The organism is Streptomyces sp. MP131-18 (assembly GCF_001984575.1).
GTDB lineage: Bacteria > Actinomycetota > Actinomycetes > Streptomycetales > Streptomycetaceae > Streptomyces > Streptomyces johnsoniae.
In genome coordinates, this window is the sequence record NZ_LZNS01000001.1 from 5,846,284 (window position 1) to 5,903,197 (window position 56,914).

Here is a 56,914-nt window from a genome sequence, read left to right on the forward strand (position 1 = left end):
CGGCCCGCGTGCTCGACGACGCGGGCCGCCACGCGACCGTCGTGGTGGCCCACCGCCCGGCCGCGGGAACGTGAGCCGGGCGGGCCGTTCCCCGGGCCCGGCCGCGCTCTGGTTCGCCGCGGTTCCGCTCGGCGGCGGTTCCCGCGCCGGGACGCTGCCCGCCCGGCCGCCGGGGGAGTGCACCGGCCCGGCAGCGGAACGGCCGGTCAGGTCGCGCCGGGGGGCGAGGACGCGTCGAGGGCGATCAGTGCGAGGCCGGTCTGCGGGTCGACGCGCTTGCGCAGGTGGGTGGGCGTCTCGGTGACGACCACCTCCATCGTCGGGAAGACGACCGCCCGCTGGAGGTGGCCGCCGAGCGCGGTGGAGTCCCGGCGGCCGAGCACCAGGTGCGCGTGCAGGGCCGGGACGTCGTCGTGGATGGCGATGTCCCCGATGAGCGACAGCACTTCCGTCTGCTCGTCGATGTGCGTGCTGCGGTAGCCGAGGAGTTCCGGGTCGAAGTAGCCGAGCTTCGCTTCCCGGCAGCCGCCGACGGCCGTCAGTGCCGCGCCCGTCACCCGCTGCTCGGCGGCGAACGCCGAGATCTCCGCGTACGCCTCGTCGCCCTTCGCGAGGACGAGGACGAACGTCCGCAGCCCGCCGTGCTCGTGCACCAGCCTGCTGTTCACCGCGGGTCACATCCCCAGCAGATCCACGAGGTCGTCGGCATGCTCTTCCTCCTCTTCCAGGATCGACTCCAGCAGCCGCCGCGTGGTGGGGTCGTGGTCGCCGAGCCAGCGGATGATCTCCTGGTACGTCGAGATCACGATGCGTTCGGCGTACAGGTTGTTGCGCAGCATCTCCTTCAGATCGCCGTCGTCCGGCGTGGTGTAGTCGGTGTGCGCGCGGGCATGCAGCGTCGCCGGGTCGAAGTCGGGGTCGCCGCCGAGCTGCGAGACGCGTTCGGCCGCGCGCAGCGCGTGGTCCATCTCCTCCTTGGCGTGCTCGGTGAACTCCGCGGACACCTGAGCCCGGTCGATTCCCGTCGCCGCGATCGCGTGCCGCGTGTACCGCAGCCAGCACACCACCTCCGTGGCGATCACGTCGTTGAGAATGGCGATCACCCGGTCCTTGTCCACGCCGTAGGTGTCCGTCACCGGGCCGGCTTCCATCCGCCGCCGCGCCTCGTCGCGAATCCTGGTCACGTCGACGACGAAATCGTCCGTCATGCTGCTCTCCCCTTCGTGCCGGTGGTCGGGTCGCGAAGCGCCAAGTGGCCGCGCCCTTCTCGGTTCACGGACGGTAAGCAGCAGGCCGTTGAGGGGACCGACCGGCACGCCGGACGTCCCCGGCGGCGCCCCCCAATGGCCGAACGGGCCGCGGCGCCTCAGCCGCGGGCGGCGCCCTCCGGCCACACCACGTCCACGGGAAGGCCCGCGTCACGCGCGGCGCGCACCACGTCGGCGGTCCCGCCCTTACCACTCGGCGGCGAGCCGTCCCACACCGCTACGAGCCGGTCGGCGCGCCGCAGCAGCTCCTCGCCCGCGGCCTCGTACGCCGCCCGGTCGGCTCGTTCCAACGGCATCGTGACCACCTCGTGCGCGGCTCCCACCAGCCGGTCGAACTGCTCGGCCTGCTCGGGCTTCACCTTGCGCGCCCGGTAGTCACGCGACGGAATCACCAGGACCAGCCGCCCACCGGCCGCCACCACGGCCTCGGCAAACAGACTGTCCGCACCCGCCGCGACACAGGAGACACCGACAAGCCCGGCGGCCGGGTAGCCGCCCAACAAGTCGCGCAGCGCAGCGGCCACCAGCGGAACGGTTGCCTCGGTCAGATCCAGGTGGCCGGTGACAGCGATGATCGGCATGGGAGTCCTCGTCTACGCGCCGATGGTCAGGTGGAGAGTAGCTCGCGGCGGCGGTACCGCGCCTCCAGGACCGCGGCCATGGGCCCTGGTCCTGCGGTCGGCTGCCCAGATGCCGGTCGAAGGCATCCAGGCTGGTGGAACGCGCACAATCCGCCCGGTTCCGGCAGGTCACGAGGCGATGAGGCGGCTGGTGAAGCCGTTGCGGATGAGGGATTCGTACGCGGCATGCACGTCCTCCGGGACCTCCTGCTCGATGGCGAATCCGAGCCTCGGATACTCGATGACCCGCTGTAGATCGCCGACGAGCATGTCCAGAACGAGCTTCTCGTCGCCGATGGACTTCACGTAGTCGTCGAACTCCAGCGGCTCCGACGCGCAGAGGACCTCGACGTCGGGCCACAACTTGCGGGCGGTCGCGAACGATCGCCTTTCCATATACGGCTTGGAGACCAGCAGTACCGACTTCGGGGTGATGCCGGCGGCGGCGAGGACCTCACGGGAAAGGGTGATGTTCTGCCCGGTGTTCGTCGCGTTCGGTTCCAGCAGGATCGCCTCGGCAGGGACGCCGAGGTCGATGGCGTGCTCGCGGAAGTGGACGGCTTCCCCGCGCGGGAAGACCTCGGCGGTGGTGGGGCTGTTGCCGCCGGTGAACACCAGGGTCGGGAAGAGCCCGGAGCGATACAGCTCGGCGGAGTGGGCGGCGACGCCGAGGTCGTGGCTGCCCAGCCCGATTGCCACGTTGACGGGCCGCAGCTCGTGCCGCATCTGGTGGTAGTCCCAGATCAGCTTGGCCTGGCGCCACTGGTCCCCGGTGATCCCCTGCTGGTCGTTGCTCACGCGATCTTCTCCCTGGTCACCGTTGCCGGAGGCCGGTCGGCCCCTCGTTCGTGGCCTTGATGCCCTCGATGCTGCGCAGTTGGTGCACGAGTCCGTACTGCGCGGCCACCTGGGCGGCCTGGGCGAGGACGAGAAGTCCATCATCCCGGGTCGCCGCATCGGAGAGCAGGATGTGGCCATGAGCGGTATCCAGTCGCACGCGTTGCATCGGTGAGTCCGTGGTCCCGCTGCTGCGGGCGATGTCGATGAAGTGCAGGGCCTGGGTGAGGTCGTCGGCGCCGCGGCGGGCGAGGGCGGGCGAGGGCGAGTTTCTGGTGGGCCACCGACCAGTCATCCGGTTCGGTGAGGTCTTCGAAGTCGCGGGTCGCGGCCGTGCACTCCGTGCGGCGCGGGGATCAGATCATGGTCGGGGGGGCAGGCGTTCACCGTCCACGACATGGCGGCGCTCGGGCTCGGGCGCAAGCGGCTCGTGTTCGGCTCGGGCGAGTCGTTCGTCATGACCCGCACCACGGTCCTGTGGGCCGCCCGCCGGGTCGACCCCCGCCGACGACAGCGCCACTGACTCCCGCCCCGGCGCTCTCGCCTGGACAGCCAAGCGCCGAGACGGGCCCGCAGCACACCAGCCCCCCGATAGGAAACCGGAAGGAGCAGCATTCCCAGCTACGCCGGCCCGGTCGAGTGGCTGGACGCGGTGTGTCGGCGCTCGCCTCTGGGAGGTTGACCGTACGGGTTGCCGCCCGGCTGAACGGACGGGGCGGGGGGCCGCCCCGTTCCGTGGGTCAGCGGGTGGTGGTCGCCGGTTCGAGGGGGAAGTGGCAGGCTGCCAGGTGGTTCTCGCCCGTCGGTGCGGGCTCGGTGGTTGCGCAGACGTCCTCGGCCTTCCAGCAGCGGGTGCGGAAGCGGCAGCCCGACGGTGGGTCGACCGGCGAGGGCACCTCGCCGGACAGCACGATCCGTTCGCGCCGTTCCCGTACCGCTTGGAGGGAAGGTGCGGCGGACAGCAGCGACGCCGTGTAGGGGTGCCGCGGTGCGGCGAAGACCTCTTCGGCGGCGCCGGATTCGACGACCTTGCCCAGGTACATCACGGCAACGTGGTCCGCGACGTGCTGGACCACCGACAGGTCGTGCGAGATGAACACGTACGCCACGCCCAGCTCGGCCTGGAGGTCGGTCAGCAGGTTGAGGACCTGCGCCTGTACCGACAGGTCGAGCGCCGACACCGGCTCGTCGCACACGATCAGCTCGGGCCGCAGCGCCAGGGCCCTGGCGATGCCGATGCGCTGGCGCTGCCCGCCGGAGAACTCCTGCGGGTACTTGCCCGCGTCGCCGGAACGCAGGCCGACCATGTCCAGGAGCGCGTCGACCCGCTTGCGGCGGTCCGCCCGCGGGACGAGGTCGCGGTGCGTCAGCCAGGGCTCGGCGATCAGTTCTGCCGCGGTCAGCCGCGGGTTGAGCGAGGCGAACGGGTCCTGGAACACCATCTGCACGCGCCGCCGCCACGCCAGCAGCTGCTTGCCGCGCAGCGCGAACGGGTCGACGCCGTCGAAGCGGACGGTGCCCGCGTCGGGGCGTTCCAGCATCAGCAGGACCCGCGCCAGGGTCGACTTCCCGCAGCCGGATTCGCCGACGAGGCCGAGGGTGCGGCCGCGGTGCACCGTGAGGTCGACCCCGCCCAGGGCGTGCAGCCGGGTGCTGCCAGAGGCGCTGCGCGGCACCCGGAACGTCTTCTCCAGGCCGCGGGCTTCGAGCAGCGGTGCGGCCTCCGCCGCGCCGGACTCAGGCATCGGCCAGCTCCTTCCAGTAGTGGCACGCCGACATGCGTGCCGGCCCCGTCGCCGCGGGCGGCGGCGCCTCGGTGGCGCACCGTTCGCGCGCCAGCGGGCAGCGGTCGCGGAACGCGCATCCCGACGGCACCGCGGTCGGCTGCGGCGGGGCGCCCTCGATGGAGTTCAGCCGCGAGCCGCGGGGCCGCCCGGCGGGGACGGAGTCCAGCAGGCCACGGGTGTAGGGGTGCCGCGGCGCGTTGAACACCTCGGCGGTGGGCCCCGATTCGACGACGCTGCCCGCGTACATCACGGCGACCCGGTCGGCTTCCTCCGCGACCACGGCCAGGTCGTGGGTGATGAGCACGAGCGCCATCCGCGTCTCGCGGCGCAACTCGGCGAGCAGTTCCATGATCTGGGCCTGCACCGTCACGTCGAGCGCGGTGGTGGGCTCGTCGGCGAGCAGCACCGTGGGCCGCAGTGCGACGGCCATCGCGATCAGCAGCCGTTGCCGCAGGCCGCCGGAGAACTGGTGCGGGTACGCCTTGGCGCGGGCCCGCGGCTCGGGTATGCCGACCCGTTCCATCAGTGCGACGGCCTTCTCGGCGGCGGCCTTGCGCGAGAGCCCTTCGTGGATGCGGAACGGCTCGGCCAGCTGCGAACCGACCGGGTAGACCGGGTTCAGCGCGGTCAGCGCGTCCTGGAAGACGACGGCGAGCCCGGGCCCGGCGAGGCGGCGGCGTTCGCGGGCGCCGAGCCGCAGCACGTCCCGCCCGTTCAGCAGCACTTCGCCGCCGGTGACCTCGGCGACCGGGTCGAGCAGCCCCGCGACGGCCTGTGCCGTCATGCTCTTGCCGCAGCCGGACTCGCCGAGCAGGGCCAGGGTCTGTCCCGAGTGCGCGGTGAAGCCGACGCCCCTGACCACGGGAACGGGCCCGGAGGGCGTGCGGATCTCCACCGACAGGCCCTTCACCTCCAGCGCGACGTCCGGTTCGGCGCTCGTGACGGTCGTCATGCCGACTCCTTTCCTGCGGCCGGGGCCGGGGCTGCCGCCGCGGCCTTCCGGTCGCGGCGGCCGCGCCGCGGCGCGGTGAGCCGCCAGCGCTGCGCGGGGTCACCGGCGATCCGGGCCCAGGAGGCCAGCACGGTCGCCGAGACGGTGGTGAGAATGATCGCCAGGCCGGGGAACACCGCGATCCACCAGGCGGTCTGGAGTTCTTGCCGGCCCTGGGCGACCATCAGGCCCCAGGAGACGTCCGGGGGCTGGATTCCGATGCCGAGGAAGCTCAGCGAGGACTCCGTCAGCATGACGAAGCAGAAGTCCACCGCGGCCACCGTCAGCAGCGTGGGGGCGACGACCGGGGCGACGTGCCGCCGGATCACCGCCCAGTTGCCGGTGCCGAAGGTGCGGGCCGCGTCCACGAACAGCCTGCTGCGCAGCTCCGCCGATTCCGCCCGCGCCGTGCGCAGGTACACCGGGATACGGGCCAGGGCCAGCACCGCGATGATGTTGGCCACGCTCGGGTCGAACACGTAGAGCACCACGACGGCGAGCAGCAGCGAGGGGAAGCTGAGGATCACGTCGGCGATACGCATGGACACGTTCTCGCGCCAGCCGCGGTGGAATCCGGCCCACATCCCCCACAGCGAGCCGATCAGTAGCGACAGCAGCACCGCGGGCACCGCCACCGCCAGCGTCGTGCCGGCCGCGACGATCAGCCGGGCCAGGACGCTGCGGCCCAGGGAGTCGCTGCCGAGCAGGAACTCCCAGCCCTCGTCGGTGCTCAGGGGCCGCAGGTTGATCGCGCGCAGGTTCTGCTCCCTGGCCAGATCGCCGAGCAGCATCGGGCCGAGCAGCGCGCACAGCCCCACGAGCAGCAGGACGACGGCGGCGGCCGAGGCCATGCGGTCCCTGCGGAGCAGGTGCAGCCAGCGTGTCCTGCGGGGTGTCTCGTTCGCGGTGGTCATGCCAGCGCCCCCTGCCTGACCCGCGCGTCGAGCAGCGCGTAACCGATGTCGATGAGGATGTTCAGCACGAAGATCGTCAGCGCCGTCAGCAGCACCGCCGCCTGGAGGACCGCGAAGTCCCGTTGGAGAATCGAATCGATCATGAGTTTCCCGATGCCGGGCCAGCCGAAGATCGTCTCGACCACGACCGCCCCGTTGACCAGGCCGACCGCCAGGTCGCCGGCCACGGTGAGGGCCGGGGCGCCCGCGTTGCGCAGCGCGTGCCTGAAGACGACGCGCGGTTCGCTCGCGCCCTTGCTGCGCGCCACCTTGATGTAGGGCGCGGACAGCGCGGACACCATCGCGCCGCGCACCACCTGCACGAGCACGCCGAACGGCCGGATCAGCAGCGTCGCGATGGGCAGCACCCACACGCCGGCGCCGGTCGTGCCCGAGGTCGGCAGCCACTCCAGCTGCACGGCGAAGATCAGCACGCCCATGATGGCGAACCAGAAGTCGGGCGTGCTCGCGGCCGTGGCCGACAGGAAGCTCGCGATCCGGTCGATCGCCGAGTTCGGCCGGTACGCGGCGAGGCTGCCGACGACCACGGCGCCGATGATCGCGAACAGCATGGTGAACCCGGCCAGTTGCAGCGTCGCGGGGAACGCGCGCAGCACGGCCTCGGCGGCCGGCTGCGCGGTGCGCAGCGACTCGCCGAAGTCGAACTGCACGATCTGCGCGAGATAGTCCCCGAACTGCACGAAGACCGGTTCGTCGAAGCCGTGCTGCGCCGAGAACGTCTCCCTCATCTCCGGGGTGGCGCTGAGCGGGAGGTAGAGGTTGGCCGGGTCGCCGGTGAGGCGGGCCAGGAAGAAGACGCCGAGGACGACGAACAGCAGCGGAATGGCGCTGGAGAGGATGCGGTTTCTCAGGAAGGTGAACATGGCCCGCCCCCTCAGTCCGCCGGGTGCATCGCGGCCAGATGCATCTCGTCGTTGGTCGCCGAATTCGGCTCGTACGTCACGTTCGGCGCGATCGAGATGATGCCGGTCATGTGCGCCAGCACGGCGTCCCGTACGACCTCGTCGTTCTGGTGGGCCAGCGCGCCGGCGAACGCGGCCTGCCGCTCGTCCTCCGCGGCAAGTTCGCCCTCGTGGATCAGCCGGTCGAGTTCGGCGGTGCCGTAGCTGCTCTGCGCGCCCTCGCTGCCGTAGATCTGGTCCATGGTGAACGCGGCGTCGCCGGCCTGGTTGCCGTGCTGGGCCTGGAGCAGCGTCGGGCCGATGTCCTGGGGGAACGGCCGGAGCAGGTACTCCATCCAGGCGTTCACGTCCAGCATCTGGATGTCCACGTCAAGACCCGCCTCAAGTAGTGAGTTCTGTACCACTTCCAGGGCCTCCGCCGCCTTCGGGTAGATGCCGTTGCGGCCGATGAGGGTGATCGTCGTGTCCACCGGCACGCCGTCGGCGCGGGCCTCGTCGATCAGGGTCCTGGCGCGGTCCATGTCGTAGGGCCAGGCCGCGATGTCCGGGTTGTAGCCGGTCACGCCGTCCGGGACGACCTGGCCCGCGGGCTCGCCGAGCCCGGCGAACACCGAGGCGACCAGCCCCTCCCGGTCGATGGCGTAGTTGATGGCCTGCCGCACGCGTATGTCGTCCAGCGGCGCCTTGGTGGCGTCCATCCGCAGGTAGGACGTCTCGTTGTTGGGGAATTCGACCGCGGTGTCGCCGGCCCCGTCGGCCGGTGCCAGGCCGACCGCGACGTCCGCCTCGCCGCTGGTGACCATCGCGGCGCGGATGCTTCCCTCGGAGCGCCAGGAGTAGAGGGCGGCGGCGTAGTCCGGCCGTTCGCCCCAGTAGTCGTCGTAGCGGGCGAGCCGCAGGTTGATGCCCTGGTTCCAGGTGTCGATGCGGTAGGGGCCGGTGCCGACGGGCTCGCGCACCTTGCCGTCCGTGGCGGTGTCCGTCGGCACGATCTCCACGAACGACAGGCGCAGCGGCAGGATCGGGTCCGGCTCGCCCGTGGTGACCTCAAGTGTCGTGGCGTCGACGGCCGTCGCGGAGATCTCGATGTCGCCGAAGACGTAACCGTCCACGTTGCAGCCGATGTCGGAGTTGACCGTCCTGTCGATGGAGAACGCGGCGGCCTCGGCCGTGAACGGCGTGCCGTCGTGGAAGGTGACGCCCTCGCGGAGGGTGAACCGCCAGGTGGTGGGCTCCAGTTGCTCCCACTCTTCGGCGAGCTTGGGCTCCAGCTCGCCGGTGGCCGGGACGCGTTCGGTCAGGGGCTCGGTGATGTTGGAACGCGTCACGCGGCCGGTGGCGGTCAGGGAGGCGTCACACGGTTCGAGTGTGGGCGGCTCCTCCGGCAGGACGATGCGCACGGTGTCGGCACCGGCCGCGGCCGAGCCGGAGTTGGCGACCGTGCAGCCGGCCGCGAGCAGCATCGCGCCCGCGCCGAGCAGGGCCGTGGTCCGCCGGCCCGGTGGTCCGGCGAGGCGCGGGCGGAGAGGGGACTTCATCGTTCCTCCTTCGCGGGGTAGCTTCCGGGCGCGGGGCTCAGGCGGGCGCCGCGGCGTCCAGGGCCGCGTGGCCGCGTTCGATCAGGCCGGCGAGCCGGTCCCGGTGCTCGGGCGTGACGTCCGCCAGGGGCGGGCGTACCGGCCCCGCGGACCGGCCCTGCACCGCGAGACCCGCCTTGACCAGGGCCACCGCGTAGCCGTCCGTCGTGAGCCGCAGTTGGGTGAGCGGCACGTAGAACTCCCGCAGCAGCGTGCGCTGCACGGTGTCGTCGCCGCGTTCGAAGGCGTCGAAGAACGCGCGGGCGATGCGGGGGGCGAAGGCCAGCGTCGCCGAGGAGTAGGCGCGCGCGCCGACCGCGGCGTAGGCGCGGGCGAACGTCTCGGCCGTCGGCATCCCGTTGAGCAGCGGGAGCGCGCCGCCGGTCGCGGTGTGGATGCGTTGCAGCAGCTCCAGGTCGCCGTGGCCGTCCTTGAACGCCACCACCTGCTCGATTCCGGCGAGCTCGGCCACGGCCTCGGGCGTGAAGACCGCGGTGGAGCGCTGGTAGGGGACCAGTGGCAGGCCGGTAGCCGCGGCGATCTGCCGGTAGTGCGCGACCAGACCGGCGGGCGGGCCGACCTGGAGGTAGGGCGGCAGCACGAGCGCCCCGTCGGCGCCGGACTGCTCCGCGGCCACGGCGAACTCGGCCGCGAGCCGGGTGCCGCCGCCGATCCCGGCGTAGACGGGCACCCGGCCGCCGGTGCCCGACACGGCGACGCGCACGAGTTCGCGGTGCTCGGCGGGGGTGAGCGAGGCGAACTCGCCGGTCCCGCAGGCGACGAAGAGGGCGGAAGGACCTGCGTCCGCCATGTCCGCCAGGTGCTCCTCGAAGCGCGGGAGGTCGAGTTCACCGTCCTCGCGGAACGGCGTGACGGGGAAGGCGAGCAGCCCCTGGAGAGCGTTCGGCCGCTGTGGAAGTGCCGGCACCGGAAAACCCCTTGTCCATCTGTCGTCTGTACTGTCTACGGCGTCTACGTATGAAGACGCCGTCTAACTTTGTAGACGGGAGTAAAGTGCTGCCCGGGCGCAGGCGTCAAGAGATGCAGAGGAGAAAACCGTGACGGAATCGGACGGGCCGCAGGACGCCGGTCGAGTACGCAGCGTGAAATCCGCCGACCGGACCATCGCCCTGCTCGAATACCTCAGCGCCGCCGAGTCGCCCCGTACGCTGCGGGACGTCACCGGCGACCTCGGCATCCCGCGGGCCAGCGCCTACGCCCTGCTCATGACACTGGTGCGCACCGGCTGGGTCGAGCAGGACCAGACCGGCTCCGGCTTCCACCTCGGCATCAGGGCCCTGCGCGCCGGAGCGGCCTACGTCGAGCACGACGACGTCGTGCGGCGCGCCCAGCCCGTCATGAACGACCTGTCCGGCAAGCTCGGGGAGACGATCCACCTCGCCAGGCTCGACGGACACGAGATCGTCTACCTCGCGACCTGCCCCTCCCGGCACTCGCTCGCCGTGGTCTCCAAGCCGGGCCGCCGCCTGCCCTGCTGGTCCACGGGCCTCGGCAAGGCGATCCTGGCGCACCGCCCCTGGCCCGAGGTCGACGCGCTGCTCCCCGGCGCCCTCACGGCCCGCACCCCCCACTCGATCACCAGCAGGCCGCGGCTGCGGGAGGAGCTGGAGACGGTCGCGCGTCGCGGCCACGCCGTGGACGAGCAGGAATCCACCCTCGGCCTGCGCTGCTTCGCCGTTCCCCTGCACTTCGGCGGCGCCATCAACGAGGCGCTGAGCTGCTCCGTCCCCCTCGTCCGCCTCGACCCGGCCCGCGAAGAGGTCATCCTGGACGCCCTGCGCCACGCCCGCAACCGCATCACCGGCTGAGCCCCGCGCGGCACCGAGCGGCGGCGCGCGGCCGCCGGGGAGGGGTCCCGGGGGTGCGGGGTTAGCCTGCGCGCCATGTGGAACGGGCTGTGCCTCGGGGACTCCCGGGCCGCGTTCGTCTCCTCCGCACTTCCGGGCCTCACCGCCGTGATTCCCGGCACACCTGCCGTGTCACCGTGGCCCTTGCTCCACCTCGCCCATCCCACCGAGAACCAAGGAGCAACGCATCGTGAAAGCACTTGCCTTGGGCAGTACCGCCATGGCGGCGCTGCTGTTCCTGGGAGGCCCCACGGCCCAGGCCGCCGATCCCGAGCCGCGCCATGACCAGCCCGCCGCACAGGGCGAAACCCTGTCCCTGAGCGCCGCCGACGAGTACATCGAGTGTTCCTGGGTGCTCGACCCCTACACGGAATGGTGGTGGGACGACTCGTACACCCTCACCAGCGTCGGCGTCGAGCCCACCGGGGACGTCGAGTGCAGCTCGGACATCTACAGCATCGAGTCCGAGCTGTACGTGCACCACGACGAGACGCGCATCTCCCTCGACGAGGACAACTGCGTCTCGGACGACGGGAGCGAGTGCGCCGAATCGTCCACCGCCGCGACGCACACCTGCACGGCGGGAACGGCGTGCGCGGGTGACTGGACGCCCGAACTGGAGATCCGCCTGGAGCTGAGGGACGGCACCTCCTGGGACGCCGACACCTTCCCCGACTACTGCTCGGTCCAGGGCGCCGAGGACGAGGTCGTGCGCTGCAACTACGTGTACGACCCGCCCGTTCACGTCCCGCCGACCTTCCCGCCGGACGCGGAAGCGACGGCGTAGCCGGACCGGACGACGGCCGCGGCCCGCCGGACGGCAACCGTCCGGCGGGCCGCGGGGGACCCGGGTGACTCAGCGGGTGTGGTAGGCGTCGATGACGGTCTGGACGGTGCGGTTGCCGTCGGCGTCCACGGCGGTGGCGCGCAGGGACACCGAGCCGTCGGCGGCCGGGTTGTCGACCACGACCTCGGAGACGTCGCCGGCGCCGTCGTGGACGGTGGTCCAGCTCTCCCCGCCGTCGGTGGAGGTCTCGACCGTCAGGGACGCGGCCGTGCCGCCCTCCACAGCCACCGGGACGGCGAAGCCCTCCCCGGCCGGCGCGGTGCTGTCCGCGGCGAGCGCGGGGGAGTACCGCACGGCCAGCGGACCGGCGACCGGCTCGTACGCGTCGGTGGTCGCGGAGGTGAAGGTGTGGTCGACCGTGACCTCCGTGGACGTGTCGGTGTAGCCGAGGTCCGCACGGGAGGCGGCGGAGACGATCCGGAACTCCGCCTCGCCTTCGGGGAGTCCGAAGGCGAGGCCCGCGGTGGACACGGCCAGGTCGCGCACGAGTTCGCCGTCACGGTAGACGCGCGTGCTGCCGGGGCCCAGCTCGGCCCAGCCGCTCTCGCCGGTGCCGGGGGTGGACAGGGAGAGGTCCGCGAAGAGCAGATTGCCCTCCCGGAAGAACGCCGCGCCGTTCGGATAGGCGGGCCCGAAGACCCCGGCGTTCAGGATGCGTTCGGATGTCTCCCCCGCGGGGAACTCCTCCGGGGGGTACATCACCTGCTGGACGCTCGCGCCGTCCGCGCCGTACTGGGTGCTGGAGAGGCGCCACGGAGTGCCGGGCTGGAGCCAGAAGTCGGCCGTGCCCGGCAGCCCGACCGCGGTGCCGATGCCGAGGCCGAACGCCTCGGGTGCGGCGCCCGCCCAGCCCTCGGCACCGTCGGCCCGGGTGCCGACGGTCGCGGCGACGTGGGCCATGTCCGAGGCCGCGGGGTGGTTGACGAGACCGGTGGGGAAGGTGCCTTCGAGTACGCGGTGGCCGAGGTACTGCTGCCCGTCGGGGCCCGCGTGGTGGGAGAGCAGCGAGACCTGGAAGGGGTCATCGGCCGGGGGCTCGGCGATCGAGAGGCTGTTGACCCCGTCCGGCGGCGCCCCGAAGTACCACATCCACCCGCTGACGCCGGGGGAATCGTAGGTGGTCGCCAACTCCCGCAGCTCCGCGTCGGGGTCGGGGGCGGTGAAGTCCAGCCGCTCCGCCTCGCGCAGATCGACCTCCAGGGTCGTCGCCCCGTCGATCGTCAGCCGCGGCGCCACCGCCCACTCGACGCTGCCGCCCTCGGCCGCGCCGGCGTACGGGTCGGGGGCGACGACCTCGATGAGGTAGTCCCCGGCGGGCACCTGTCCGGTGACGGTGCCGCTGGCGGAGAGGGCGTTGAACCCGGCGTCCGGACTGACGACGAACGCCCGTGCGCCCTCGGCGGGGTTGCCGTCCCGGCCGGTGATCTCGATGGTGACATCGTGCTGTTCGGGTTCAAGCGCAAGGGTTCCGGCGGTGCGTACCTGCTGGTCGCCCGAGGTGCCGGTGACGACGAGGCCGTAGTGGCCGTCACCGGACGCCGCGAGGGCGGCGGGGTCGGCGACGACCTCGAACGTGGCGGTGCCCCCGGCGGGCACGGTCACCGTCTCCGCGGAAAGGGCGAACAGCCCCTCCGGCGCGCCGCCCCCGCCGGGCGCGGTGGTCGAAAGGTCCAGGTCCAGGTCGAGGTCGGCCTCGCCCCGGTTGTGGTAGGTGATCTCCCGGGTGATCGGGTCGGCGTCGCCCGGGGGCGGGGCGACCGCGCCGAAGTCGAGCGTGTTCGAGTCGGCGGTGAGTGTCTGGTCCAGGGCACGGGGGATGTCGAGCCGTCCGGTGCCCAGCCGCACCGGTGCGCCGCCGACATCGGCCGCGGAGCCGACCAGCGCCGCCTTGAGCTGTTCGCCGGTCAAGTCCGGGTGGCGTTGCAGCAGCAGCGCGGCGGCGCCCGCGACGTGCGGGGCGGCCATCGACGTTCCGCTGATCGCCGCGTATCCGTCCGCGACCGGCGTGCCGGTCAGCTCGACCCCGCTGCCGGCGGCAGCGGCGGCGGCGATCTCGACGCCCGGCGCGGACATGTCCGGCTTGAGTGACCCGTCGACCGGGCTCGGCCCCGCCGAGGAGAAGTCCGCGACCGCGTCCTCGTCGTCGACCGCGCCGATGGTCAATGCCGACCGCGCCACCCCGGGCGACCCCACGGTCCCCGCGGCCGGCCCGCTGTTGCCCGCGGCGATGACGAAGAGGGTGCCGTGCTCCTCCGACAGCGCGTCGACCGCCTCCACCAGCGGGTCGTTGCCCTGGCGCGCAGGGCCGCCGAGGCTCATGTTGACGATGTCGGCGCCCTCTTCGACGGCCCACTCCATGCCCGCGATGATCCAGGAGTCAAGGCCGCCGAACTCCCCGAGCACCTTGCCGGCCAGCAGGTCCGCGCCCGGGGCGATGCCGCGGAAGGCGCCGTCGGAACGGTCGCCGCTCCCGGCGGCCGTGGACGCCACGTGCGTTCCGTGCCCGTCGCTGTCCCCCTCGGTGTTGTCGTCGGTGAAGTCGGCCTCGGCGCGGACCTTGTCCTCGAAGTCGCCGTGGTCGGCGGCGATTCCGGTGTCCAGGACCGCGATCGTCACCCCGCTGCCGTCGTATCCGGCCTCCCACGCCTGGTCCGCGCCCACCTGCCCGGCGCTGTTGTCCAGGGTGGCCTGCCGCACCCGGTCCAACGAGACCGTCCGCACCCCCGGAGCGGCGGACAGCGACATCCCGTCCTCGCCCGGGCCCTGGGTCAGGGTCTCCCACAGCGGGGCGGCGTGCTCCTCGGACAGCGTGAGCGCGTCCGCCTCCAGCGCGTCGAACGAGTCGCGGACCTCCACGCCGGTGTCCGCGCGGAGGGTGCGGGCCATGGACCGGGAGCCCTCGTCGTAAGCGACGATGACCGGGAGGCCGGCGAACGCGCCATACGCCTCCTGCGACAACTCGGTGACGTTGAACAGGCCTTCGTCCACCGTCCCGTCGTCGATCAGCGACTGCGCGTCCCATGGCACCACCAGCGTGGCGCCGTCCCGCTCGAAGACCCGGATCGGTATGTGTTCCCGCCCCTGGGCCCTGACCACCGCGGACACCGCCCCGTGGGCGTCGAGCAGCACCTCGTCGCCGGTGATGAGCGTCACCGCGGAGCCGCCCGCGGTGGCCGCCGCGCTGCCCGCTCCGCCCTCGTGCCCGGCGGGGGCGGCTGCCGCGCCACCGAGCCCGGCCGTCATGGCCAGCACCAGCCCGGTGGCGGCGACCGCCGCGCCCGTTCTCCTGCCTCGCGTGTTCAACAAGCCTCCCTGATCGTGGGGAATCTTCGGTGGGACCGCACCCGGCTCGGGCCGCGTGCGGAGCTATGACCGCCTCGGAGTGACCGTCGGGGGGTTCCGTTCGGACGGCGGGGGCGGACGTTCCTCGCCCCGCTGGTCCGCGGGGCTTCGGCCCCCGGGGTCCCGCTCGCCGATGTCGGTGTCATCGTCGGTGTCGGTGTCGGTGTCGGTGTCGGTGTCCGTGTCCGGGCGAAGCGAGGGCTCGGGTCCGGTAGTCGGGTGCTCCGCGGGAACGGTGGGCCGGCCCGGCTCCGGTGCGGAGTGGGTGAACGTCGAGACGCCCACGACCGCGAGGACCAGCGCCGTGGTGAGCGTCGCCGCCGCGGCGGCCCTGCGGCGCAGGCGCAGCCGGCGCCCGTCGGCGATCGCCGACGAGGTCACATCGCCGAGCGGCGGCTCCGGTTCGCCCGCGAGGATGGCCTCGAAGACGCCACGCAGGTCGTCGTCGTCCGGCCGGTTCGCGATCAGTGTCATGCCCTGTTCACCTCAACGGCTCCCCGCTCGATGAGCCGCCGAAGCCGGCTCAGACCTCTCGCGCTCTGACTCCTGACGGTGCCGGGGGAGACATGCAGAGCGTGCGCCGTCTGCTCCACGCTCCAGTCCTCCCAGAACCGCAGCACCAACACCGCCCGGTAACGCGGCGGCAGGTTCATCAGCGCCGCCTGCATCACGAGGCGCAGCTCCGGCGCCGGTGCCGGGGCCCGGGCGGCGGGGAGTTCCGGCAGCTCCTCCACGGGGTCCTCCCGCATTCCGCGGCGGCGGTGCTGGTCGATGAACGTGCGGATGAGGATGGTGCGCGCGTACGCCTCCACGTTGCCGTCGCGCCGGACGCGGCTCCAGGCGGCGTACAGCTTCATCAGCGTCGTCTGGGTCAGGTCCTGCGCCTCGTGCCAGTCGCCGCACAGCAGGTAGGCACTGCGTCTGAGCGGCCGCTGCCGCGCCTCGGCGAACTCCCGGAACTCACGCTCTCGGGCTGCTTCCCTCACCCGCCGACCTTTCGCCGCTCCGACGCCCTTCTCCTCCTGTGCATACGGAGCAGGGCGGCGCGGCGTTGCACGTGTGGCGAAAAAGTTCTGTGCGGGACGGACCAACCGTTCGGAAGCAGGGGCCGAGGCCCCGGGGCGGGCGCCGCCGGCCGACGCCGCCGGCGCCTTCGCCCGGCGACGCCGCGCCGGTCAGAGGCGAAGGCTTGGAGACGCGGTGCGAGCGGTCCGCGGAGTAGATCATCCGGCGGGTGGCTCGCCGGTTCTCCGCGCGACGCGTGGAGTTGGACGGATCTGACGCCGCGGGAGGTGCTGCATGCTGGGTACGGAGGCCGTGGACGAAGTGGGCCTCGGCGAGTGTGAGTACCTGCCTCAGCTGATCAGTTGTTCGGATCGCTGCCACAAACCGCGCGCGAGATCGGCATCGTGCGCGAGGCGGTTCAGCCGTGCTCCGGTCTTGCGCTTGACGTAGAACTCGCCGGACGCCCAGTCGCGGCCGGGTTCGCTCTCGGCGAGCCAGACGAGTTGATCCGCTCCCTTTTCGGGAGGCGTGCCGACCGTGGCGTGGACGGCGCGGCTCGACGAGAGGAACTTCATCAGCCGGCTCGTGGTCTCGGAGCCGAAGCTCGTCCTGACGATGCCCGGATAGAACACCGCGGAAGACAGCCCCTGCGAGTGGTAGCGGCGGTGAAGTTCCTTGGTGAACAGGACATTCTCAAGCTTCGCGGCGTTGTAGGCGCGGATCGGGTTGAGATTGCCGTCGGAGTTGAGATCGTCCAAGTCGAGCTTGCGGACGTTGCCGCCGTGCAATGTCGTGGTCTGGATCACTGTTGCCCGCGACGCGACCAGTTTGTCCATGAGCAGGGTGGTGAGGAGGAACGCCGCGAGGTGGTTGATCTGGAACGTCTTCTCGAAGCCGTCGACGGTCCTGACGGGATCGCCGAACACGCCACCGGCATTGTTGGCGAGGATGTCGATGCGCGGGTAGGCGGCGTCGAGGTCGGCCGCGAGCTTGCGTACATCGTCCAGCCGAGCGAAGTCGGCGACGAAGTGGTTCACGCCGAGTTCCGCCGCCACGGCTGCCGTCTTCTGCGGCGAGCGCCCGACGACGATCACCTCGTGCACACGCTGATTCAGCAGGCGAGCGGCGGTGGCGCCGATGCCGTCGCTCGCTCCGGTGATCACGATCACCTTGCTACTGCCCTTGATGTCGTCGTTCATCCGCTCTCCAGGTGGGACTCGGTCACGTACGTGAGACACGGTACCACTTCTGGGGTGTAGTACCCTTTGGGTATGGGAGCGAAGCACGCTGCTGGTGGTGTCCGGGCGAGAGCGCGCGAGGTCATGCGCGCCGAGGTGGCCACGGTCGTCCAGGACCTGATCCTTGAGCGCGGCTACGAGGCGACAACCATTGAGGACATCTGTGCGGCTGCCGAGGTATCCCGCAGCACGTTCTTCCGGTACTTCCCCAGTAAGGAAGATGCGGTTTTCGGTGCAGCACTTGACTCAGGTGAGCAACTACGCGACATGCTGGCCGCTCGGCCGCTCAGCGAAGCACCCTGGGTCGCGATGCGACGTGCGCTCGATCCGCTGATCGAGCACTATGAAGCCCACGATGAGCGAGTTCGGTCCCTGACTCGCCTGATCATGAATACCCCAGTGCTGGCCGCCCGGCATCGGGAGAAGAACGCACGGTGGCACGGGCTGCTCCAGCCCGAGGTCGCGCGTCGCCTCGACGCCGACCCGGCCGATGGTTCCGACCCGCGTGCTCATGCGTTGATCGCCGCGGCCCTGGGTTGCGTGGAGGCGGCGTTGACCGCATGGACCTCAACCGACCGGCCCCAAGCGCTCGGGCCGATCCTGGATCGCGCCATGGACGCGCCTTTCCGCCACAAGTGACGGCACGGCGTAGTTCGGCCATGAGACCGACCCGGTCGCGGCGAATCGCACCGGTCGTCGATGACACCCAACGCAGGTCGTGACGGCGCATGAGTTCACCGAGGCTGGTAGATCTCTACCCGGCGACCGTCACCGGGCGGGTGCGGCTCGGACACGCAGGGGTGCGTATCGCCGAGTGCCGTCGCACACCGTGCGCGATCTCATCAAGGTCGTCCGGCAAGCTGTCCACCGAGTGCCGCGCCCCCTTCGCCGAGCGCGGCACCGCGCGCCCCCGCGTGCCCTGAGCCACGGCGCAGCGGCCGAGCCGCGGGCGGCGCCGGGCCGGGTCCGATCCGGGTCCGATCCGGAACAGGTGGTCGGCGGTACGGCGTTGCGGCAACAGGGCAGGCTGGGGGCGGGCCTCAGATCAGGCCCTTGCGGCCTGCCAGCCAGGCCAGTTGCATGCGGCTGGCCGCGCCGGTCAGGCGCATCAGGTGCTGGACGCGGCGCTGTACCGTGCGCCTGCTCAGGCGGAGCTGGCTCGCTATCGCCTTGTCGGCCACCCCCGCCACCAGCAGGGACAACAGGTGCTGGTCGTCCTCCGACAGCGGCGTCCCCTCCGCCACGCCCTCCGGGACCGTGACCGTGCCGGACGCGCTCACCGCGAGCGGTACCCCGTCCGCCCAGTAGCGTTCGAACAGGGCGAGCAGGGCGTGCAGCAGACTGCTGTCCCGCAGCAGCGCGGCCGTCGGCTCCTGCGGGCTGCCGTGCGGGCCGCCGGGCACCAGCGGGCACAGTGCCAGCCGCCGGTCCACGATCGCCATGCGCAGCGGGAGTTGGGGAACGGACCTGGCGTCCTCGCCCGCCCGCACCCCGGCCACCACGTTGTCCACCGCGCCGGCGTCCTCGAAGAACGCCCGCTCGTACAGCACGCGGTAGCGCACCCCGCGCGCCAGCGCGTCGAACTCCGCGGTGTTGCTGCCCGACGGCATCGCCACGTACTGCGCCTTGCAGAACCACAGCGTCTCGTGGCGCGCGCTGCTCTGGAGCTGGCGCAGCCGTTGCCGCAGCGCCGCCGCTCCCGTGACCACCTCGATCAGCTGCGCGGCGTCGTCCCGCCGCCGCGTGCCGCGGTAGGTCTCCAGCAGGTCGGTCACCGCGGCCCTGGCCTGCTCCAGCGCCTCCGCGCGCTGCCGCAGGTGCGGCAGCAGCGCCACGTCCGGCGGGCTTGCCGTGTAGCGGGCCGGCGTGCGGGCCGCCCTGATGACCATGCCGCGGCGTTCCAGACCCGCGAGCAGGCGTTCGGCGTGGGCGGGGGTGAGCCCGGTCCTGCCCGCGATGTCGTCCGGCGTCGCCGCGTCGACCGCCACCAGCTCCCGGTAGACGGCCTCCTCGTCCGTTGTCAGCCCTGCCGCCTCCAGCATCGTGCCTCCCGCCCGCATTATCACCGAATCGATCACGGACGTCCCGCCTGTCGCAATGGCGACATGTCGCTACTGCGCCATCCGCAAGGCGTGACACCCCGTCCGGGCGGCCGGATTCTGGCCTGTGAACGAAAGGTGAGAGCGCGTGAGGCACAAGAGATGGACCGCCCGCCTGCTGGCGGCGATGTCAACGGGGCTGCTGCTCGCGGCCGGTGGCGCCCTGCCGGCCTCGGCCCGGCCGGCCGAAGGCCCCCCGCCGCCCGGCGGCGAGCCCGCCGCCCCGGCCGGGGCGACGGCCGGGGCGACGGCCGAAGTTCCCCTGGTCACGGGCGACATGGTGACCCTCGTCGATGCGGGTGACGGCCGGCGGATCGCCTCCGTCACGCCGGGCCCTGGCCGCGAGCACCTCCACTTCGAGCAGATCGAACGCGACGGCCGGCTGACCGTCCTCCCCTCCGACGCCCGCCCCCTGGTCCTCGACGGCACGGTCGACGCCGGACTCTTCGACGTCACCGGCCTGATCGAGCAGGGCTACGACACCGCCCGCACCGACAGCCTGCCGCTGCTGGTGACCCGCGGCGAGGGCGCTGCGGCGGCCGAGGCCGACGCCCTCGCCGCGCTGCACGACCCCGAGGAGCCCTCCCACCGGCTGCACAGCATCGACGCCACCTCGCTGCGCATCGGCACCGGGGACCTCGGCGCGTTCTGGGCCGAGTTCGGCCCGCCGGCCGACGGGGCGCGCGATGCGGGCGCGGCCCCGCGCCTGCGCCTCGACGGCCGGGTGAGCCCGGTCCTCGACCGCAGCACCGGGCAGATCAACGCGCCCGGCGCCTGGTCGGCCGGCTACGACGGCAGCGGCGTCACCGTCGCCGTCCTCGACACCGGCGCCGACGCCGGGCACCCCGACCTGGCCGGGCGGATCACCGGCAGCCGCGACTTCTCCGGCAGCGGCTCGGGCACCGGGGACGCGTTCGGCCACGGCACGCACGTCGCCGCGACCGTCGGCGGCTCGGGCGCGGCGGGCGACGGCAGCAGGCGCGGCGTGGCGCCCGCCGCCGACCTGCTCATCGGCAAGGTGCTGGGCGACGACGGCCTGGGCAGCGAATCGGCCGTGATCGCGGGCATGGAGTGGGCCGCGGCCGAGGGCGCCGACGTCGTCAACATGAGCCTGGGCTCGGCCGGGCCGAGCGACGGCACCGACCCGCTCAGCCGAGCCGTCGACGAACTGACCGCCACCACTGGCACGTTGTTCGTGGTCTCCGCGGGCAACGACGGCGAGAACGGCCGCTCGACCGTTTCCTCGCCCGGCTCCGCCGACGCGGCCCTCACCGTCGGGGCCGTGGACCGCGACGACGCGCTCGCCCCGTTCTCCAGCCGCGGGCCGCGCGTCGGCGACGGCGCCGTCAAGCCGGACCTGACCGCGCCCGGCGTCGGCATCGTCGCGGCCCGCGCCGAGGGCACCGCCATGGGGCAGCCGGTGGACGCCCGTTACACCTCCGCTTCCGGAACGTCCATGGCCGCCCCGCACATCGCGGGCGCCGCCGCCCTGCTCGCGCAGCGGCACCCGGACTGGACCGCGGACCGGCTCAAGGACGCGCTGATCAGCACCTCCGTGCTCGTGCCCGGCACCGCGGTGAACGAGCAGGGCGGCGGGCGCGCCGACGTCGCCGCGGCCGTCACCGGCGGCCTGGCCGCCACCGGCACCGCCGCGCTCGGCCCGTTCACCCAAGGCGACGGTGGCGACGGCGGGGAGGGCGGGGACGCGCCGCGCGAGACGGCCGTCCGCTACACCAACACCTCCGACGCGCCCGTCACCCTGGACCTCGCCCTGTCCCTGGAGACCACCGGCGGGCGCCCCCTGGACGCCGTGGCCCTGACGCCGGACCGCGACACCGTGGACGTGCCCGCGGGCGGCACCGCCGAGGTGACGCTGACCGCCGATCCGCAGCGGGCGGAACGCGGCGACTACTACGGCTACCTGACCGCCACCGCGGACGACGGCACCGCCGTGCACACCACGCTGGGCATGAACGTCAACGGGCCCGTCCACACGCTCACCCCCACCGTCATCGGCCCGGACGGCGAACGGGTGCCAGGCGCCTGGCCGTTGATCTGGGGCCCGGACGGCTTCATCGCCCCGGACACCACCGGGCGCACGCCCAGCGCCGAGGTGGAGGAGGGCACCTACCTGATCAGCGACACGGCCAACGCCCGCGGCGCGGACAACATCAGCGAGGTGTACCTCGGCGTGCTGCCCGAGGTCGAGGTCGCCGCGGACACCGAGGTGACCCTCGACCTCAGCCGCAGCACCCCCGTGGAGATCCGCACGCCCCGGCCCGCCGAGCAGCGCAGCTGGATGAACTACCAGTACTACCGGCACTACGACGGGCACGACTTCACGCACTCCTTCACCCAGCCCATCGGCTCGGCCCGGCTGATGGTGACCCCGACCAGGACCGTCGGCACGGGCGCGTTCGAGTTCGCCTCCCGCTGGCAGCTGGTCGCGCCCGTGCTGGAGGCCGACGTGCCCGGCTCCCGGCTCGACCTGGACCCCTACTACCTGTCGGCCGCCCCGCTGTTCGGCCGCGGCAGCGACCGGCTCGTCGTCGCCGACGCGGGCGAGGGGCCGGAACCCGACTTCTCCCGCGTGCGCGGCAGGCTCGCCGTTGTCCGCGGCGAACCGGGCGGCGGCTACGCGTCGCTGGCCGAGCGGGCCGCGGAGGCGGGGGCGAAGGGGCTGATGATCGTCGCCGCCCCCGGCCAGGGCCACTGGACGCGCTGGCGCCCCAACGGGAACGTGTTCGCCCTGCCCGTCGTGCGGGTCAGCCACGCGCACGGCACGGCCCTGCTGGACCGGGCGGCCGATCGCCGCACCACGGTCACGTTCTCCGGCACCGCGGAGAGCCCCTACCTCTACGACGTGATGCAGACCTCGGCCGACCGCATCCCCGAACGCGTCGTGCATACCGTCACCGACCGCAACACAGCGCGGGTGTCCGTCACTTACGCCGAGGCGGGCAGCGCCGCGTGGGGCTCGGCCCAGCGCATCAGCTGGCGCCCGCACCAGGGCATCGCCATGCCGGACTCGCCGCGCGAGGTGCCCACCGGCACCACCCGCACCGAGTACATCAGCACCGGCGACACCGTCTGGCAGCACTACGTGCACCACGCGCTGTCCGGGTTCTACGACCAGCCGGTCACCGGGTTCGCGCCGCGCGGCGCGCAACACACCTACGACGCGCGGGACTCCGGCACGGAACGCTGGACCGCATCCGTCGTCAGGCCCGCCATCCCGCGCGGCACGGGCGAGCCCTCGGTGCGTGACGGCGACGCGCTGCGCCTGGACATCCCGGAGTTCACCGACTCGGACGGCCACACCGGCCGCGCCAGGTCGGGCGACCGCGTCACCGCGGCGCTGTACCGCGACGGCGAGGAGGCGGGCACCGCCGACTCCGGGCGGGCCGTCTTCGACGTGGCACCGGGCGAGGCCGGCTACCGGCTCGACCTCACCACCGAACGCACCGCTGCGACCTGGGAGTTCGGCACGAGGACCGATACGTCCTGGCGTTTCTCCTCGGACACGGCGCAGGAGGAGACGATCCTGCCGCTGCTGCAACTCGACTACGCCACGGGCGCCGACGCGCACAACGCGGTGCGTCCCGCCCGCACCCACACCGTCGGCATCACGGTCCGCCACCAGGACGGGCTGGCCGCGCCGCGCGGCGTGACCGTGGAGGTCGCCGCGTCGTGGGACGGCGGCGAGACGTTCGCCGACGCCGTCCGGGTGCGCCCGCGCGGCGGCAACGCGTTCGACGCAACGCTGCGGCGCCCCCACGGCGTCGACGGGGACGCGGCCGTGACCCTGCGCGTCACCGCGGCGGACGCGGCGGGCAACCGGGTCGAGCAGACCGTCCGCGACGCCTGGACCCACCGCGGGTGACACGGAGGCCGGGCGCGTGTCGCGCCGCCGGGCGGCCCACCGGCCGCCCGGCGGCGCGGGCCGCTACTTCTCCAGGCAGAACTCGGCGATCGGGTAGCCGACGTGCCGGTCCTCCTTGGGCAGGTAGCCCAGCACCGTGTCGCCCGGCTTCAGCTCGGTGCTGTTGAGGACCACGCCGCCGGGGCCGAGTACCCGCACGTGCCAGTCGTCCTGGAGGATCAGGTTGACCCGCCGGCCGTCGGGTGCCTCGGCGTCGATCGAAATGAGCGGCCGGGACTCGATCTTGACCCGGCCGACCGTCACCAGACGGGTGCGGCCCTTGATGTCGACGGCCGTCACCTTGCTGCCGGTTTTCAGCTCGCTGAGGTAGTTGGTGCGCTCGTCGGTCCCCAGCGTGTAGGAGTGCACCGCACCGGCGTTGACGCGGAACGGGCGGGTCGGCATGTACGGCAGCGGGTGCGTCTCGCTGACGCACAGGATCATGCCCTTGGAGTGCGAGCCGACCAGGATGCCCTCGTCCTCGCGGAAGTACGTGCAGGTGTCCACGCAGGCCCGCTCGCCCATGCCGACGTGGGCGGTGTCCACCACCCGCAGCTCGACCAGGTCGAGGTCCGGCACCTCGGCCTGCGCGGCGCGCTTCAGCGCCGCGGTGTCACCGACCGCGCCCGGGGCCATCATCACGCCGTCCGCGCCGTGCTCCAGAACGCCGAAGATGATCTCGGCCTCCTCCACGTCCTTGGCGACGGTGATGAGGGAGCCCTCGGCGCGGGCCGCCGCGGCGATCACGATTTCCAGCGGGATCTTCGTGGGGTCGCGGAACAGCAGCAGGCTCCACTTCTCGGTGCGCGCCGACACGCAGGCGTCCTCGAGCGTCGGTGCGTCGATGATCTCCACGAACCGCCCGAACTCCAGGTCCGGGTGGCGGGCGGCCAGCTCGGCCGGGGTGGTGCCGTGCCGCACCGGGTCCACGATGACGACCGAGACGTCCCCGAAGTCCTCGGGCAGCGGCTTGCCCTGCGGGAACAGCACCTTCGTCACGGTGGGCGGCAGGTCCTTCAGGTCCGCCGGGTCGTCGGAGACGACGGCCTCGACCCGGTGGTGCAGCGCCTCCTGGAGGATGGCGTCACGGGCGTCGCCGAGGGAACGGATGTCGAGCCAGCTGAGCTTCACGGAAGAACTCCTCGGGTGGTGTGCGGGATCAGTGGGCTTTGCGGGGGTTGCGGGGGGTGCGGCTCAGGCCGCCACGGCCCGCCCGGCGGTACCGGCGGGCAGCGCCGCGCCCTTCTGGTGAATGAGGTCGGAGAGCTTGTCCGCCATGGCGCCCGGGTCCGGGGCCTGGAAGACGTTGCGGCCCATGGCCACGCCGACGGCGCCGCCGCGCAGCGCGTCCTCGACGTAGGCGAGCGTCTGCGCCTCGTCCTGGTTGCGGGGCCCGCCGACCACGACCACGGGGATGGGGGCCGTGCCGGTGATGGCCGCCATGCCGGCGACCGAGCCGACGTACGGGGTCTTGACCAGGTCGGCGCCGAGGTCGGCGGCCAGTTGCACCGCGTGGGCGACGAGGGCGGGCGACCGCGGGTCGTCGATCCTCGGCCCGCGCGGGTAGACCATGGCGAGCAGCGGCACGTTCCACCGGTCGCACGCGTCCGCGACGGCGGCCATGTCCGCGATCTGCTGCCGCTCGCCCGCGGAACCGAGGTTCACGTGCACGCTGACCGCGTCGGCGCCCGCACGCAGGCTCTCCTCCACGCTCGCCACGAGGTACTTGGCATCCGGGTCGGGCGCGTGCGCGGTGCTCGCGCTCAGGTGCACGATCAGCGACGTGCGGGTGAACCACTCGGGGTCGACGTGCCGCAGGGCGCCCTTGTGCAGGACCACCGCGTCCACGTGGTGCGCGGCGAGCTGGCCGACCAGCGCGTTCAGCCGCCCCGACGGGGTCAGCGGCCCGTCGGTGAGGGAGTGGTCCAGCGGCACGACGAACAGCCGCTCCGGGTCGTGGTGGTGCAGCCGTTGCAGGCGGAGCCGTCTGGCGAACGAAGTGTTGTTGATCATCTGGCTTCCCCGGGTCATGGCTGGTGGGAGAGGTGACGGTGCTCCGTGTCCGTTCCGGCGTCGAGGCCGAACTCGGTGTGCAGCAGCCGGACGGCGCGCACCGAATCGCCGTTCGGCACCGTGACCGACACCCGCAGCTGGGAGGCGGAGAGCAGGCGCGCGCCGATGCCCGTACCGGTGAGGGAGTTGAGCATCCTGGAGGCGTACTGCGGGCGGCTCAGCAGCCCCTTGCCGACGATGGAGACCTTGGCGAGGTGCTCGTCGACGTCCACGCCGCCCGCCGGCCCGGCCAGTGCGGTGAACCAGTGCCGGACGGCCGGCGTGTGGGCCCGGCCGACGGTCACCCCGACGGACATGTCCCCGCCCGGGGTCCTGGTGACGGTCGCCATATCGGCCGGGATGGCCTGCCTGGCGAGGATGTCGAAGACCGCGGGAGCCGGATCGCCCCGGTCGGCGGCGCTGGTGAACGTGACCCGGGCCACGTCGGCCTCGTGGACGACCGCCACGACGGCGGCCCTTGCTTCTAGCATGTCCTCTCCGTCCCTGTGAAGAATGCGGGTGCCGATGTCGCGGGCCGCGGAGCCGCCGACGTGGATGTCGATGCCGTAGAGGGCGGCGAGCTCAACGGCGCGCGCGTGCATGACCCGCGCCCCGGCGAACGCCATCTCGGCCATGACGTCGATGTCGACGGTGGGCAGCACCCGGGCGGCGGGCACCACCCGCGGGTCCGCGGTGAGCACGCCCTGGACGTCGGTGTAGATCTCGCAGTGGCGGCTGCCGAGTTCCGCGGCGAGCGCCACGGCGGTGGTGTCCGAGCCGCCGCGGCCCAGCGTGATGGTGTCGCCCTCGGCGGTGAGCCCCTGGAACCCGGCGACCACGACGACCTCGCCCGCGTCGAGCAGGCGGCCGGCGCGTTCGGTGTCGATCGCCACGATGGTGCCCAGGCCGTGCGGGCCGCTGACCAGGATGCCGCTCTGCGCGCCGGTCAGCGCGGTGGCCGGCCGGCCGATGCGCTGGAGCGCCATCGCGACCAGCGAGGCCGAGGCGGTCTCCCCGGTGGCGAGCAGCTGGTCGAGTTCCCGGCCGCGCGGCCGGGGGTTGATGCTCCCGGCCAGGTCGAGCAGGTCGTCGGTGGTGTCGCCGCGGGCGGACACCACCGTGACCACCCGGCGGCCGGCGCCGGCCGCGGCGGCCACGCGCCGGGCCACGTTCTCCAGCTGGTGGCCGGTGGCCAGCGAACTGCCGCCGTACTTCTGCACCACCACCTCGCCCGCGCTCCCGGCCCTCAGCGCCACCATGCCGCCTCCGCTCGTCGCACCGCTGCTTCCGATTCGTTGCGACGAGCTTGCGGGAGCCCGGTATCGTGCCCGTTTCCCCACCGCACCACGCCCGCATCGTGCCCGCATCACCCTGTGAACGCCCCGCCCCGGCGGCGGACATGCGGAAGGGCCCCGGACAACGAGCAGTCCGGGGCCCTTGCGCATGCCCGCTGAACGTACGGACCCTAGGCCGCCGCGTGGCGCAGGCGTTCCGTGATGGCGTGCGCGGCACGTTCCGCGGCGTCCGCGGCCACGGTGCGCCCGTGCGCGGCGCCGGCCGCCGCCGGGTCGCCGAGGTAGCCGTCCGGGGTGATGCGGCGGGCGTGGTCGTGGCCGCGCCGCCAGGCCGCCACCTCCCGAGGTCCCAGATCGGTGGGCGGCAGCCCGGCCAGGAGCGCGGTGCGCACCAGGTCCCGCCGCCCGGCCAGCATCAGCGACGTCTCCTCCCGCCCGGCGTGCAGATCGGGCGGCCCGTCGCGGGCGGGCACGGCGGTCGGCGGCAGCACCGTGACGGCCGGGTCGCCGGGCGTGAGGCCGAGACGGTCGGCGAGGCCGGGCTCCATCACGAACGTGGCGTCGACGCCGCAGCGTTCGCGCCCGGCCAGCACACCCGCGTGGACGGTCCTGTTGTGCAGCGCGTCACCGTGTCCCGAGAAGCAGAAGACGTGCCGGAACCCGTCGCCCGCAAGACCCGCGAACAGGTCGGCCATGACCTCCGTCATCACCGCGGGTCTGACGCTCCACGAGGCGGGGAAGCCCGCGGAGACGACGTTGACGCCCCAGTAGTACGGCGGCACGATCAGCGCCCGCACGCCCCGTTCCGCCAGCAGGACGCGGACCTCGCGCAGCCAGGCGCTCGGCAGGTAGATATCGGTCCCGGCCGGGAGGTGCGGGCCGTGCTGCTCGATCACGCCGAACGCCCACAGCAGCACCGCGCCCTCCCGGGCGGCCCGCGCCACCTCGCCCCAGGTCAGCTCGGCCACGGTCCCCGCCAGCACGTCCCCGTCCGGCGCGGGCGTCACGCCCGTGCCTCCCCGGCCGGCGGCGCGGTGTGGTAGGTCTTGGCCCGCTGGATCAGCGTGAAGACCTCGGCGCGCAGTTCGGCGAACCGGGGCAGGGCGCGGGTGGCCAGCTGCTCGCGCCGCGCGGGCAGGTCGACGGCGACGCTGTCCAGCACGACGGTCGGCGAGGCGGACAGCACCAGCACCTGTTCGCCGAGGTAGACGGCCTCGTCGATGTCGTGCGTGACGAACAGCACCGTCATGCGCAGCTCGTGCCACAACGACCGGGTCAGGTCCTCCAGTTCGGCGCGGGTCTGGGCATCCACGGCGGCGAACGGCTCGTCCATCAGCAGCACGTCCGGCTCGTAGGCGAGGGCGCGGGCGATGGCCACCCGCTGCTGCATGCCCCCGGACAGCTGCCACGGATGGGCGCCCGGCACGTCGGCCAGGCCGACGGCCGCGAGGGAACGTTCGACCAGGCCGTGGCGGGCGGCCTTCGGTAACTTCTTCTGCCGCAGCGGCAGTTCGACGTTCTGCGCGACCGTCAGCCAGGGGAACAGGCTGCGCGCGTACTCCTGGAAGACCACCGCCATGCCGGGCGGCGGTGCGAGCACCGGCTCGCCGCCCAGCCGCACCGCGCCCGCGCTCGGCGGCAGCAGCCCGGCGATGCAGCGCAGCAGCGTGGTCTTCCCGGCGCCCGACGGGCCGACGACGCAGGCCAGTTCGCCCGCCTCGACGGTGAACGTCAGATCGCGCACGGCCTCGAAGGTCCGCCGCTTCCCCCGGTACGTCTTGGCCAGGCCCTCGACCTCAAGGCGCCCCCGCCGCGCGAGGGCGGCGGGCGGCGATACGCGCGCTCGGGTGGTCATGACTTTGCTGGTCACTCTCCTCGTCACTCTCCTCGTCTGGCATTCCGCAGCCCCCGGTACCAGCCGAGGACCCTGGACTCGAACAGGCCGAACAGCAGCGAGAGACCGAACCCGACGAGCCCGAGCAGGAAGATCCCGCTCCACATCTCCGGGATGGCGAAGCCGCGCTGGAACTGCACGATGGCGAAGCCGAGTCCGCTGGAACTGGCGAACATCTCGCCGATCACCATGAGGATCAGGGCGATGGACAGCGCCTGCCGCATGCCGGTGACGATCGCCGGGCTCGCCGCGGGCAGCACCAGGCGGCGCAGCCGCGCGGCCCCCGTCAGCCCGTAGCAGCGCGCCGTGTCGGCCAGGATCTCGTCCACCGACCTGACGCCCTGCACCGTGTTGAGCAGCACCGGCCACACCGCGCCGGTGACGATCACCGTGATCTTCATGGTGTCGCCGATGCCCGCCACCAGCATGAGCACCGGGATCAGCACCGGCGGCGGCAGGGCGCGGCAGAACTCGAGCGCCGGCTCCGACAGCGCCCGCAGCCGCGGGCGGGAGCCGAGCAGCACGCCGAGCGCGACGCCCGCGAGCACCGCGCCCGAATAACCGGCCGCCAGCCGCCCGAGACTCGGCAGGACGTCGTCGGCCAGCCGCGCGGAGAACCATGTCTCGCCGAACGCGGCGGCGATCTCGTCCAGCGGCGGATAGTAGAGGTACCGGTCGCCCGCGGTCACCGCCCCCCACAGCGCGATCAGCGCCGCGGGCAGCCCCAGCAGGTAGGCGAGCCGCACGGCGCCCGCAGCCAGCATCCTCATGCCGCCGCCTCCTTCCGCACCGAGGCGTGCCAGAACAGCACGCGCCGTTCCAGTGCCCGCGCGCCCGCGTTGACGGCCACGCCGAGCAGCCCGGTCACCACGACCAGGGCGTACATGCGGTCCACGGCGTTCGCGGCCTGGGCCCGCGCGATCTCCCGCCCGAGCCCGGGGGCGCCGATGACCAACTGGGCGGTGACGGCCAGGATCAGCGCCACCGAGGCAGCGAGCCGCAGCCCCGTCATCAGGAACGGCAGGGTCGTCGGCCACACCAGGTGACGCAGCCGCAGCCACCAGGACAGCCGGAAGCCGGCCGCCGTGTCCCGCGCCACCGGGTCGACGTCCCGCACCCCGGCCAGCACCTGGAGCAGCACCGGCCACACCGAGGCGTACACCACGAGCAGCAGCGTGGAGGTCTGCCCGGTGCCGTACAGCAGGACCGCGAGCGGCACCAGCGCGACCGAGGGGATCGGCCGCAGGAACTCGATCGTGGAGGCCGTGACCCTGCGCAGCGGCGCCGCGCCGCCGATGACCAGGCCGAGCCCCACGCCCGCCGCCGCGGCGACGGCCAGTCCGTACCCCCAGCCGCGGAGCGTGTCGGCCAGCGCGCTCCAGAATGCGCCGCCGGCCGCCTCGTCGGCCAGCGCGGCGGCCGTCTCGCTCAGGGGCGGCAGATACGCGGCCGGAACGAGACCGAGCCGCGGGGCCGCCTCCAGCAGGCCCGCGCACAGCAGCAGGCCCAGCGGGCCGAGCAGTCCGTCTGGCACCGCGCGGATTCTGCGGTGCGGATACCACGTCATCGCGTCAACTCCCACGTCGGGGACGGGCTCAGGGAGCCAGCAGCCCGTCCAGCGGGTCCGTGTTCTCGATCAGGCCCGCCTCGGCGGTCAGCCGCGCCAGGTCCTCAAGCTCCGCCGCGTCGGTGCGCGGGTCCCAGCCGGGCAGGGTGACCCGGGCGCTCACGCCCTCCGCCAGATCCAGGTAGTCGTCCAGGACGGCCCGCGCCTCGTCGGGGTGCTCCTCGGCGTACCGCAGGGACCGTTCCAGCGCCGTCGCGAACCGGTCGACGACGTCGGGGTGTTCCGCGGCGAAGCTCTCCGAGGTGAACCAGCCGGCGATCGGCAGCCCCTGCCCCATCGCCGCGTAGCTGACGGGGACGGCGTGCGCCCCCTGCCCTTCGGCGATCGTGATGAACGGCTCGCTGAGCATGGCGGCGTCCACGTCGCCGGCCGCCAGGGCGGCCGGCATGTTGGGGATGGGCACCTCGACCAGCGACACGTCCTCGCCCGAGAGGCCGTGGCGCGTCAGGCCCGTCCGGACGGCGACCTCGTTGATGCCGAGGAGGGTGTTGACCGCGACCGTTCCGCCGCGCAGGTCCGCGACGTCCGTCAGGCCGGGGTCCGCGGTCATCAGCTGTCCCGACCCGTCGTCGAGCGCGTCCGCCGAGGCGCGGGCGCCCACCGACACCATGCGCACCGGAACGTCCTGGCTCCTGGCGAGCAGCAGGCTGACGATGTTGGAGTACCCGATGTCGAGGCTCCCGCTGGTGACCGCGGGCACGATGGCCGCGCCGCCCTGGGATTCCGTCATGGTGACGGTCAGGCCCTCCTCCGCGAAGAAGCCCTGCTCGATGCCGAGCCGGATCGGGGCCACGTCGATGATGGGGATGACCCCGAGGTCGAGGTCGTCCGGGTCGCCTCCGCTGCCGCCGCCGCCGGGACCGCAGGCGGCGGAGGCGCTGAGCAGCAGGGCCGTGGCGGCCGTGAGGGCCGCGCGGACGTGTCCGCGGCGAAGAGGCAGCATGGCAACTCCTTCGGCTTCGGGAGAAGTTGGGGAGCGGTGGAGCCGGGCGGGCCGCGACCGGCACGGCCCGCCCGCCCCGCCGCGGTGCGCTACGCGTCGTAGCGGTACCACCGGGTGTGGTCGATGAGGTCGGCCGGCGTCTTCGTGTGCCAGGGCCCCAGCGGCGTGTGCAGGTCCGGCACGTCCGGCGTGTCGGTCAGCGGCAGGTAGTGCGGCACGTCGGGGTTCCGTTCCTGCCACAGTGCCCAGCAGCGGTCGATCATGCAGTGGTTGAGGAAGAACACCGGGTCGTTGGGCGAGCCGATGTACATCATGTGGCCGCCCACCCAGACGTGCCCGGCGGCGTGCAGCTTGCCCACCTTCGGCTCCCAGGGGAACTTGGTGTAGCCCTCCAGGTGGTTGCGGAAGCTGTCGTACGGGGCCTCGCCGCCCGCGGTGTGGTTCCACGGGGCGCAGTCGTAGACCGGGAGCGCGAGCGTCTCGTCCAGCTCCCGCGGCGTCGGCAGCACGTCGGTGAGGGTCCCCATGTCGCGCACCAGGTAGTCGCGGTCGTCGTGCGTGTAGTTGCCGTTCAGCGCCGGGTTCTCGTCCCCGACCGGGATCACGCTGATGTTGAGCACCCAGCCGTTGTCGCGGGCGAACGGGCCGGTCATCACCCGCCGGTCGCCCGGCCGCCCGTTGCCGCCCATGAACTCCTCGTCCCACAGCGGCGAGTCCTCGCCGTGGTCGGTCGTCCAGTCCCAGTAGGGGAGGGTGACGCGCGGGTCGACGCGCTGCAACTCCCGCTCGAAGCGCATCAGGTACTCGCGGTGCCAGGGCAGGAAGCCGGGGTTGATGTGGCCGAGCCGCTTCCCGGTCTCCTTGTCGAGGTAGTCCCGCGAGTTGATCCGTATATGCAGGTCCACGTAACGGTCGTAGATGCCGCGCCGCTTGATCTCCCGCACCGCGTGCACGAAGCGCCGCTTCTCCTCGCGGCTCATGTTCAGGTGGTTCTTGCGGATGTGCACCATGAGGGCCTCCCTTTCGACCGGGGCGTCAGACGACCGTGATGTGGGTGCCGTGGTGCCCGGACGGCAGCAGCGCCGCGCCGCGCAGCTCCTCGACCGCCCGGCGGGCGGCGTGCAGCGGGGTGGGCGCCATCTCGTAGTGGCACATGGAGCTGAGGTACGCGTCGTCGGCGAACTTCATCAGGTGCAGCGGCCGGTCGTCGATGAAGACGCCGCCGCCCTCGGCCTCGGGAACGACTCTGATGGTGCGGCCCTGGTACTCCTCCACGTACGCGCCCGCGCCCTGGTGGCCGCCGGTGTCCTCGCCACCGCCGTGGGCGGCGTGCGCGTCCGCATCGCCGTCGCCCACCACCAGCGGGGTCGCCGCCGCGGCGGCCACCAGGGCCGTTCCGGCGACGCCCGCGACCATTTCGCGCCTGTTCAGATGCCTGTTGAGATGCATGGGGTCAACCCTTCTTCAGGGGCGGGCGGCCGGCTCGCGCGCCGCCACCACGCCCTTCGGCTCCAGCAGGAACTGGGTGTAGTTGTCGTCGTGCGGGATGCCGGGGACCGCGGTCCACGGCAGGACCGTGCCGCGCGTCACCTTGCGGACGCTCGGCTCGCGCAGCGCCGCGTCGACCAGCTCCTCCCGGTCCGTCAGCAGGTTGAGCACCAGGGAGTCGCGCAGCGGCGCGATGCCGTCCGCCGGTGACCACGGCGCCACCACGACGAACGGGAACGGCAGCTCGGTGCCGACCGCCGGGTGGTCCGCGCGGTCCGCGGACAGCACGACGGGGCGCAGCAGTACCGAGCCGTCCGGCAGCGGGACCACGGTGCCGCCCGGCTCGAACCGGGCGCTGTGGTCGGTGAGTTCGGTGCGCAGCTCGGCCAGGCGGGCGCGGATCTGCTCGCCCCTGGCCCGGTCGGCGACCAGCAGCGTGGCGTTCCCGTCGGTCGCGGGCAGCGAGGGCAGGGCGCTGAGCCGTTCGGCGAGCCGGTCGGCGACCTGCGCGACCGGGCGGGTGGTGAGCACCGCCGACAGGTTGGTGCAGCGGGTGCCGCCGTCGACCGAGGCGGAGCGCGCCAGGTGGCCGAGCACCGCGTCGTCGAGGTCCGCGTCCAGCACGGCCTTGGTGCGCCCGGGGCCGCGGACGGCGACGGAGGCGCGGCCCTGCCACTTCCGCACGGCCTGGTCGCCGCCGTAGACGATGCCGCGGTCGGCCGCGCCGAGCAGAAACTCGCCGGTCGCCCGCGAACAGGGCAGGAACGCGGCCTTCGCGGGCGGCAGACCGGCGGCGAGCAGCGCACGCAGCAGCCGCAGCGCGGTGAACGGGTCCCGGCTGCCGGGCTTGATCAGCACGCTGTAGCCGTGGAACAGGGCCTGCACCCAGGCGGCGTTCGGCGTGGGGTGGTTGCTGGCCATGACCGCGGCGAAGACGCGTCCGCGCGGCACCCAGCGGGTGGCGAAGCCGTCGCCGAGCCCGGTGGGCGGCAGTTCGGCCGCGGTGGTGGCGGGGAGTTCCGCGATCTCGGTGACGAGGTCGTGCACGGCCTGCCGCACGGCCGTCGCCGTCAGCCCGGTGGCGTGCGCGACGCGCGTCACGTACGCGCCGGGCGTCTCGCCCCCGACCGTGCCCTCGGCGAACTGCCGCGCGGCCTCGGCGAGGAGGCCCGCGTCGACGGGGCGGCCGTCCGCCAGGTCCCTGATCTCGTTGAGCGCGGCGAGGGCGAGCAGCCGCGGCGCGGTGCCGACGTCGGCGAGGTCGCCGCCGAGCACGCTCGGCAGCGGCGCGCGGTCGGCGCTCGCCACGGAACGGCCGCTGACGAGGGGGTCGATGGCGAGGGGGGCGACGGCGGGAGGGCCGGCGGCGAGGGGGAGCGCGGCGCCCATCAGTAGACCCCCTCGATGATGCGCACGTCGTCAAGTGCCCGGAAGGTCTGCACGTCCGCGAGCCCGTCGACGTGCCCGCCCGCGGACGGTTCGATCCGTACGGCGCTGTCCCGTTCCATGACGTTGGGCAGGAACATTTCCTCGGCGACCAGGTGCAGGCGCACCCGCCCGCGTGCCCCGTAGGGCACGAGGTCGCCGGCCTCGTCGACGAGTTGGAGGCGCGTGGTCCGCGGGTGCGGCTCGAACACGCAGGGGTACGCGTCGCCGGGCGCCGCCGGGCGCTGCGGGGCGACGCCCATCAGGCTGTTGCCGTAGATCCCGATGATCGCCGTGTCGGGGAAGAAGACCTCGTTCAGCTGGCGCAGGCTCTCGGCGCTGATGGAGGTGCCGGCCCAGATGATGGCCCGCACCTGTGTCCGCACCAGCTTGTGCAGCCGGGGCCTGGCGCAGATCGCCTCCAGGAGGGGCGGGGTGCTGTTGAGCACCGCGACGTCCTGGGTTTCGAGGATCGTCTCCGCCTGGTCGAGCAGGTGCTGGACGTAGGCGTCGGCCTCGTCGGAACGGCCCTCGGCCAGCAGCCGCTTGACCCAGCGCGGGTCGAGGTCGACCGTGTAGAAGATGCCGCCGCCGAGCGCCGCGTACCGGGCGACGTCGAAGCCGATCACGTGCGGGCCGCTCGGCGCCAGGTGCAGCCAGTTGCCCTCGGCCGGCACGCCGACGGCGAGCAGCCGTTCCCTGGCCCACGCGAGCATGCGGGAACGGGCGGCGCTGTCCACGATGCGCTTGGGCGAGCCGGTGGTGCCGCCCGAGTCGTAGACGCGGAACGGCAGGTCCGCGAGCGCGCGGGGGATCAGCGCCCGCGCCGGTACGGTGCGCAGCTCCGCGCTGACGTCGGGGAAGCGGGTCAGGTCGGCGGCGCTCACGACCTCGGTGACCGGGTCGAAGCCGAGGCCGGCCCGTTTGTCGAGCCAGAACGGGGAGCCCGTCTCCTCCTGGAAGTGCCACGCCATCAACGTCCGTATGTGGGCGTCGAAAGCGGTGTCCGTAGCGTCTGACATGGCGTTCTGTGGCCTCCCCGTCGCGTGAAAGATGCCGGTGCGCCCTATCGTCAGGCCGCGCGTTATCGCGGTCGTATCGCGGCTGTTTCGGCGCGGCCGGGCGGACGCGGGCGCCCCCCGGACGGCACGGGCCGTCCGGGGGGCGCGTCGGGGTGGCTCGGCAGCCGCGGCGCCTAGGGCCTGTCCGGTGGATCTTCGTGGAGCCAGTGAGCGGCGTCCGGTGCGTGCGATCGCGTGGGCCCCTCTTGCACGATGCGTGCAAGAGGGAGCCGGATCGCAGCTCGTACTTGGCCGTACTCGCGCGATTCGGCAACGCAGCGTGGGGGCACCTCCCAGCCGCCAGGCTGGGGGAGTGCGTGCCGGGCGTCGCGCGCCCGCGAAGATCCACCGGACAGGGCCTAGCGTGCCTGAGGCGCTTTCGAGCCGCGGGGGCCGCCGTGGCCGGTCAGGGTCAGGGCGAGCGCGGCGGCCAGCAGCGGGAAGCCCGCCACGAGGCCGAGCGTGGTGTACAGCGAGACGGACTTGGCCAGGGCGCCCGCGGTCGCGCTGCCGACCCCGCCGCCGACGAAGAAGGTGAGGTTCAGCAGCCCCATCGCGCCGCCGCGCAGGGCCGGTTCGATACGGGCGGACATCAGCGCCGTGGACACTACCTGGGTCACGGCGAAGGCGGCGAAGCCGAGCGAGGCGCCGACGACCGGCAGCGCCGCGTTCTCCGTGCCCAGCGCGGAGGCGAGCGTCGCCGCCATCGCGCAGGCGATCACCGCGAGCAGCACGCTGCCGCCACCGGCGGCCGGCAGCCGCCCGGCGAGCCGGGAAAGCACCGCGCCGACGACGGCGCCCGGCAGCAGCCAGGTGCCCACCGCGAGCACGCTCCAGCCGTGCTCCTGCACCAGGATCTGCGGCACCGCATACATGGCGGCGAACAGGCCGGCGTACACGCCGACCCCGGTGACGGCCGTGCGCAGGTACAGGTTGTCGCCCACCAGGCGCCGGGGTACGAACGAGGCCGGCACGGTCCGCACCCGGCGGGCGAGCAGCACCACGGACAGCACCAGGGCGACCGCGAGCACGACGACGAGCCCGGCCGCGATCTCCAGTGCGGACGCCTGGATCAGCAGCAGGAACGAGGTGGCCGCCACCGTGAGCAGGGTGGCGCCCGGCAGGTCGAGCGGTCGGCCGCTGCCCTGCCGGGCGGCGGCGGGGCGCAGGCACAGCGGGACGGCGATCAGCGACAGGGCCGGCAGGACGAGCGCGACCCGCCAGGTCACCCACTCGGTGAACACCCCGCCGGCGAGCGTGGCGCTGGCCGAGAACACCGCCATGGTGGCCCCGAACCCGGCGAGCACCTTGGGCCGGTCGGCGGCCTCGGCGGACGCGGAGAGCGTGACCGCCCCCGAGGTCATGGCCCCGGAGCCGAGGGCCAGCACGAAGCGGCCGGCCACGAGCACCCCGAGGTTCGGGGCGAGCAGGCAGACGGCCGCGCCGACGGCCAGCACCAGCGAGCCGAGCAGCAGGGACGTGCGCAGGCCGCGGGAGTCGGAGAGCCGGCCGAAGAGGGCGGTGCCGACGCCGAGGGCGAGGGCGTGGGCGGTCAGCACCCAGGCGACGGCGGACGGGGTGGCGTCGAGCGAGGCGGCCACGTCCGGCAGGGCGACGCCCGCCGCGGTGACGCCGAACACGGCGGGGCCGAACAACGCGCCGTAGCGCAGTCCCGCGGACCTGGCGCTGAGGGAGCCGGAACGGGGCGGGGCGGCCGTGGGGGACACGGCGGAACGTGTGGACACGGGCAGTCCTTCCGCCACCGGTCGGTCGGCCGGCGGCTGGGCGGGATGAGCGGGAGGAGCCGGACGAGCGGCGGGCGCGTTGCGGCCGGGGCCGGGAGCGGCGGTCATCCGGTGCGGCGGATGGTGTGGCCGAGCCGGAAGAGGTGGCGCGGGTCGTAGGTCGCCTTGAGGGCCGCGAGCCGCGCGTAGGCGGCGGGCGGGAAGCAGTCCGCCACGGCCTCGGCCGTGTCGGGTCCGGCGAGGAAGTTGAGGTACCTGCGGCCGGTGCTCCAGGGCGCCATCCCGTGCAGCACGCGGTCGGGCGCGCCGGGGCGGGAGAGCGTGGAGAGGGTGAACGCACCGTCGCGGCCCGCCACCGCGTTGGGCACGGCCGCGGGGCGGGAGAGGGCGCCGCCGAGGTGGCGCAGCTCGACCATCAGGTCCGTGGAGCCGGAGCCGTCCCCGGCGAGCGCCAGCAGGCGCGTCACCGCATTCGCGTCCAACTCGCGTAAAACGACGTTGCGTTCGTGGAAGGGCATCGGCTCGGTCGGGTCGCGGTGGATGTCGGCGACGGCCGAGTACGGCATGTCCCCGACGTCGTCGAGGAGGGCGGGGCCGATGGCCCGCAGCGGGCGGACCAGGCGTTCGCCTTCCGCGCCCCGGCCGTTGAACGCGATGCGCAGGTGCGCGACCAGGCGGTCGCGCAGGAACTCGGGCACGGCGGGCGCGTCCGGCAGGCGCAGCAGCGCGACCGAGGAACTCATCGTCTCGGGTACCGTCTCCGTCCACCGCTGCCAGGCGTGCAGCAGCGGTCCCGACAGCTCGCCGGGGAAGTAGATGCCGCCGCCGTAGAGCCGTTCGACGGGCACGAGTCCGAACTCCATCGCGGTGACGATGCCGAAGTTGCCCTTGCCGCCGCGCAGAGCCCAGAACAGGTCGCCGTGCCGCTCGGCCGTCACGTCCCGCAGCACGCCGTCGGCCGTGACGAGCTGCATGCGGATCACGTGGTCGGCCGCGTAGCCGTACTGGCGGCCGAGCGGCCCGAGCCCGCCGCCCAGCGTGTAGCCCACCACGCCGACCAGGTGGGAGGAGCCGTTGAGCGGCGCGAGGGCGTGCTTGGCGGCGGCGGCGATGACCTGGTGCCAGCGCGCGCCCGCCTCGACGCGGGCGGTGGCCGTGCGCGGGTCGACGGCGACGGCGTTCATGCGTTTGGTGCTGACCAGCACACCGCCGTCGGCCGGCGCGGCGATGCCGTGCCCCGTCGCCTGGACGCCGACGGGCAGCTCCCTTTCCGCGGCGAACCGCACGGCGGCCTGGACGTCGGCCGCGGACACGGCCTGGACCACGAGGGCCGGGCGGTGCCGCGCGATCAGGTTGAACCCGGACAGCTCCGCGTCGAACTCCGCGTCGCCCGGGGCGAACACCTCGCCCCGCAGCTGCGCGACGAGCCGGTCGAGTGCCGCGGGGGAGACCCCGGGTGGGTGCGCGTGCTCCGCCATCGATCGTTCCTTCCTGCCGTGCCCCGACGAGCCGTTGTTCTCGCGTTTCGGGCTCTGACCGGCAGTTTCCGCCGGGCGGGCGGCACCCTCCATCCCCCGTAATCGAGGGACGACCCGGCGGCCCTCCCCCTCGGTTGAGGGGGAGGGCGCCGTTGCGTCCGGCAGCCCGAACGGCCGGAAGTCCAGCCGCTCGGGCGCACGTTCCGCCAGCTGGGAGTAGGCCGCGCGCAGCACGGCGATCTCCGCTTCGAGCAGCGCGATCCGGTCGTGCGCGGGCGGTCCTGCGGGCGGTCCTGCCGGCGTGGCGGCGGCCCTGCGGGCGGGCCGCGCGGGGCCGTGCCGCGGCCCGCCCTCCGCCTGCGGCCCCAGCGGCAGCGCGCCGTCCTGCTCGCCGCGGAGGATGTGCCGCTCGATCGTCCGCAGCCGCTCGCCCGGCTCGATGCCCAGCTCCTCGGAGAAACGGCGTCTGGTTCTGCGGAAGAGGGACAGCGCCTCGGCGGTGCGGCCGGAGCGGAACAGCGCGATCATGAGCTGCGCGGACAGGGTCTCGCGGAACGGGTTCTCGCCGACGTGGTGGGTCAGCTCGCCCAATATCCGCCGGTGCCTGCCCAGTTGAAGTTCCAGTTCGAAGCGGTCCTCCAGGGCTGCGTACCGGTCCTCGTGGAACTTGAGCGCCACGGATTCGAGCAGCGGGCTTTCGAGGCCCGCGCCGATAGGACCGCGCCAGAGGCAGAGTGCCCGTTGGAAAGTCCGCACCGTTTCCTCGCTCGGCGCCGTGTCGTTCGCGGCGCGGGCGGCGGAGACCAGCGAGACGAAGAGGTGGAGATCGACGCCGCTTTCCTGGACTCGTATCTCATAGCCGGACTTGTGCGTCTCTATCGTGGCTGCGACACCTCCCGCGGCGAACTGCCGACGCAGGGAGGAGACGCAGATGCGCAGCTGGCTGCGGGCGGTCGCGGGCGGCATGCCGTCCCATATCGCGCGGACCAGACGGTCGATGTCAATGATCCGGTTCGCGTCGATGAGCAGCATCGTCAGCAGTATCCGCTGGCGGTCCCCGCTGAGTCTGATCTTTCCGCCCGTGCCGTGCACGACGAGCGGTCCGAGAATGCGGAAAGGGAATTGGTGAACCATGAAGCCCCCCTCAGGTCGGAAATCTGTTTCCCCTTGATTTTCCGGGCGCCGGACAGGCCGGCGCCGTGTCCCCTTGTGCTCTTCTGCTGGCGCATATTTCACCAACTGGGCAGAAACTGAAAGGCCCATCCCCCGGTGATCAGCAGTCGCTCACGCATTTCCTGCCCGATGCGGGCCATTTCCTCCAGTACCCGGGCGTTGTCGAGACCGCCGACATCGAGGGCGCGCAGCCCCGAACGGTCGACCAGCTCGATGACGGAAAGCTTCGCCCGGTCGTCGTCGGACGCCACGAAAACGTCCACCGGCCGCCGGTCGATCTCCCCGGCGAACAAGGCGCGGGAATCGGCGGTGGCGAAGGCTTTCACCCAGCGCGCGCCCGGCGCCGCGCCGGCCAGCGCGCGCACTCCGTTCGCCGTGGCGTGGTGACCGGTCGGCACCGTCACGTCGACCAGGGTGCGGCCCGCGAGCGCCCGGCCGCGGCTCTCGATCAGCCCCAGGCTCTCGCGCCAGCCGAGGGCGAGGACGATCAGCTGCGGCCGGAGCGCGCCCGCCACCGTGGCGGGCCGCACGGCGCCCGGCGTGTCCCTGACCGCGAGCGCGGCGGCCCGCCTGGCCCGGTCCTGGCTGCGGTCCGCGAGCAGCACGCTCGCGCCCGCCAGAGCGGCCCGCCTGGCTATCGCTCCGCCCATGCCGCCCGCCCCTATGATTCCGATTCGCATGGCCTGGCTGACTCCGTCCATAGTTCTAGGGAAGGTAGCGTTCCCTCTCGGACGCCTCTACGGCTCGAAGAGGCCGCGTGACCGAAAAGCCCTGTCCTCCTCACTTCGCACGGGCAACCCTTGCCTACTCGCGCGCGCTTCCCCATCCCGCATCCGAGGGGGGACCGCCGTCGGCCCCCGCCCCCTCAATTGGGGGGTTGGCGAAAACGGTGTCCGCTGTCACGATCGACGAGTGACCAGTTCGACAGCATCCCGAAGCGAGACGGGCGAGGCCCGGTTGCTCTCCCGTGCGGCAAAGGCACCCGATGCGCTGGGCATGTTCGCCGAGGCGTCCGCACACCTGCGAAAGCTTCTCCCGTACGACGCGTCGGTGTGGCGTGTCATCGATCCTTTGACCGGATTGATGGCGGCTCCCATCCGCGCGGAGAACCTGGACGAGGGCGGCTGTGCGGTCTACTGGGAATGCGAGTTGTTCACCGAGAACGTGAACCTTTACCGGGATTTGGCCCAGGCGCCGCTTCCGGTCGCGGGGCTGCGGCAGGCCACGGGAGACCTGCCGGCCCGCAGCACGCTTTACCAGCAATTCATGCGCCCGCGCGGCTTCCAGGACGAGCTGCGGGCCGTCCTGCGGATCGGCGGCCGGCCGCACGGCCACCTCAGCCTTTTCCGGGCGAAGGGCCGCCCGGCCTTCGACGAGGCCGAGACCCGGATGATCGCCGGGCTCGTCACCCCGCTGGCCAGAACACTGCGCTCCTTCGCAGAACCGCCGCGGCACCCGCTGCCCGACGCCCCGCACGGCCCGGGCCTGCTCCTGTTCGACGCCTCGGGCGCGCTGCTCTCGGTCAACGAGGAGGCCCGCGCCTACCTGGACGAGCTGCCGGACGGGCCGGCGACGACGTCCGCGCTGGGCATCAGGGTTCCCGCCTGGGTGCAGTCGACGGCACTGAAAGCGCGCGCGATCTCGCAGGAACGTGACCACGGCCGGGCCCGGGTGCGGGTGCGGACCCGCACAGGCCGCTGGCTGGTGTGCCACGCCTCGTGTCTGCGCGAGGCGGGCGGCGCGCTCGGCCCCTCCGCCGTGGTGGTGGAACCCGCGAAGACCTCGGAGATCGTGCCGCTGATCGTCGACGCCTTCGAGCTGACGGAGCGGGAGATCGAGGTCACCCAGTGCATAGCGCGGGGGCTGCCGACCGGGAAGATCGCCCAGGAGCTGCACCTGTCGCCGCACACCGTGCGCGACCACATCAAGGTCGTCTTCGAGAAGGTCAGGGTCTCCAGCCGGGGCGAACTGGTGGGCAAACTGTTCACCGAGTACTACGCCCCCTTCGCCGAACGCGGCACCGTGCGCCCGCGTGTCCCCTGACCCCGCGTCCCGACCGGCACTAACCGGCGGGCGGCGCCGTGGAGTTGCGGACCATGAGGCGGTGGCCCGTGCTCTTGCGCCGCGGCCGGGCGGAGCGCGGCCGCAGGACCATCTCCAGCGCCGCCGCGCCCATATCGGCCATCGGCAGGGCGACCGTGGTCAGCGCGGGCGCGAGATCCTGCGCCACCTGGATATCGTCGAACCCGGCCACCGACATCCGCCGCGGCACGGGCACGTCCCGCTCCCGCAGGATGGACAGCACTCCCGTGGCCATGGCGTCGTTCAGAGCGATGATCGCGGTCGTGCCCGGGTGCTCGCGCAGGATGTGCTCCGTGCTCTCCCGGCCGCCCTCCCTGGTGAACGCGCCGGGCACCACCGGCACCGCGTCGGGGGGCACGCCGCGGGCGGCCAGTGCCTGCCGGATACCGGCGAGCCGGTCGTGGATCGTGGTGAGGTGGGCCGGGCCCGCGGCGATCGCGAGGCGCCGGTGCCCCAGTGCGAGCAGATGCTCGGCTAAGGTCACGCCCGCCGCCCTGTTGTCGGGCAGTACCGCGTCGCAGCGCAGGTGGTGACGGCCGATCACGGCGACGCGCCCGCCCGAGCCCTGGTAGTCCAGCAGTTCACGGTGCGCGCTCTCCTCGTCCGCGCGGTCCACGTATCCGGAGCCCGCCATCACGATGGCGCCCACCCGGTGGGCGCGCAGCAGCCTGATCTGGGCCAGTTCCGCGTGGGGTTCGCGCGCGGTGTGGCAGATCTGCACGGTCCAGCCGTGTCCGGCGGCGACCCGGAGGGCGCCGCTGGCGATCTCCGAGAAGTACAGATCGCCGATTTCGTAGACGATGAGCCCCGCCACCCGCGTGACCCCGCCGGCGAGCGTGCTGGCGTGCGGGTTCGCGACGTAGCCCATCTCCTCGGCGACGGACCGCACGTGGCGGGCGAGTCCGGGGGAGACGCCCTCCCTGCCGCGCAGTGCGCGCGAGGCGGTGGCGAGGGAAACCCCCGCGCGTTCCGCCACGTCGGCGAGGCGCGGGGGACGTGTGCGGCCCGCCTCGTCGGGGCCCGTGCCTCGGGACATGAGAGAAATCGTCTCCTGTCGTGACCATTGCAACATCGCGGGGCCGCAAGTACGGTACCGCAAGCGCTTGCGAAAGCGCTTCCTCAACGGTGGTACCAGCCGGCCTCCCCATGAGGTCCCATTGCGACGCAGCAGGGAGAGTCGCCTCATGTCCCTCTGGAAAAGGCCCACTCTGGGCCTCACGGCCACGCTATCCGCATCCGTTCTCGTCCTGACCGGCTGCTCGGGCACTTCCGGCGGCGGCTCCGACGACACCGTTCTCATCGGCGTCTCACTGCCTCTCACCGGCGATTTCTCCGAGCCGGGCAAGGGGGTGCAGCGCGGCTACGAGTCCTGGGTGGAGGCCGTGAACGCCGACGGCGGTCTCCTCGGCCGCGAGGTCGAACTCAAGATCCTCGACGACCAGTCCAGTGCCGACCGCGTCGTGCAGGACTACGAGGCGCTCATCGCCCACTACGAAGTCGACCTGGTCTTCGGCCCCTTCTCCACCCGCCTGGTGGTGCCCAGCGCGCGTGTCGCCGAGGAGTACGGAATGCTGTTCGTCGAGCCCGCAGGCGCCGCGGACCAAGTCTTCGCCCAGGGCTTCGAGAACCTCTTCTACGCCGCCCCGGCCATCGCCGACGACCACTACGATCACCTGGCCGAACACATCCTGTCGCTGCCGCCCGCGGAACGCCCGCGGACCGTCGCGGTCGCCGCCATGGACGACCCGTTCGCGCAGGGCACGGCCTACGGCCTGCGGGACCGGCTGGCGGAGGCGGGCCTCGACATCGTGGTGGACGAGGTGTACCCGCCCAACACCACCGACTTCGGCGGCATCGCCGCGAAGATCGCCGACTCCGGCGCGGACGTCGTCATCGGCGGCACCCAGTACCAGGACGCCGTCAACCTCATCGTCGCGCTCCAGCAGCTCGGCTACCAGCCGCAGTTGGCCGCGTTCTCCACGGCGCCGACCAACCCCGAGTTCTCCGAGGCCATCGGCGACAGGACCGAGGGCATCCTCGCCCCGACCGGCTACACCACCCGCGCGGCCTGGCCGTCGAACGTCGAGTTCGTCGAGCACTACACCGAGATGTTCGGCGGCCCGCCCGCGGAGGACGAGGCCAACGCGTACACCACCGGCCAGGTCGTGGCCGCCGCCGTCGAGGCCGTGGGCTGCGCCGAGCAGGGCGAATGCCAGCAGCGACTGGTCGACTGGCTGCGGGAGAACGAGGTGGACACCGTCGTCGGGCCGCTGTCCTGGGACGACCGGGGCCGCCCGCAGAGCGCGCACCTCATCCAGCAGTACGTCGGCAACGAGATGAGCATCGTGCTGCCGCGCGATGCCGCGGAGGCCGAACTCATGCACCCCAAGCCGGCGTGGTGACGGGCCGATGTCCGGATCACTCCTCTTCCAGAGCCTGGTGCTCGGCGTGCTGCTCGGCGGGCTCTACGCCCTGCTGGCCGCCGGCCTGACCCTCTACTTCGGCGTCATGCGCGTGGTGATGATCGCGCACTCGGCGTTCCTCATCCTCGCCGCCTACCTGGCGTGGTACTTCAACGATCAGACGGGCTGGGACCCGCTGCTCTCGCTGTTCGTCACCGTGCCGCTGTTCTTTGCGGCCGGCGTCGGCATGCAGCGGCTGCTCATCGCGCGGCTGCGCCCGGCGACGCTGACCATGATGTCGGTCCTGCTGACCTTCGCCGTGGCCCTCTTGATCGAGGGGATGATCGGCCTCATCTGGAGCGGCACCCAGCGGCGCATCCAACTGCCCTACTCCGGCTCGAACGTCGAGTTCTTCGGGGCGAGCATCGCTGTGGTCAAGCTGGTGGCCTTCGTGCTCGCCGGGGCCTCCCTCGGCCTGCTGTACCTGCTGCTGACCAAGAGCAGGTTCGGCCGCGCGCTGCGCGCCACCATCCAGCACAAGGAGGCCGCGCAGCTCGTCGGCATCAAGACCGACCGGGTCGCCGGGCTCGGCTTCGGGCTCGGGCTCGCCACCGCCGCGGTCGGCGGCACGGCGCTCGCGCTCGACGCCACCATCTACCCGTCCCTGCACTGGCACTGGGTCGGCCCGCTCATGGCGATCATCGTCGTGGGCGGCCTCGGTTCCGTCCCGGGGACGGCCATCGCGGCCATGGTGCTGGGCATCGGGCAGAGCCTGCTCCAGGTCGAGTTCGGAACGACGTGGGCGCAGACCCTCTTCTACATCGCGCTGTTCGTGACGCTGATGGTGCGCCCGCAGGGATTCTTCGGAGGCCGCCTTGCCCAACGCTTCTGACACCGAACGCACTTTGGTCGCCGCGGCCACGGCGCCCGCCGGCCGCCGCGTCCCGGCCCGGGCCGTACGGATGCTGGCCTTCACGGTGTGCGCGGCGCTGATCCTGTCCTGGCCCGGCCTGGCCCCCAACCCCTACATCCTGTCGGCCGGCGTGATGGTGGCGTCCTACGCCTGCACCGCCACGGCGTGGAACTTCATGGGCGGGTTCACCGGCTACGTCTCGCTGGGGCACGCCGCGTTCTTCGGGCTCGGCGCCTACGGCACGGGTGTGCTGATCAGGGACCTCGACTGGCCGCCGTTCGCCGCCTGGCTCGCCGCCGGCGTGATCGTCGTGCTGATCACCGTCCCGGTCGGCATCGCGGCGCTGCGGGTGCGCGGCGCCTCGTTCGTCATCGTGTCCATCGCGTTCGTCCTGATCCTGCTGCTGGTCGCGCAGACGTGGCAGGACCTCACCGGCGGCTCGGACGGGCTGGTCGTACCGCGCCCGTTCCCCGACCTGTCGCGGCCCGAGCACCACCGCGCTTTCTTCTACCTGTTCGTGGCGCTCCTCGCGGTCATGCTGCTGGCGTGGTGGGCGATCGACCGCTCGCGGTTCGGCACCGGGTTGAAGGCCGTGCGGGAGGACGAGGACAAGGCGCAGGCGCTGGGCGTGCCGACCCGCAACTACAAGCTGGTCGCCTACCTGATCTCCGCGTTCTTCACCGGCCTTTCCGGCGGCATGTACGCGCTGTGGTTCGGCGACCTCGACCCGATCTTCCAGTTCTCCGTCCTGCTCGGCGCCTACATGGTGCTGATGGCGCTGCTCGGCGGCGTGCGGCACCTGTACGGGCCGCTGCTGGGCGCGCTGATCGTCGGCGGGGCGCTGGAGTACTTCGAGCTGGAGTTCGGCGGCACGCAACTGCACCTGGTGGCCGCGGCCGTGCTGCTCGGCGTCGTCGTGCTGGTCACGCCGGACGGCATCATTCCCGCGGTCCGCGACCTCGTCCGGCGGTTCGGCCCGCAGGACTCCTCCATCCGCGAGATGACCGCCGCCGAACTGCTGGCACACAACCGGGCGTCCGGCCGGGGCGGCCCGCCGCCGGACGAGGCGCCGGACGAGGCGGCGGCGCCGGGCACAGGGGAGGAACGATGACCGCGCACGAACCGCCGCGCAGCCTGGAGACGGTGGACCTGACCAAGTCGTTCGGCGGCGTGCGCGCCGTCGACGGCGCCACCGTCACCTTCCGGCACGGCCGGATCAACGCCCTGATCGGGCCGAACGGTTCGGGCAAGACGACGTTCTTCAACTGCGTCACCGGGATGATCAGACCCGATGCCGGAACGGTCACCTACCGCGGGCAGCAGATCACCGGCCGCCCGCCGCACCGGATCGCCAGGGCGGGCATCGGCCGCAGCTTCCAGCTGTGCCGGGTCTTCCCGCGCATGACGGTGCTGGAGAACATGCTGGTCGCCGTGCGCCCCGCCGGGCTGCGCGATCTGGTGGGCGGCGCGGGCAGCCCGGCGGAGACCGACAAGGCCAGACGGCTGCTGGTGCGCGTCGGCATCGACCACCTGGAGAACGTCGAGGCGGCCAACCTCTCCTACGGCCAGCAGAAGCTGCTGGAGCTGGCCGGGGTGCTGATGGGCGATCCGGACACCATCATGCTCGACGAGCCGGCGGGCGGTGTGAACCCCGCCCTCATCGGCCGCATCGGTACCCTCATCCGCGAACTCAACGACGAGGGCAAGACGTTCCTCGTGGTCGAGCACAACATGGACATGGTGATGAGCCTGTCCCACCACGTCGTCGTCTTCGACCGGGGCCGCCCCATCGCCGAGGGAACGCCCTCGGCCGTGCGGGCCGACCCCCGAGTGCTGGAGGCTTACCTTGGCATCTGAGCCGCAACCCGGGCCCCCCGCACCGCTGCTGGTCCTGGACGCCGTCGAGGCCGGCTACGGCCGGGCCGCGATGGTGCTGCGCGGGCTGACCATCGAAGTACCGCCGGGCACGGTGGTGTGCCTGGTCGGGCCGAACGGCGCGGGCAAGTCCACCGTGCTGAAGGTCGCCAGCGGCCTGCTGAAGCCGCGTTCCGGCCGGGTGCTCGTCGACGGGCAGGACGTCACGGGGCAGGGGCCGCAGGCGATGCTGGCCTCCGGCCTGGCCCATGTGCTCCAGGGACACAGCGTGTTCCGGGAGATGACCGTCGGGGAGAACGTGCTGCTCGGCGCGTACACGCTGCGGGACAAGGCGCGGATCGCGGAACGTGCGGAGTTCGTCCGCGAGCTTTTCCCGATCGTGGGCGAGCGCTGGAAACAGCTGGCCGGGCTGCTGTCGGGCGGGCAGCAGAAGCAGGTCGAGTTCGCACGCTCGCTGATGGTGGACCCCAAGGTCGTGCTCCTCGACGAGCCGTCCATGGGTCTGGACCCGAAGACCACCGCGACGGTCTTCGAGCAGGTCGTCCGCATGCGCGACGCGGGCACCGCCGTGCTGCTGGTCGAGCAGAACGCGCGCCGGGCGCTGGAGACGGCCGACCTCGGCTGTGTGCTGGACCTCGGCCGGGTGCACATCAGCGGCCCCGCACCCGAACTCCTGGCCGACCCCCAGCTGTCCGAGCTGTACCTCGGCGGCCGCCCGGCCGAGCCCTCCCGGCCGCGGGAGAGCTGAGCCGCCTCCGCGGGCCGACGGCTGCGGCTGCGGTTGGCGCTTCAGCGCTCCGTGGGCAACCAGGTCGTCGCGGGCGGCGCGTCGACGAGGAGCGGCACGAGCGCGGTGCGGCTGCGGCCACGAGGCCGGCGGGGACAACGGTCCGGCCGGTCAGCGCGCGCTGCCCGAGGCCGCGCCGGTCCTCCCGAACGTTCCGCCCGCGCGGCCTCCGGCTACCGGCCCGTCGGGGAGGGCGGCCCGGGGTGGGCGGGCTCCGGCACGTTCCACACCTGCCGCAGCGCCTCGGGGGTCAGCACCTCCGCCGGGGGGCCCTGCGCGACGAGCCGCCCGTTCCCGAGCAGGAGGCAGTGCGCGGACCGGAGCGCAAGGTCCAGGTCGTGGGTGGCGTGGATCACCGTCATCCCCTGCTGTCCCGCGCCGCCCAGCACGTCGGCGATGCGCCCGCGCGCCTCCCGGTCGAGCCCTGCGGTCGGCTCGTCGAGCAGCAGCAGATCCGGTCGCTGGGCGAGCCCCTGCGCCACGAGCGCACGCTGCCGCTGGCCGCCGGACAATGAGCCCAACTGCCGCCCGGCCAAATCGAGCACACCCAGGCGCGCCATGCATTCCTCGACGAGGGCGTGGTCTGTCGCCTTCGGCCGCCGCCACAGCCCGAGGTCGGCCCACCGCCCCATGCGGACGGCCTCCCGGACGGTGAGGGGCAGCGCGTCGGGGACCGCGCTGCGCTGCATCACGAACGCCGGCCGCCGCGGCCCGCGGCCCTCGACCGCGCCGGACACGGGCTCGAGCACGCCGGCGAGCACGGCGAGCAGTGTGGACTTGCCCGCGCCGTTCGGGCCGACGAGGGACGTCACGCCCGAGCGCGGCAGGTGTGCGGTCACGTCGTGCAGGACCGTCCTGCGGGAGTAGCCGGCCGATACGCCGCACACGGCGATGCCCTCCGGCTCCGCGTTGTTCATCACACTCAGACCCCTTGCTCACGATAATCGTTTTCATTATAGAGTGCTCGGCATGGAGTGGTTGTTCGAGCCGTTCGAGGTGTCCTTCGTCCAGCGGGCGCTGTGGGGCGGCATTCTCGTCTCGGTCATCTGCGCGTTCGCAGGCACCTGGGTCGTCCTGCGGGGCACGGCCTTCCTCGGCGACGCGATGGCCCACGGCATGCTGCCCGGCGTGGCGCTCGCCTCGGTGCTGGGCGGCAACCTGCTCCTCGGCGCCGCGTTCAGCGCGGGAGCGATGGCGCTGGGCGTGACCGCGCTCGGCCGGTTCCCGCGGCTCTCCCAGGACACGAGCATCGGGCTGCTGTTCGTCGGCATGCTGTCCGCCGGCGTGATCATCGTGTCGCACTCGGAGTCCTTCGCCGTGGACCTCACCGGGTTCCTCTTCGGCGACGTCCTGGCCGTCCGCGACCAGGACCTCGGGTACCTCCTCCTTGCGCTGATCGCCGCGGCCGTCGTCTCGCTGCTCGGCCACCGGGCGTTCACGGCGCTCGTCTTCGACCCCCGCAAGGCCCACACGCTGGGGCTCCGGCCCGGTCTCGCGCACGGCGCCCTGCTCGGCTTGATGACGCTGGCCATCGTCGCGTCCTTCCACGTGGTCGGGACGCTCCTGGTCTTCGGCCTGCTGATCGCGCCCCCGGCCGCGGCCGCCCTGTGGGCCGGACGCATCCCGCTGATCATGCTCGGCGCCGCGCTCATCGGCAGCGGTTCGACCGTGGCCGGGCTCGTCATCTCGTGGCACTGGGGCACGGCGGCGGGCGCGACCATCTCGGCGGTCGCCGTGGCGGCGTTCTTCGTCTCCGCCCTGGCCGCCCACCTGCGGGACCTGCTGCGGGCCCGCCCCACCACACCCGCGGCCCCCCGCGAAACCACCATGACGGAACGGGAAATCGAGCACGCATCGTGATATCCAGCACCACCACCAGAGCACTGGGGGCCGTTCTCGCGGCCGGAGCCCTGCTGCTGACCGGCTGCGCCGACGGCAGCGACGACAAGGAAGAAGGGGAGGCGCCCGCGGAGGAGACGACCCCCCACGGCTACGTCGAGGGCGCCGAGGAGACCGCCGAGGCGCAGCACCGCCTCGTCCTGGCCGAGGCGGACTCGGGGGCGACGGCCGTCCTCGACCTGACCACGGAGGAAGTGGTCGAGGTCGAGGCCACGGGGCCCGTGACCGGCATCCACGGCGACGGCCGCTTCGCCTACCTCACCTCCGGTGCCTCCGGCGACGAAACGGTTCACGTCGTGGACGGCGGCAGCTGGATGGTGGACCACGGCGACCACATCCACTACTACAAGGCCGCGGTGCGCGGCGTCGGCACCCTGCCCGGCCGCGCGGCCGGGGCCCACAGCGACACCGCCGTCACGGCCGTGTCCTTCGCCGACGGCTCCGCCACGCTGCTCGAGCGCGCCGCCCTGGAGGACGGCGAACTGGCCGAGAACGGAACGGTCGGGACCGCAGGACCCGTCGTCCCGTACGCGGAACACCTGCTGGTGCCCGCCGGCGGTCAGGACGCCGTCGAGGTCCTGGACCGCGAGGGCAACGCCGCCGCGACGGTGGCGGAGCCCTGCCCCGAGCCGAGCGGGCAGGCGGTCACGCGCCGCGGCGTCGTCTTCGGCTGCGCCGACGGCGCGTTGCTCGTGTCCGAGGAGGAGGGCACGTTCACCGGCGAGAAGATCCCCTACCCCGAGGGCGTGACCGAGGCGGAACGCGCCGGGGAGTTCACGCATCGCGCGGGCAGCGACACGCTCGCGGCGAGGGCGGGCGACACCGGCGTCTGGACGCTCGACCTCGCCAGCGGGACCTGGACCCTGATCGAGACCGGCCCCGTGGCCGCCGTCAACGCGGTCGGCGACGGAGCGACGGTACTGACGCTCACCGAGGACGGCGAGCTGCACGCCTACGACTCCGGCGACGGACGGCGCACGGCCGGCACGCCGCTGCTCGCCGAACCGCTCGCGGCGGACGGCACCGTGCCGGTCATCGAGATCGACACCAGCCGCGCCTACGTCAACGACCCCGCGGCCGGCGTGGTCCACGAGATCGACTACAACGACGACCTGCGGCTGGCCCGCACCTTCGAACTGGGCTTCGCGCCCGACCACATGGTGGAGACCGGCCGATGAGCCGCCGCGCGTCCCGCGGACGCCTCCTCGCGCCCTGCCCGGTCGCCCTGATCGCCCTGGCCTGCCTGCCCGCCTGCTCGGGCGACGGCGGTGGCGGCGAGGCCGGGATCGTCGTCACCACCAACATCCTCGGCGACGTCACGCGCGAAATCGTCGGTGACGAGGCCGAGGTGACCGTACTGATGAAGCCGAACGCGGACCCGCACTCCTTCGGCGTCTCGGCCCGGCAGGCCGCCGCGATCGAGAGCGCCGGGCTCGTCGTGCACAACGGGCTCGGCCTGGAGGAGGGCGTCGCCCGCAATGTCGAGGCCGCCGAGGACGAGGGCGTTCCCACGCTCGCCGTCGCCGAGGGGGCCGACCCGCTGCCCCACGCCTCCGGCGACTCGGCCGGCGAGTTCGACCCGCACTTCTGGACCGACGCGCGGCGCATGCACACCGCCGTCGAACTCGTCTCGGACGCGGTGATCGAGCACGTCGACGGCGTCGACGCCGACGCGGTACGGGCCAACACCGCGGACTACCTCGGCGAAGTCGACGCCCTCGACACGTGGATGACCGAGCAGTTCGACACCATCCCCCGCGACGAGCGGAACCTCGTCACCAACCACCACGTCTTCGGCTACCTCGCCGACCGGCACGGGTTCCGCGTCGTGGGCGCCGTGATCCCCAGCGGCACGACGCTGGCCTCGCCGAGCGCCTCGGACCTCGACTCGCTCGCCGGCGCGATCCGCACCCACGGGGTCCCGGCCGTGTTCGCCGACTCGTCCCAGCCCGACCGGCTCGCCCAGGTGCTGGCCGAGGAGGCGGGTCTGCACGTCGAGGTGGTCCCGCTCCACTCGGAATCCCTGACCGAGGAGGGCGAAGGTGCCGCCACCTACCTGGACATGATGCGCGCCAACACGGAAGCCATCGTCACCGCGCTGTCCGCTGACTCCCGCTGACTGTTCCCCGCGAAGAAAGAAGAGGCAGAAAACCCATGCGTACCCTGCACCGGAGCCGAGGAGGCGCCGCGCTGTCCCTGGTGGCCGCCCTGGCGCTCACCGTCGGCGCCTGCGGATCGGACGACTCCGAGGAGGAGACGGACGCCGCACCGTCGTCCGCGCCCGAGGAAACCGTTCCCGACCCGCTCGTCCTCACCTACGACGGCGGCCTGCTCGTGCTGAACGGCGAAACGTTCGACGTCGTCGAGGACATCCCGCTCGACGGCTTCAACCGGGTCAACCCCGCCGGCGACGACAGCCACGTGCTCGTCTCGACGTCCCAAGGATTCCGGGTCCTCGACGCCGTCGGCGCCGAGCTGACCGAGGACGAGTTCGAGGGCGCCGAGCCCGGCCACGTGGTGCGGCACGCCGGCCGGACCGTGCTGTTCGCCGACGGCACCGGCGAGGTCACCAGCTTCGACCCGCAGCAGCTCGGCGACGGCCTGCCGGAGACCGAGAACTACACCGCGGCCGCCGCCCACCACGGCGTGGCCGTCGAGCTGGCGAACGGCGAACTCCTCGTCACGCTGGGCACCGAGGAGGAACGCACCGGCGCCATCGTCCTCGACGAGAACCGCGAGGAGATCGCCCGCAGCGAGGAGTGCCCCGGCGTGCACGGCGAGGCGACCGCGAGGGGCGAGACGGTCGTCGTCGGCTGCGAGGACGGGGTTCTGTACTACCGCGACGGCGAGTTCACCAAGGTCGACAGCCCCACGGAGTACGGCCGCATCGGCAACCAGGCGGGCTCCGACGAATCCGCGATCGTCCTCGGCGACTACAAGCAGGACGCCGAGGCCGAGTTGGAGCGCCCCGAGCAGGTCGCGCTCGTCGACACCGAGGCGGGCAGCCTCCAACTCGTCGACCTCGGCACCAGCTACACCTTCCGCTCGCTGGCCCGCGGCCCGCACGGCGAGGCGCTGGTCCTGGGCACCGACGGCCAGATCCACGTCATCGACCCCGAGACGGCCGAGATCACCAACCGCATCCCGGTCCTTGAGGAGTGGACGGAGCCGCTGGAGTGGCAGCAGCCGCGGCCCACGCTCTTCGTGCGCGGGCACACGGCGTACGTCACCGACCCGGAGGCGCAGGAACTGCACGTCCTCGACATCGAGTCGGGCGAGGTACAGACCACGGCGACGCTGCCGCAGACCCCCAACGAGATAACCGGCGTGACCGGCGGCTGAACGCCCCCACTCCGCACGGCCCCGCCCGCGCACCCGAGCCTCCCCGGCGCGGGGGCGGGGCCGCGCGCGGCGAGGCCGTCCGCACAAAGGGGTGGCCTGGCGGCCTCTTCCGAGGACAGGCCATGCACGGCCCTGCGCCCCCGGGCCGCCCCCGGGACATTCCGCGCCGCGGCGCCTACTCGTCGAGGCCGGTGACGTCCCGGTACGGGCCGAGATAGACGAACCGGCCCTCGCGCACCTCGTAGAGGCAGAGCGCGTCCGTGGGCGCGACGCCGCGGGTGTCCGGGTTGAATGCGTAGCTTCTGGCGATCCCCTCGTGGCGGGTCGTGCGCAACTGCCGGGCGACCAGCGTGCGGCGGGGGGCGCGGTCCGCGGTCAGCTCGGTGAGGGCCCGCGCGACCAGCCACACCGTGTCGTAGGCCTCCGCGGCGTACGGCCCGGGAGCGCCGCCGAACCGTGCGCGGTGCGCCGCCGCGAAATCCGCTGCCTCCGGCGCCGCCGCGCCGTCCACGAAGGGGCAGCTCACCACCCAGCCCTCGGCCGCCTCCCCGGCCTCGCGCAGGAACGCGTCCGCGGGGTCCGTCCGGACGGCCACCGTGGCGCCGGTGAACCCGGCCGCCCGCAACTCCCGCGCGAAGGCGGCCGTTCCTGCCCCGGACAGCGCGCCCGTGAACATCACGGTGTCCACCCCCGCGGCCACGACGGCCGCCGCGGCGTCCCGGCCGTCCGAGCCCTCCGGCAGCTCGGCCTCGACCACCTCGATGCCGGAGTACGGCAACTCGCGGGCGAACGACCGGCTGAACCCCCACGACAAGTCGCCGCCGTGCCGGTCGTTGACCACCGCCGCCCGTGCCGTCCCGGTCCGGTGACCGACCCAGGCCAGCAGCGGGGCGTCGAGAAAAGCGTCCCCGAGCCGGGCGGGGAAGCAGGCGTCCCCGAGTTCGACCGTGGACGCGGACACCGTGGCCGACACCGGCAGCCAGGGCAACGCCCCGTCGCGGTAGGGCGCCGCCACGGCCGCCAGGGTCTCCTGGCCGGTCGGTCCGATCACGGCCGTCACCTCGGAATCCGCCGCGAGACCGAGGGCGCTCTCCGCCGCCCGCCCGGCGTCCCCGCCGTCGTCCCGCACCCGCAGCTCCAGTTCGAACGGGCGGTCCGCGCGGGCGTTGAAATCCGCCACCGCCAGCCGCGCCCCCCGTTCCTGCGCCCGTCCGAGAGCCGCGCCAGGCCCCGACAGGTCGGCCTGGAGCGCCACGGTCGTACGCACCGGGCTCCCCGGCGTTCCCTCGGCCCGCAGCCACGTCCACAGCCCCGCCCCCGCACCGGCCGCGAGCGTCAGCCCGCCCGCCGAGAAGGCGGCCAGCAGCCGGCGCCTGCCGGGCCCGGCCGGGGGCGCGTCCGCCGGTGCCGTCTCCGGGTCCGGCCCGGCCGCCCGGGTCGGCGGGTCCTCGGGCAGGGTGAGCAGGACCGCGGAACGCATCGCGATCAGCCGGGTCGCCGGTTCCGGCAGCCAGGTGTCGCCGAGCCGCGGATCGGCGGGCAGCAGGTCCCGCACCCCGGGGGCATCCGGCCGCGCAGTCGGCTCCTTGCGCAGCAACTCGCCCAGCGGCCCGGCCAGTTCCCCGGGCACGCCGTCCAAGGCGGGCGGATCGTGCACCGCGCGGTACATCAGCGCCGCCGGGGGGCCGTCGCCGAACGGGGACCGGCCCGTCGCCGCGTACACCAGCACGCAGCCAAGGGAGAACACGTCGCTCGGCGGGCCGAGTTCCCCGCCCCGCGCCTGCTCGGGGGACAGGTAGCCGGGGGAACCGATGGCCGCGCCCGGCGCGGTCAGCGCCGTTTCCCCGGCCGCCCTGGCGATGCCGAAGTCGATGAGCCGCGGCCCGTCCAGAGACAGCAGCACGTTCCCCGGTTTGACGTCCCGGTGCACGAGACCGGCCTCGTGCACGACGGACAGCGCCTCGGCGAGCATGGCGCCCAGCGCCCGCACCGTCCACGGGGGCAGCGGCCCCAGCGCGCGCACCACCTCGGCCAGGGAAGGAGCGGGCACGTAGGCCGTCGCCAGCCAGGGCACCGCCTCCTCGGGACCCGCGTCCAGCAGCGGAACGGCCCACCGGCTGCGCACCCGCCGCAGCGCCGCCACCTCCCGGCGCAGCCGCACCCGGAACTCGTGGTCGTTCACGTGCCGCGGCCTGATGGTCTTCAGCGCCACCAGCGAGCCGTCGGCGGACCTGGCCAGGTACACCACGCCCATGCCGCCGGCGCCCAGCCGGCCGAGCAGCCGGTACCCGCCGATGGCCCGCGGGTCCTTCTCATACAGCGGCAGCACGTCAGGACCGTTCTACTCCGCACCCAGCGAGGGTGCCCGGCCCCGGAAGCGGAAGCCGCCCTCCCGTACTTCGTAGAGGTAAAGGCCGTCGTTCGCGTAGGGGTACAGACCTTCCTCGTCGAAGCCGAGCCGCTTGCCCACCCCCTGGTGGTCCGCCTGCCGCGCCCGTGCCAGCAGCGCGGCCCGGTCAGGTGTGCCGTCCGCCGCCACGTCCCGCAGGGCCGCGGTCAGCATGCGGGTCGCGTCGTACGCCTCGATGGCGAACGGCGCGGGCTCCTCGCCCTCGAACCGTTCGCGGTACTGCTCGCCGAAGCCGACCGTTTTCTCGTCGGTATCCGGGCCGATGCAGGTGGCGATGATCTGCCAGCCCTCGGCCGCCTCCCCGGCCAGCTCGGGGAACTCAGGGCGCAGCACCGACTCGCTCGCGTACCGCGCCCCTGTGTAGCCCGCCGTATGCAGGGCCGTGGCCAGCTCGGCGGCCCGCTCGTGGTGGCCCCCGAAGACGACCGCGTCCACGTCGCGCGCCACCAGATCGGCCGCGATGCGATCGAACGGGGCGGTCAGCTTCGGCACCACGTGCGGCACCAGTTCGAAGCCGGGCGGCGACCCCTGCTGGAAGTTCACCAGCGGGCGGGTGACCTCCCAGCTGTGCATTTCCGCGGTGCGGTCGTCGACGAGCCCGACCCGGCGCGCGCCCGACTCGCCCTCCAGCAGCACCTTGAGGGAGAGCCCCTGCCACATCGTCGCGGGGCGGGCGTGCAGCAGCGTGGTGTACTCGGCGACGGTCAGAGTGAGCGGAAAGCTGCCGACCGTAACCGAGAGCAGCGGCATGCCCGCCGACTCGTAGATCTCGGCGGTGGCCGTCGTCACCGAGACGTCGGTCGGGCCGATCACGGCGAGCACCGAACCGTCCGCCGTCAGCTCCTCGGCCACCTCGGCCGCCCGTTCCGGCACCCCGCCGTCGTCGATGGTGCGCAGTTCGATGTCGAAGGGCAGGCCGTCGGCCTCGGCCAGGAAGTGTTCGAGGCCGAGCGTGGCGCCCCGTTCCTGAGCCAGGCCGCGGGCGGCGTGGCCGCCGCTGAGATCCGCGTGCAGGCCGATGACATACCGCGGTCCGCTGCCGCCGTTGCTGCCTGAGGAGCCCGAGCCGCGCAGCGCGGCGGCCAGGCCGCCGCCCGCCGCCAGTACGCCGACTCCCGCGGCGAGCAGCAGGCGCCGGGAGGGGCGGCGCCGGCCCGCGCCGGTGTCCGGGTGCGCGCCGACCTCCGTGGGCGTGCCTTCCTCCGCGGACGTGCCGGAGGCGGCGGGCGCCGCCCGGGTCGGCACCTGGGCGGGAAGCTCCACGCGGGCCGCCGTGCGTTCCCCGATCAGCCGGGTCACCGGCTCGGGCAGCCAGCCCTCGACGACGTCCTCGGCCAGCTCCGCGCGCAACTCCGCGACATCCGGCCGCGCTTCCGGGTCCTTGTCCAGGCAGCGGGCCAGTATCCCGGCCAGTTCCCCGGGCACGCCGTCAAGGTCGGGCGGCTCGTGCACCGTGCGGTAGAGCACCGCCTCCGCGCTGCCCTCGCCGAACGGCGGCCGGCCGCTCGCCGTGTGGGCCAGCACGCAGCCGAGGGAGAACACGTCGCTCGGCGGGCCGATGTCACGGGAGGCGGCGGCCTGTTCGGGCGAGAGGTAGCCCGGCGAGCCGACCACGGTCCCGGTGCGGGTGATGGCGGTGTCCTCGGCCGCTCTGGCGATGCCGAAGTCGATGAGCCGCGGCCCGTCCAGGGCCAGCAGCACGTTCCCCGGTTTGACGTCCCGGTGCACGAGGCCCGCCTCGTGCAC

At 73.0% G+C, this 56,914-nt stretch carries 50 protein-coding genes and 1 pseudogene (2 of these 51 running past the window's edge); 16 read left to right on the plus strand and 35 right to left on the minus strand.

Features of this window, described 5'->3' with window-relative positions:
• On the plus strand, positions 1–74 hold the end of the coding sequence (locus STBA_RS26380) for a putative protein N(5)-glutamine methyltransferase (protein WP_077061595.1). 742 nt of this gene lie to the left of the window's left edge; only the last 74 of its 816 coding nucleotides appear in the window; the start codon falls outside the window, past its left edge; its stop codon occupies positions 72–74.
• Positions 75–206: 132 nt separating this feature from the next.
• On the opposite strand, the gene STBA_RS26385 is transcribed toward STBA_RS26380, so the two are convergent.
• The 5 genes and pseudogenes from STBA_RS26385 to STBA_RS39020 form a co-directional block, all read right to left on the minus strand.
• The gene (locus STBA_RS26385; RefSeq protein ID WP_077061596.1) at positions 207–668 is read right to left on the minus strand and encodes a PPC domain-containing DNA-binding protein; all 462 of its coding nucleotides are present in this window, start codon (positions 666–668) and stop codon (positions 207–209) included.
• A gap of 6 nt (positions 669–674) precedes the next feature.
• Positions 675–1,208, minus strand: a complete 534-nt coding sequence (locus STBA_RS26390; protein ID WP_077061597.1) for a ferritin-like domain-containing protein — start codon at positions 1,206–1,208, stop codon at positions 675–677.
• A 158-nt stretch (positions 1,209–1,366) separates the two neighbouring features.
• Positions 1,367–1,849 carry a hypothetical protein gene (locus STBA_RS26395; protein ID WP_077061598.1) on the minus strand — a complete coding sequence of 161 codons (483 nt, stop codon included), beginning with the start codon at positions 1,847–1,849 and terminating at the stop codon, positions 1,367–1,369.
• A gap of 168 nt (positions 1,850–2,017) precedes the next feature.
• Positions 2,018–2,686, minus strand: coding sequence for a YdcF family protein (locus STBA_RS26400; protein WP_077061599.1), 669 nt, complete (start codon positions 2,684–2,686; stop codon positions 2,018–2,020).
• Positions 2,687–2,702: 16 nt separating this feature from the next.
• Positions 2,703–3,057, minus strand: a pseudogene (locus STBA_RS39020) (hypothetical protein); the annotation flags it as partial.
• Positions 3,058–3,122: 65 nt separating this feature from the next.
• On the opposite strand from STBA_RS39020, the gene STBA_RS39330 reads away from it, so the two are divergent.
• Entirely contained in the window at positions 3,123–3,248 is a 126-nt protein-coding gene (locus tag STBA_RS39330) for a hypothetical protein (RefSeq protein WP_290443909.1), read from the plus strand.
• Between the two features lie 217 nt (positions 3,249–3,465).
• On the opposite strand, the gene STBA_RS26410 is transcribed toward STBA_RS39330, so the two are convergent.
• The 6 genes from STBA_RS26410 to STBA_RS26435 are packed head-to-tail and all read right to left on the minus strand — an operon-like array spanning position 3,466 to position 9,884.
• A complete protein-coding gene (locus tag STBA_RS26410) occupies positions 3,466–4,470 on the minus strand; it encodes an oligopeptide/dipeptide ABC transporter ATP-binding protein (RefSeq protein WP_077061600.1) in 1,005 nt (334 codons plus the stop codon).
• Positions 4,463–5,464, minus strand: coding sequence for an ABC transporter ATP-binding protein (locus STBA_RS26415; protein WP_077061601.1), 1,002 nt, complete (start codon positions 5,462–5,464; stop codon positions 4,463–4,465). Before STBA_RS26415 ends, STBA_RS26410 begins: the two co-directional genes overlap by 8 nt.
• A complete protein-coding gene (locus tag STBA_RS26420) occupies positions 5,461–6,417 on the minus strand; it encodes an ABC transporter permease (protein WP_077061602.1) in 957 nt (318 codons plus the stop codon). The genes STBA_RS26415 and STBA_RS26420 overlap by 4 nt, the downstream gene beginning before the upstream one ends.
• A complete protein-coding gene (locus STBA_RS26425) occupies positions 6,414–7,340 on the minus strand; it encodes an ABC transporter permease (RefSeq protein ID WP_077061603.1) in 927 nt (308 codons plus the stop codon). Before STBA_RS26425 ends, STBA_RS26420 begins: the two co-directional genes overlap by 4 nt.
• An 11-nt stretch (positions 7,341–7,351) precedes the next feature.
• The gene (locus STBA_RS26430; RefSeq protein WP_077061604.1) at positions 7,352–8,917 is read right to left on the minus strand and encodes an ABC transporter substrate-binding protein; all 1,566 of its coding nucleotides are present in this window, start codon (positions 8,915–8,917) and stop codon (positions 7,352–7,354) included.
• Between the two features lie 37 nt (positions 8,918–8,954).
• Positions 8,955–9,884, minus strand: coding sequence for a 5-dehydro-4-deoxyglucarate dehydratase (locus STBA_RS26435; RefSeq protein ID WP_077061605.1), 930 nt, complete (start codon positions 9,882–9,884; stop codon positions 8,955–8,957).
• A gap of 130 nt (positions 9,885–10,014) precedes the next feature.
• On the opposite strand from STBA_RS26435, the gene STBA_RS26440 reads away from it, so the two are divergent.
• Positions 10,015–10,785, plus strand: coding sequence for an IclR family transcriptional regulator (locus STBA_RS26440; protein ID WP_077061606.1), 771 nt, complete (start codon positions 10,015–10,017; stop codon positions 10,783–10,785).
• Between the two features lie 229 nt (positions 10,786–11,014).
• Positions 11,015–11,611: a hypothetical protein gene (locus tag STBA_RS26445; RefSeq protein ID WP_143659578.1), complete on the plus strand. Its 597-nt coding sequence runs from the start codon at positions 11,015–11,017 to the stop codon at positions 11,609–11,611.
• Between the two features lie 69 nt (positions 11,612–11,680).
• Here the strand turns inward: STBA_RS26445 and STBA_RS26450 are convergent, their stop codons facing one another.
• The 4 genes from STBA_RS26450 to STBA_RS26465 form a co-directional block, all read right to left on the minus strand.
• Complete coding sequence (locus STBA_RS26450) at positions 11,681–14,974, minus strand: S8 family serine peptidase (protein WP_143659579.1); 3,294 nt, start codon at positions 14,972–14,974, stop codon at positions 11,681–11,683.
• A gap of 63 nt (positions 14,975–15,037) precedes the next feature.
• Positions 15,038–15,487, minus strand: coding sequence for a hypothetical protein (locus STBA_RS26455; RefSeq protein WP_077061608.1), 450 nt, complete (start codon positions 15,485–15,487; stop codon positions 15,038–15,040).
• Entirely contained in the window at positions 15,484–15,999 is a 516-nt protein-coding gene (locus tag STBA_RS26460) for a SigE family RNA polymerase sigma factor (RefSeq protein WP_077061609.1), read from the minus strand. The genes STBA_RS26455 and STBA_RS26460 overlap by 4 nt, the downstream gene beginning before the upstream one ends.
• A gap of 369 nt (positions 16,000–16,368) precedes the next feature.
• On the minus strand, positions 16,369–17,217 hold the full coding sequence (locus STBA_RS26465; RefSeq protein WP_077061610.1) for an SDR family NAD(P)-dependent oxidoreductase: 849 nt from the start codon (positions 17,215–17,217) through the stop codon (positions 16,369–16,371).
• A gap of 72 nt (positions 17,218–17,289) precedes the next feature.
• Between STBA_RS26465 and STBA_RS26470 the strand changes: the two genes are divergently transcribed.
• The gene (locus STBA_RS26470; protein ID WP_253195008.1) at positions 17,290–17,895 is read left to right on the plus strand and encodes a TetR family transcriptional regulator; all 606 of its coding nucleotides are present in this window, start codon (positions 17,290–17,292) and stop codon (positions 17,893–17,895) included.
• Positions 17,896–18,296: 401 nt separating this feature from the next.
• Here STBA_RS26470 and STBA_RS26475 read toward each other — a convergent pair whose 3' ends face one another.
• Complete coding sequence (locus tag STBA_RS26475; protein ID WP_077061612.1) at positions 18,297–19,298, minus strand: LuxR family transcriptional regulator; 1,002 nt, start codon at positions 19,296–19,298, stop codon at positions 18,297–18,299.
• A 145-nt stretch (positions 19,299–19,443) separates the two neighbouring features.
• Between STBA_RS26475 and STBA_RS26480 the strand changes: the two genes are divergently transcribed.
• Entirely contained in the window at positions 19,444–23,238 is a 3,795-nt protein-coding gene (locus STBA_RS26480; RefSeq protein ID WP_253195010.1) for a S8 family serine peptidase, read from the plus strand.
• A gap of 63 nt (positions 23,239–23,301) precedes the next feature.
• Here STBA_RS26480 and griH read toward each other — a convergent pair whose 3' ends face one another.
• The 15 genes from griH to STBA_RS26565 all read right to left on the minus strand — a co-directional run bounded on the left by griH (position 23,302) and on the right by STBA_RS26565 (position 40,138).
• Positions 23,302–24,408 (minus strand): 3-amino-4-hydroxybenzoic acid synthase, encoded by a 1,107-nt coding sequence (gene griH / locus STBA_RS26485; protein ID WP_077061613.1) that lies wholly within the window; start codon positions 24,406–24,408, stop codon positions 23,302–23,304.
• Between the two features lie 63 nt (positions 24,409–24,471).
• Entirely contained in the window at positions 24,472–25,290 is an 819-nt protein-coding gene (locus STBA_RS26490) for a 2-amino-3,7-dideoxy-D-threo-hept-6-ulosonate synthase (RefSeq protein WP_077061614.1), read from the minus strand.
• Between the two features lie 14 nt (positions 25,291–25,304).
• Complete coding sequence (locus STBA_RS26495) at positions 25,305–26,588, minus strand: aspartate kinase (RefSeq protein WP_079252184.1); 1,284 nt, start codon at positions 26,586–26,588, stop codon at positions 25,305–25,307.
• A 206-nt stretch (positions 26,589–26,794) separates the two neighbouring features.
• A complete protein-coding gene (locus STBA_RS26500; RefSeq protein WP_077061615.1) occupies positions 26,795–27,631 on the minus strand; it encodes a creatininase family protein in 837 nt (278 codons plus the stop codon).
• Positions 27,628–28,479, minus strand: a complete 852-nt coding sequence (locus STBA_RS26505; RefSeq protein WP_077061616.1) for an ABC transporter ATP-binding protein — start codon at positions 28,477–28,479, stop codon at positions 27,628–27,630. The genes STBA_RS26500 and STBA_RS26505 overlap by 4 nt, the downstream gene beginning before the upstream one ends.
• Before the next feature lie 23 nt (positions 28,480–28,502).
• Positions 28,503–29,288, minus strand: coding sequence for an ABC transporter permease (locus tag STBA_RS26510; RefSeq protein WP_077061617.1), 786 nt, complete (start codon positions 29,286–29,288; stop codon positions 28,503–28,505).
• The gene (locus STBA_RS26515; protein WP_079252185.1) at positions 29,285–30,085 is read right to left on the minus strand and encodes an ABC transporter permease subunit; all 801 of its coding nucleotides are present in this window, start codon (positions 30,083–30,085) and stop codon (positions 29,285–29,287) included. The genes STBA_RS26510 and STBA_RS26515 overlap by 4 nt, the downstream gene beginning before the upstream one ends.
• Positions 30,086–30,113: 28 nt before the next feature.
• Complete coding sequence (locus STBA_RS26520) at positions 30,114–31,088, minus strand: ABC transporter substrate-binding protein (RefSeq protein WP_077061618.1); 975 nt, start codon at positions 31,086–31,088, stop codon at positions 30,114–30,116.
• 89 nt (positions 31,089–31,177) lie between these two features.
• Positions 31,178–32,098: a grixazone synthase gene (gene griF, locus STBA_RS26525; RefSeq protein ID WP_079252186.1), complete on the minus strand. Its 921-nt coding sequence runs from the start codon at positions 32,096–32,098 to the stop codon at positions 31,178–31,180.
• A 25-nt stretch (positions 32,099–32,123) separates the two neighbouring features.
• A complete protein-coding gene (locus STBA_RS26530) occupies positions 32,124–32,537 on the minus strand; it encodes a tyrosinase cofactor (RefSeq protein WP_253195012.1) in 414 nt (137 codons plus the stop codon).
• Positions 32,538–32,552: 15 nt separating this feature from the next.
• Positions 32,553–33,965, minus strand: a complete 1,413-nt coding sequence (locus tag STBA_RS26535) for an aldehyde dehydrogenase family protein (RefSeq protein WP_077061619.1) — start codon at positions 33,963–33,965, stop codon at positions 32,553–32,555.
• Positions 33,965–35,023 carry an AMP-binding protein gene (locus STBA_RS26540; protein WP_077061620.1) on the minus strand — a complete coding sequence of 353 codons (1,059 nt, stop codon included), beginning with the start codon at positions 35,021–35,023 and terminating at the stop codon, positions 33,965–33,967. Before STBA_RS26540 ends, STBA_RS26535 begins: the two co-directional genes overlap by 1 nt.
• 398 nt (positions 35,024–35,421) lie before the next feature.
• Complete coding sequence (locus tag STBA_RS26545) at positions 35,422–36,807, minus strand: MFS transporter (RefSeq protein WP_077061621.1); 1,386 nt, start codon at positions 36,805–36,807, stop codon at positions 35,422–35,424.
• A gap of 104 nt (positions 36,808–36,911) precedes the next feature.
• Positions 36,912–39,419 (minus strand): BTAD domain-containing putative transcriptional regulator, encoded by a 2,508-nt coding sequence (locus STBA_RS39025; RefSeq protein WP_253195014.1) that lies wholly within the window; start codon positions 39,417–39,419, stop codon positions 36,912–36,914.
• 98 nt (positions 39,420–39,517) lie between these two features.
• Positions 39,518–40,138, minus strand: coding sequence for an NAD(P)-binding domain-containing protein (locus STBA_RS26565; protein ID WP_077063625.1), 621 nt, complete (start codon positions 40,136–40,138; stop codon positions 39,518–39,520).
• Positions 40,139–40,370: 232 nt separating this feature from the next.
• Between STBA_RS26565 and STBA_RS26570 the strand changes: the two genes are divergently transcribed.
• Positions 40,371–41,501: a helix-turn-helix transcriptional regulator gene (locus STBA_RS26570; RefSeq protein WP_077061622.1), complete on the plus strand. Its 1,131-nt coding sequence runs from the start codon at positions 40,371–40,373 to the stop codon at positions 41,499–41,501.
• A 19-nt stretch (positions 41,502–41,520) separates the two neighbouring features.
• Here STBA_RS26570 and STBA_RS26575 read toward each other — a convergent pair whose 3' ends face one another.
• Positions 41,521–42,576, minus strand: a complete 1,056-nt coding sequence (locus tag STBA_RS26575) for a LacI family DNA-binding transcriptional regulator (protein WP_077061623.1) — start codon at positions 42,574–42,576, stop codon at positions 41,521–41,523.
• Positions 42,577–42,724: 148 nt separating this feature from the next.
• Here STBA_RS26575 and STBA_RS26580 point away from each other — a divergent pair, with 148 nt between their 5' ends.
• Genes STBA_RS26580 through STBA_RS26600 form a run of 5 tightly spaced genes read left to right on the plus strand, consistent with a single transcriptional unit; the run spans position 42,725 to position 47,478 of the window.
• Entirely contained in the window at positions 42,725–43,942 is a 1,218-nt protein-coding gene (locus tag STBA_RS26580; protein ID WP_077061624.1) for an amino acid ABC transporter substrate-binding protein, read from the plus strand.
• A 7-nt stretch (positions 43,943–43,949) separates the two neighbouring features.
• Complete coding sequence (locus STBA_RS26585; RefSeq protein WP_077061625.1) at positions 43,950–44,834, plus strand: branched-chain amino acid ABC transporter permease; 885 nt, start codon at positions 43,950–43,952, stop codon at positions 44,832–44,834.
• Positions 44,818–45,966 carry a branched-chain amino acid ABC transporter permease gene (locus tag STBA_RS26590; RefSeq protein ID WP_216355977.1) on the plus strand — a complete coding sequence of 383 codons (1,149 nt, stop codon included), beginning with the start codon at positions 44,818–44,820 and terminating at the stop codon, positions 45,964–45,966. Before STBA_RS26585 ends, STBA_RS26590 begins: the two co-directional genes overlap by 17 nt.
• Complete coding sequence (locus STBA_RS26595) at positions 45,963–46,712, plus strand: ABC transporter ATP-binding protein (RefSeq protein ID WP_077061627.1); 750 nt, start codon at positions 45,963–45,965, stop codon at positions 46,710–46,712. The genes STBA_RS26590 and STBA_RS26595 overlap by 4 nt, the downstream gene beginning before the upstream one ends.
• Positions 46,702–47,478: an ABC transporter ATP-binding protein gene (locus STBA_RS26600; protein ID WP_077061628.1), complete on the plus strand. Its 777-nt coding sequence runs from the start codon at positions 46,702–46,704 to the stop codon at positions 47,476–47,478. Before STBA_RS26595 ends, STBA_RS26600 begins: the two co-directional genes overlap by 11 nt.
• Positions 47,479–47,690: 212 nt before the next feature.
• Here the strand turns inward: STBA_RS26600 and aztA are convergent, their stop codons facing one another.
• Positions 47,691–48,434 carry a zinc ABC transporter ATP-binding protein AztA gene (gene aztA / locus STBA_RS26605; RefSeq protein WP_077061629.1) on the minus strand — a complete coding sequence of 248 codons (744 nt, stop codon included), beginning with the start codon at positions 48,432–48,434 and terminating at the stop codon, positions 47,691–47,693.
• Positions 48,435–48,486: 52 nt separating this feature from the next.
• Here aztA and aztB point away from each other — a divergent pair, with 52 nt between their 5' ends.
• The 4 genes from aztB to aztD are packed head-to-tail and all read left to right on the plus strand — an operon-like array spanning position 48,487 to position 52,758.
• Positions 48,487–49,377 (plus strand): zinc ABC transporter permease AztB, encoded by an 891-nt coding sequence (aztB, locus tag STBA_RS26610; RefSeq protein WP_077061630.1) that lies wholly within the window; start codon positions 48,487–48,489, stop codon positions 49,375–49,377.
• A complete protein-coding gene (locus STBA_RS26615; RefSeq protein ID WP_253195016.1) occupies positions 49,374–50,594 on the plus strand; it encodes a hypothetical protein in 1,221 nt (406 codons plus the stop codon). The genes aztB and STBA_RS26615 overlap by 4 nt, the downstream gene beginning before the upstream one ends.
• A complete protein-coding gene (aztC, locus tag STBA_RS26620) occupies positions 50,591–51,535 on the plus strand; it encodes a zinc ABC transporter substrate-binding protein AztC (RefSeq protein WP_077061631.1) in 945 nt (314 codons plus the stop codon). Before STBA_RS26615 ends, aztC begins: the two co-directional genes overlap by 4 nt.
• A gap of 35 nt (positions 51,536–51,570) precedes the next feature.
• A complete protein-coding gene (gene aztD / locus STBA_RS26625; RefSeq protein ID WP_077061632.1) occupies positions 51,571–52,758 on the plus strand; it encodes a zinc metallochaperone AztD in 1,188 nt (395 codons plus the stop codon).
• Positions 52,759–52,933: 175 nt separating this feature from the next.
• Here the strand turns inward: aztD and STBA_RS26630 are convergent, their stop codons facing one another.
• Both STBA_RS26630 and STBA_RS26635 read right to left on the minus strand, forming a co-directional pair.
• Positions 52,934–55,087 (minus strand): bifunctional serine/threonine-protein kinase/ABC transporter substrate-binding protein, encoded by a 2,154-nt coding sequence (locus STBA_RS26630; protein WP_077061633.1) that lies wholly within the window; start codon positions 55,085–55,087, stop codon positions 52,934–52,936.
• Between the two features lie 12 nt (positions 55,088–55,099).
• On the minus strand, positions 55,100–56,914 hold the 3' portion of the coding sequence (locus STBA_RS26635) for a bifunctional serine/threonine-protein kinase/ABC transporter substrate-binding protein (RefSeq protein ID WP_077061634.1). The gene runs 393 nt beyond the window's last position; only the last 1,815 of its 2,208 coding nucleotides appear in the window; the start codon falls outside the window, past its right edge; its stop codon occupies positions 55,100–55,102.

Coding starts and splice junctions, on each gene's coding strand:
- STBA_RS26490 (WP_077061614.1), bottom strand. CDS start 25,290: ATGATCAACAACACTTCGTTCGCCAGACGGCTCCGCCTGCAACGGCTG.
- STBA_RS26395 (WP_077061598.1), bottom strand. CDS start 1,849: ATGCCGATCATCGCTGTCACCGGCCACCTGGATCTGACCGAGGCAACC.
- STBA_RS26530 (WP_253195012.1), bottom strand. CDS start 32,537: ATGCATCTCAACAGGCATCTGAACAGGCGCGAAATGGTCGCGGGCGTC.
- STBA_RS26470 (WP_253195008.1), top strand. CDS start 17,290: ATGGGAGCGAAGCACGCTGCTGGTGGTGTCCGGGCGAGAGCGCGCGAG.
- STBA_RS26585 (WP_077061625.1), top strand. CDS start 43,950: ATGTCCGGATCACTCCTCTTCCAGAGCCTGGTGCTCGGCGTGCTGCTC.
- STBA_RS39025 (WP_253195014.1), bottom strand. CDS start 39,419: ATGGTTCACCAATTCCCTTTCCGCATTCTCGGACCGCTCGTCGTGCAC.
- STBA_RS26430 (WP_077061604.1), bottom strand. CDS start 8,917: ATGAAGTCCCCTCTCCGCCCGCGCCTCGCCGGACCACCGGGCCGGCGG.
- STBA_RS26415 (WP_077061601.1), bottom strand. CDS start 5,464: ATGACGACCGTCACGAGCGCCGAACCGGACGTCGCGCTGGAGGTGAAG.
- STBA_RS26510 (WP_077061617.1), bottom strand. CDS start 29,288: ATGAGGATGCTGGCTGCGGGCGCCGTGCGGCTCGCCTACCTGCTGGGG.
- STBA_RS26580 (WP_077061624.1), top strand. CDS start 42,725: ATGTCCCTCTGGAAAAGGCCCACTCTGGGCCTCACGGCCACGCTATCC.
- STBA_RS26535 (WP_077061619.1), bottom strand. CDS start 33,965: ATGGGCGCCGCGCTCCCCCTCGCCGCCGGCCCTCCCGCCGTCGCCCCC.
- STBA_RS26390 (WP_077061597.1), bottom strand. CDS start 1,208: ATGACGGACGATTTCGTCGTCGACGTGACCAGGATTCGCGACGAGGCG.
- STBA_RS26595 (WP_077061627.1), top strand. CDS start 45,963: ATGACCGCGCACGAACCGCCGCGCAGCCTGGAGACGGTGGACCTGACC.
- aztC (WP_077061631.1), top strand. CDS start 50,591: ATGAGCCGCCGCGCGTCCCGCGGACGCCTCCTCGCGCCCTGCCCGGTC.
- aztD (WP_077061632.1), top strand. CDS start 51,571: ATGCGTACCCTGCACCGGAGCCGAGGAGGCGCCGCGCTGTCCCTGGTG.
- STBA_RS26495 (WP_079252184.1), bottom strand. CDS start 26,588: ATGGTGGCGCTGAGGGCCGGGAGCGCGGGCGAGGTGGTGGTGCAGAAG.
- STBA_RS26420 (WP_077061602.1), bottom strand. CDS start 6,417: ATGACCACCGCGAACGAGACACCCCGCAGGACACGCTGGCTGCACCTG.
- STBA_RS26475 (WP_077061612.1), bottom strand. CDS start 19,298: ATGCTGGAGGCGGCAGGGCTGACAACGGACGAGGAGGCCGTCTACCGG.
- STBA_RS26425 (WP_077061603.1), bottom strand. CDS start 7,340: ATGTTCACCTTCCTGAGAAACCGCATCCTCTCCAGCGCCATTCCGCTG.
- griF (WP_079252186.1), bottom strand. CDS start 32,098: ATGGTGCACATCCGCAAGAACCACCTGAACATGAGCCGCGAGGAGAAG.
- STBA_RS26465 (WP_077061610.1), bottom strand. CDS start 17,217: ATGAACGACGACATCAAGGGCAGTAGCAAGGTGATCGTGATCACCGGA.
- STBA_RS39330 (WP_290443909.1), top strand. CDS start 3,123: ATGGCGGCGCTCGGGCTCGGGCGCAAGCGGCTCGTGTTCGGCTCGGGC.
- STBA_RS26515 (WP_079252185.1), bottom strand. CDS start 30,085: ATGACGTGGTATCCGCACCGCAGAATCCGCGCGGTGCCAGACGGACTG.
- STBA_RS26520 (WP_077061618.1), bottom strand. CDS start 31,088: ATGCTGCCTCTTCGCCGCGGACACGTCCGCGCGGCCCTCACGGCCGCC.
- STBA_RS26455 (WP_077061608.1), bottom strand. CDS start 15,487: ATGACACTGATCGCGAACCGGCCGGACGACGACGACCTGCGTGGCGTC.
- STBA_RS26565 (WP_077063625.1), bottom strand. CDS start 40,138: ATGCGAATCGGAATCATAGGGGCGGGCGGCATGGGCGGAGCGATAGCC.
- STBA_RS26410 (WP_077061600.1), bottom strand. CDS start 4,470: ATGCCTGAGTCCGGCGCGGCGGAGGCCGCACCGCTGCTCGAAGCCCGC.
- aztA (WP_077061629.1), bottom strand. CDS start 48,434: ATGAACAACGCGGAGCCGGAGGGCATCGCCGTGTGCGGCGTATCGGCC.
- STBA_RS26575 (WP_077061623.1), bottom strand. CDS start 42,576: ATGTCCCGAGGCACGGGCCCCGACGAGGCGGGCCGCACACGTCCCCCG.
- STBA_RS26540 (WP_077061620.1), bottom strand. CDS start 35,023: ATGTCAGACGCTACGGACACCGCTTTCGACGCCCACATACGGACGTTG.
- aztB (WP_077061630.1), top strand. CDS start 48,487: ATGGAGTGGTTGTTCGAGCCGTTCGAGGTGTCCTTCGTCCAGCGGGCG.
- STBA_RS26505 (WP_077061616.1), bottom strand. CDS start 28,479: ATGACCACCCGAGCGCGCGTATCGCCGCCCGCCGCCCTCGCGCGGCGG.